A 57,671-nucleotide genomic window follows, 5' to 3' on the forward strand; every position below is an offset into this window, starting at 1 on the left:
TGGCGGTGCGTTTGGCGGTGCGTTTGGCGGTGCGTTTGGCGGTGCGTTTGGCGGTGCGTTTGGCGGTGCGTTTGGCGGTGCGATTACCGGGTTGGCGTGGGCGGTACCGGGCTGCGGTTTGTGTGCGGGTGAGACGGTTGAGGCTACTCGAGGAGGTCAGGTTGGTGCTTGACAGCAGAGAATGGTTGGCGGGTTTAGCACACTCTCGAATTGATGAGCATAGGTAGCGAATCGAATGAATGAGGCGGAGAAAGCGAGGACGATTCTGGTAACGAACCGTATGAGCGCTATTGGGCGGGAATTACCTGATTTGACTGTGTAACGAATCGTAGAAGCGCTATTGCGGGCAAACCATGGGAAAATGAACGAAATATCGCGAAATAACGCTTCTACAGTTCGTTAGAATTCAGAATAGGGCTTTTCTAGCAAAATAGCGCCGATACGATTCGTTAGAGCGTTTCGTCAAGCAGCCACAGATCAGCGGCGGGAAACGGTGAGCAACCGCGCATATCCAGCAGCAGCTGCGGCCAACTCACCTGTCTACTTACTTCTACCCCTACTTCTTCTTCTGTTTCTTCGCTTCGGCTTTCGCCTCCGCTTCTTCCCGGTCCGCTTCGACGCGGAAGCGGACGATACTGCGGATCAAATCATAGGGCAGCGGTTCCCCGATCGGGAATTGTACGGCGCCCTTCGACCCCTTGTACGCAGACAACTCCGCTTGAAAAGCCGCAATGCCGCTGGAGGTCGGATAGAATCCGATATGCTTCTTGTACGCCGCAAAATAAACCAAATTGCTGTGCAGCGCGAACGCCGGCATCTGGTAGCTGATCTTCTCCTTCGCACCTGGCGCGGACTCATGGATCACCCGCCGCAGCGTCTGCAGCGTCTCCTGTACCTCCGGCGGAAACAATGCGATATATTCGTCAATGTTGGCGAAAGCCTGTTTTTGCCCGTCCATCGCTCGATCGCTTCCCTTCGCAAACAGCTTTTAATATGTTCACTATATCAGCTTTCATTCGATCATAAAAACCGGTCCGCATGCTGCTGCGCATCCGCCGCGACTTAAAAGCGCCGGCACTTCCCGTGCCGGCGCCTTAACGTCTTACGTTTCTCTACGAGGCAAAGTCTACACTCCAACCCGGTACCTGTTGCGTCCGCTATTCTTCGCCTCGTACAGCACTTGATCCGCCGCTTCGATCATCGCCGTGATCGATGGCGGCTGCTTGTAGTTGCTGCCATCCGCATCATACGACATTACGCCGCAGCTGATGGTAACCACCGGCGCGGCAGCAGAAGCTTCATGCGGGATGCCGAGAGCACGGACGCGGCCGACTAGCTCATCCGCGAGCTCCGCCGCTTCGGTCGAGCCGAGCGGTACGAGAAGGGCGAATTCTTCGCCGCCGTATCTCGCAGCCAGACCGCCGTGCGCTTTGGCCCCCTCCTGCAGCACCTCCGCGACCTGCTTCAAGCAATCGTCCCCATGGAGATGGCCGTACGTGTCGTTATATTTTTTGAAATAATCGATATCGACCAGCAGCAGCGACAGCGGGCTCTGCTCCTGTACCGCTTTGTCCAGCATCGACTTCGAGATGTCGTTGAAGAACCGCCGGTTCGCAATGCCCGTCAATCCGTCGCGCAGCGATTGAATGCTGAGCAGCTCGTTGATCGACTCCAGCTCTTGCGTCCGCTCCTTCACCTTCTGCTCCAGTGAGTAGTTCAATTGCTTCAGCTCATGCGCGAGATCCTCGCTCTGGGCGAACGACTTCGAGAACTGATTCGCCAGGATGAACGATTGCGCCACAATGAACGCGAACAAGCCGAACGTCACGTAGTTGCCGGTCTGCAGAAGGCCCCGGTAGTACAGAATATCGTTGAATATCGACGCTGCAAGCAGCAACGCTCCGATCGCGGTCAGCACCGAGCCTTCTCTCTTCCGCGCAATGGCTAGCCCGAAGACGTACATGCCATAGCTGATCGTGAGCGCGATCACGATCTGGAAATACGTCAGCAGATGCGTAAAAATCGTCGGCGGCGTCAGCACGATAATCGCGCTGTACACGGCGCTCACGGATACAATCGCCCGGCAGACGGCGACAGACATGTCGCATGGATAGATTTTGCGCACGAATAACGTCATCGCCGCCAGACTTACGCTGAGACAGAGATACTCTGTCTTCACGGCCAGAACCCAATGGAGCGACGGAATAAACGTATAGATGGCGGTCTCCCCGACCACCAGGCTGCGCAGCGCAATGACGAAGCAATAGAGGCCAAAGTAGAGAGGCGCCCTTCGGTTCCTTCGCATAGCGAACAGGCCGAAATGATAGACCGCCATAATGAACAGAGCGCCTGACACGAACAGCTCCAGCGAAAGCCTCGTTTGCCTTTTATGCATCACCGTGTCTGGATCGCCCAGCCGGATGCTCTTCGTAATGCCGCTGCGCGGATGCATGAAGTTCGACATCTGCATCACAATATCGATGGACGATTCATCGGATTGGAACACCACAACGCGTCGCTCTGAATGACCGGACGAATGGCCGGCAGCCGTGCCAAGCGTACCGCTTGAAACCAGCAACTTGCCGTTCACCCACAGTTTGTAGGCCGATGGCAGAGGAGGCATGTCGAGCGCCCACACTTTGCCCGGCTCCGTATGTTCAATATGCAGCGTATAAGTCGCATACCCGTTCGTGCTTGGCCTTCCGCCTGGTAGCTTGGACTTATTCCACGCTGCCGGCACCTCCGCGAAGCCGTCCGGGGCAGCCTTGCCCATCTCCTCCGGGCTGAGAAGACGCTTCCAATAGAACGCCCACTGCCCGTCCAGCGTCACGCTGTCGCTAGATTGCTGCGGTAACTCGAGCAGTCCCCTCACAGCCCGATCCGCACTGGCCGCATTCGCAGCCGATGCCATAACCCCTAATATAATCGTCACTCCAATCACCATAACCATCAGCAATCGGAGGTGTATACTCCATGCATGTGCTCTAGCTGCCACCCGCACCGTTGTCGTCATCTGCACATTCCTTTGCAAGTTGTTTCATTCCTACTTATAGATATCGGAAGGCGGAGCTGTTTTTGTACTTAGTCTAGCGAGAAAATAGTGGAATGACCGGGGCCCGCCCCGCCGCCATACGTAATCCGTTGCGCCTCATCAGGCTGCTCGCTCTATTCGCAACCCGAGCAGCGCTTGTACGATCAGATTTACGGTATCCTGACAGTGCCGTACGTTAACATACTCCGCTTCTGTATGCTCATGCTGGTATCCCGCGGACAAATTGACCGATGGAATGCCGTACCCCGCGAACGTAACCGCATCGCTGAGCCCGCCTTGCACCGTCTGCCAATCGGACATCCCGCATAAAGCGCCCGCCGTCTCAAAATAGTGCCCCGTCACCGGATCACAGAAGCTCATCCCGCTGTTGCGCACGACGATATCCCGGCTCCCCCTGCGGTCGATTACGATGCACAACTCGACGTCCGTCAACCATGAAAGGTCGATCCGATTCGAACCGATCCGCCCAATCTCCTCTTCGCGGGTGAAAGCAAGCTTGATCCGGCCTTGGAACGATGCGTCTCCCGCAAGCTTGCGAAGCACGTCCAGAATGATCGCGATGCCTGCGCGGTCGTCCGCCCCAAGCGGGCCGCTGCTGCTCGACCAGATGCCGCCTTGTCTAATGATGGCGCGCTCTGGGTCCACCCAGACCGTATCCATATGGGCGCAGAGCAGAATGGCTGGTCCCGTGCCGGAACCGAATTGGGCTTCCGCCACAACGTTGCCGTAATCGTCCTGGTCCACGCGGTCGACAACCCTCTTCAATCGTCGGATCAAATAATCGGCTACCGGACGTTCCATCCCGCTCGGCGCCGTAATCGACAGCAGCTCGTACAGATCCCGTTCCAGCCTATTCATCGAGCCCGCGCTCCTCATTCGTTATTGTACAGCTATCCCACCGTACACTCTAGCAACTTTTGAATATCTCTAGTATCTTTGTTCCCATTTCTGCTAGAACCATTCACCTTGCCGCCGTTCATAAAAAAACCGAGTAGTCCCCGGCCTCATAAAAGGTCAGGTTCCGCTCGGTATACGTTCATTATCGACCGCTGCCACGACAGCGTGATTCGTTGCAATTTTATCATCGTTGTAAGAGAGACGACTTCGTATGATCTAGGATCTCTGCTATTTTACTCGCTAGCTCCGGATTAGCCGCCTCCGGCTTCAAATCGTACGCGCCCATCCGATACTGCTGACGGTATTCGTCTCCGAACAGGTGCGCATTCTCTTGACCGGGCGCCGGCGTAATGATGTACACTTCATCCACGACTTTGCCGCCGTCCGCCTTGCTGATAATGCCGTCCCGGTACTTGTGCATCTCGCCGAGCGCCATCGGAAGGTTGTGGTCCAACCGGTATTTGGGATCGAAAATATACAACTTGCCGCCCGCCTCGAGCACAATGTCCGGTATCATGCCGTGGGTATAGGTGACGTAGTCCTGAGTGGCCTTCGTAAAAGTCCGCTGATAAGCCAGCGTCGCGCCGCCCGCCAATCGAATCCGGCTTTCCTTCTTCTCGGACAATTTCAACACGAGTCCGTCCTGCTCCAGCGTGAACAGATCCGACGTATCGAGAACAACGCCGTGTTCCCTCACCATTCGGACCAGCTTCATGAACACCCAGATCTCATACAGGTGGTACGTGTCTTTCAACGGAATCGAGTTCTTCATACCAATGGCGTACTCGTTGAACTGATACAGCTGATGGAACCAGGAATACCAGTTGCGGTACACCGGATGTTTGCGAAAAGCTTGCGACACGATCACCGGGCCGTCGTGCGGCTTCATTCCGCGAAGAAAAGCAGCCCGCAGCCAATAGTTGATCCGGTCATAGTAGAAGCCAGCTTTCGATCGAATGGACTCTATCGGTACCGAGCGATATTGGCGCAGCAGATGCTGCAGCTCATGCAGCTGCCGAAGCACCACTTGATTCTCATACACCTGGAAGCTGTCTTCCCGCACGCTGGTCCAGATCATCTCTGGAACGGGCATGTCCGCACTCATCCCGCTTCCTGGATGCTGCTGCGACCAAGCAAGCAACTGCGGGGTTACATGCTTAACCTTATCCCTGCGAACCCATTGCTCCGATGACCGCAGCCTGCGAAGCGGCTCCGCTTGAATATCCCGAAAGCAGTGCTGCAGCCGGTAAAAGCTCCGGTCTATATAATCCCACTGCGCCAGCGAAGCGCTCCGGGAAAACCCGCTGCTATCGAATTGCAGAAAAGCTCCGGCATGTTGAAAGCAAGCTGCGGCCTCAGCCAAAATATCAGCGATCATATGCTCATAATCCGCTTCCGTCAGCTTCCGCTTATCCGGGTACAAATACGCCGGTACAGTGATCCGTTCTTCCTGTTCGATTGTGAAAATGACCTTACCCGACTGGAAAGGCGTCATCCACTCGCCTTCCCAGCCGTATTCGGTATGAACCATTGGCAACGGCATCGCATTCATCAGCAGCTTGAACGGCACATCCGACGGCAGGCTTATTCGCCAACGGTAAGTCTTCGCCTCTTCGAAGCGCATCGACTCAAGCGTCGTCCACTCTCGCGTGTCCGGACACAGAAACTCCAGCTTATCTCCAGAACTGGGTAGCGCCATACCGGTCCAGTTCTCCTTTCATACGCAGCAAGTGGCGGAGCGACTGTGAACCGCTGCCGAACTGCTTGCCCGTCCAATCGATAAGGTCCGCCAGCAACGGATCGATTCGTTCATCGCCGCGGATCTTCGGCAATACTTTCTCCGCGATCACGCGGTCCGCCGCATCCTGCTTACCCATCCGAATATCCGCGTCCAGCTCGGCATTCGCATAGAGCTTGCGGAGCATTTCATTCATCGTCCGATAACCGAAGTGCAGATCGTAGCCGCTTAATTTGCCATGCAGCTCCTCAAGCCATTTCCATTCCTCATGGAGGACGGCGTATTTGGACTCCAGCTTCGACCAATAGCGTTCCAAATCCACATCCGACAACGTCATCACGAAAGCTCGGTCCAACACCTTATCCGAGATGCTGTGCGTCGTCTCGTCGACGTTGATCGTGCCGATCACGTACAGGTTATTCGGAATGTGCAGCTCCTGCGGCACATCGGTAATCTGCTCTTCCGTATGCAGCCGGATCGGCTGTCTCGATTCAATCGCGCTCAGGTAATCGCTTAGATAGTATTCGACGCGGGCCAGATTCATCTCATCCAGCACCACGAACATCGGCTTGCCTTCTTGAATCGCTTGCAGAACGGCATTGAGGAACGGCGTTCGTACATACCGCTTCTCTAACGCGCTGTAATAGCCGAAGAGAGAAGTCGAATCGGTCCAATCCGGACGAACGGGAATGACTTTCAGATACGGATTGGCCGAATCATGTGTTTTGCCGTACACCGCGTTCGCGTAGAGCAGGCACAGCCTTGTTTTGCCCGTACCGGAAATGCCGTTCAGAATGACAAAATGCTTGTCCTCCAAGCTGACCAGATTAAGATGAAAATCACGGATGATCGCGTCCGAGTAGGCGAACGGGCTGCCATGAACGTTAGACAAGATCGTCGTCAGATTAAAATCATGCTCGAAAGCATCCGGTGTATCGTCCTCGTCATCCGGCTCCGAACCCGGGTCTAGGTTGATCGCTTCCTTCGGAAAAATAAAATCCCCCAAACAATCCGTGAAGATCGCGGCTGCGATAATGAGCCTTTTCTTGATCTGCACGATCGGCTCTACGAATTGCTTCACATCATTGTCCCATGTGCCGACAAGGAACGTATTGCCGTCCACCGGGATGTCATGATCAGCCAGTTCCTTCATCGCTCGGAGCTGATACTGTTTGTTCTGCTCAGAGGATTGCTCCGTACCCCGCGTCTTGAAGCTCTTCGTAATGCGCCATTCCACTTGCCCCGTTCCCTCTAGCAATCTTAGCTTGTAGAAGAGAACGCCATTGCCATTCGTGAATCGCAGGCCAATTACTGGTGTGCGATGATACTGATCGATTCTTCCGTGTACCAGCAATTGCCCTTTATCGTAAAGTCCGAACTCCTGCTTACGTTGTTCGTTGGCTTTTACTACCGTTGCCTGATCGAACCTCACATCATATTGCTTGCCGTACAACGTGAGCGGGAATTCATCGGTATGGGCATTAAACTGCGACAATATGGCCAAAGAATGCGACTCGCTGGCCGCTTCATTGCGTCTAAACTCGCGAATCGGCGCGAGCTTCGTCCACATGTCCCCGATTAATTCCACAAGCTGACCCGTTGACGGAATTTGATCGAAATCGATCTGTGTGCCGAACAAGACCCACGGCTTGAGGTTTGCTTTGATACATCTTTCCAGGACTGTAATCAACTCATCCCGGTTAATCTTAATGTCTTCCTTGTCGCTTACAAAAATATCTACGTCTTGCGGCAACGCTTCGAGTGCCTGCGTCAATCGCTTCTGATTCCCCTTTGTCCCAAGCACCTCCAAGAAGGGGTAGAAATCGCTCGCTTGAACGATCTTCAGCTTGCGGTCCTGAGCGTTCAACATCAGCGTTAATACCGAGTATTTGGTTTGGAACAAACTCTTATCTACTAATTCAATGAATGCTTTGTTGCCGATTTTGGAATTCACGAGCTTATGCGCAGTGTTCGGATTCCGGGAGTCGCTCATCGTCTGTCGCAGTGTTGATTCGTATGTATGAACGAAATAATCTAGAAGGTCAGGTGCTTCGCCGGCGAACCGGGCTTTGAACTCTTCCATAAGCTGGCGGAGCACCGGCTGGACCTCATCCAGCACACGCTGGCACCGCAGCTCCGTCTCCGGAATGGATAGCGCTTCTTCAATTTGGTGGATGTTCATGTTAGCCTCCGATGGTGTGGGGGTGGAGAGACAGTATTTAAATAAAAAAGCGAGACTATTGGACTATTCTTTCAATATACAGTTGCCCTCTGGAATATTCCATAGGTTCTATCGTTTTATAGGTGTCGGAATAAAAAAAAGCCCTCGCTGTGGGCGAGGGACACTAATTAAGTTCGGATATACTCGCTATACAACGCTACTCCCATACCGTCTATTCCATCTGGATCGCGCCAATAAATATTTACTCCGGCAGGCGGATTCGTATTATCTAATTTTCGGATGACCTTACGGTTCGATTCATCCGGGTAATAGAACAAATTTTTCTCCGCTTTGTCTGGACTGTTAACTCCGTAATGTCTGCGGTTACGATCATTGATCACATAGGAGTGGTCAAAATTTGCTGGATTCACCTTATGGTTAGAAGCTTGCAGAATCGCTTCGGTCACCCACTTCTTCAAATCATCATGTGCAATATTGACTCCCAACTCAGTACGGTCGAAAAAGTCCCGAATGTACTGAATGACAGGCTTGCCATAGTCCAGCTTCTCGTTCGAACGGTTCTTCTCTTCCTTGTACGACTGGAAGTCGGAGTAGATGAAAGACACGAATGATTTGATCGTATGCTTCGTGTATTCATATATGGGCTCAATTCTTCCTTCGCCCTCTTGGCTCAGCAGTTCAGATAACAGCCTTGCGACAGATTGCGGAGCCACACTATCTTTATGAACTCCCCATCTCATATGCATACACGGAAGTTCGAGCTGCTGGGCCTCTAACTGATGTAGCAGTTCTTGATACTCGCCTTCGGCTTTGCGAGATTGTGTCGGTGTTAAGAAGATAAAGGAAATAAGAGGGTTGAAAGAGTCGACTGCCGCCTGAGCATAGTAACGCTTCAGCCCGACGATTTCATCATAGAGCTGGTTGTCACCTTTGCTAATGGCCCCATCCTTAATTTTATTCTCGATCCCGAACACATACTTCGGCACCGAATGCTGCGCCTGTCGCTCCATAATTTCGATCAGGATATCGATGTCCCTCGTCCTCTTCCTGCCGTTATCCTCTTCCGAGCTAATAACCTTCACTTCAGCCTGAACCCTTACTTCATACATCGAATTCCGCGACAAGTCTCTTACTCTGTTATCATAGATAAGCTCCTTGAAACGCACATCGTCATGCATGATAATTGGGGTTAAAAAGCGTTCAACAAACGTCGAACCTAAACCATGGTTCTCGTTTGGATCAAGCAGATACGCAAGGAATGAGCTAACATTAGGCTCGTTAATCGACCCGTCATTGGATGATAGGATTTTGAAGATGTTCATGGGTCCTCCGAATAGGAAATGAAATAATAGACAATTTTCTATTTAATTAAAAGAAGACAATTCAATACGAGATAGAGCATCGGCGATAAGACCATAAATGTAAATCGTGTTAACCGATTTACCTACGGCCTCTTGGATTTCGAAAAGTTTCACTACTCCTGCTCGGCTACTTCTATCCCCAATACCCGCTCCGCCAAATCCACGTACTCTCGATCGAGCCGCACCTTCACCTTGCCGCGACGCCTCTTCTCACGCCATTCGCGAAGCTGGCTTTCATCATCAAGACGCAACTCAGCCAGCTCGATTGCACGATCGAACAAATACTTCGTCGTATATAAGCAGGTGTAGACGCCTTGGCCGCCTAGCGCAATTGAGATTTTACGTTTCTGCCACTGCTCGATCTTAAAGTATACGTACAGGTCATCTTCCGTATTAGGCCGTGCAGGTCGCTCCGTAATCTCGCTTCGCTTCACGATCTTCCAATCCAGCACGCGACCATACCACTGAACGCCCGCTTCATGCTGAAACTGCTTCCTTGACTGACACAACGCGATATACTCCAACTGAGTCAGCACTTTATGATCGGATAAATTACGAAGAGGCATATAGTAACTACTGTTCTGTAGCACCGCTTCCAATTGTCCCGTCCGCATCGATCCAACAAGCATATTACGTCCACTGAGCTTGTTCTCATAATACGGCTTCGTGCCGCGTGGCTGCGTCGAGCGTTCGAAAGCTTTTTCCGGACTGTCGAGAATCAATTCATCCAAGAAAGCTTCTAGCAAAGACGTGCTGCCCGGCAACAAAGGGAACGCACCAATATTAATGAGATCGATGCTTCGATAGAAGCGGTGCTCCTTGAACTTCTCTTCATCCGAGTAAGGGAACAACACGTAAGCCCCGAACATGCTTCGTTCGTACTCTGTCGAGCCCTTCTCCTGAAACACGATCGAGTCACGATATCGATGCATCGTATTAATATCATCCTCCTCCGGCCCAGGATGACTGTATTGATCACGATAGGAAGAGCCCTCATAGGCTGGATTAATCCGATACTTGGCATCGAACACATACTTATACACCTTCGCCTGTCCACTGCCGTCATGCTTATGAAGCGTAAGCACATTATCCGGGCGCTGCGCCAACGTCGGCGGGTCCTTGCGCTGATCCTCGGAAGGTAACGCATTGTAATAAAGCGAGAACTTCTCGCCATTATGCGGATTCTCGTAATCCACCTTCGCCCGCTGCGTCTTGTCTAGTGTTACGAACAGGCCGCTGCGGTTCACCCGAATGATGTCCTGCTTGAGTAGACGATATTTTCGGGCCAACAGCTCGTGAATCTTCAGGAAGCACCAGTATTCATACAGCTGCGCAAGATCCTTCATCGAGATATGGAACAGATCGCTCTGGATCGACAGCCCCTTCATCAACGTCAGGTAGATTCGATAGGCTTCTCGATAACCCGGCGCCATTTGTAACACCATCGATACATTAAAATGCTGCATCTGCCCCGACTGCTGCAAGAAATCGAACTGGAGCAGCCGCCGCAGCGCTGTCTTCATTCTGGTGATCTGCTCAAGCAACTCAGGGTCCTGCGATCGCCAGTCCTTCCCCCTTACGATTGCATGAATATCGCCAAGCTTACGGTCAATCCGCTCCAGCATCCAACGGAGGAACCGGTTCTCGTTCGTATCGTAGCTAAGCTTCCGCTTCGTCTCGAGGAGCTGGGTTGGCCGATACATTTGTCCATGAATGGGAATGAAACCATGCTTCTGATCCGAGGTCAGCAAGTGCTGCCGCTTCGCGAGGAAGCTTATGTTCTCCCGGCCTGCCCGCTTCACCTTATTCGCATCCCGAACATGTCGCTCTTCATCCATCTGATGATGAGGCATCCGCTCAATCCGTTCAACCGCACTCACCAGTTGGTGGAACACCGATTGCAGTATCGCAAAATACTCCGTTAAGCTCTGCGACGTGGTGTGCGTCAGCCCCGTTGTCTGATACGTTCTGCGCAAAAAATCGAAAGAAAGATTGTAGACCTGCTGGTTCACCTCATGCAAAATCGCATGATAATCGCGCTTATAATCGAGCTTCGTCGGATAGATCTCCAGTCGCAGCATCAGCGCCGTCTCCCCACCAAGCCGAATCTCCAGATCGGTATAACCAATCTCATTCTGAAATTGAAGCAAGCCGGAGAACACTCGCCCGCTCCGTCCGACTGGCTTAAGCGCTCGCCGGATATGCGGGTTGGTATGGTAGAACTCGAGACGCTGATCCGTATGGCTCTCGATAATCAGCTCATAGGACTGCGTCTCATACAAGCAAGGCTCTACTTGCTCCGAGAATCCATCCACCCATTGCTGTCTGCCCACCGAGTAGAGGCGGAACTCCTCGATTCGGATATGAGGGCTCATCGCAACGGCCGCTATCTCCGTTGTCATTCTATCCCCTTCCTCCTCACGATGAAGGTGAAGCGTCTCTACTGTTGGATGATATGGCTTTCCCTTAATGTACAAATCGAACAAATTCGTCCGAACTTGTATCAGCTCGCGGCTTTCATTAGGAGAGCCAGAATGAAGTGAATCCATCTTCCTCCAACCTCCGCAGCATATAGGCTAGCTTGCGAGCACTTTGGGGGTAACGCGCTTCTGGTGTTGCATCATAGCTTCGCCAAGGCTTGTACAAGTCAGATGCATCCATCAACAGATTGTCCATGCTGCCTTTTGCTCCTGTGCAATATTGCAGCAATCTAATCAAGACTCGCTTCACCGACTGACTGCTTCCTTGGATACGCGGAAGGATTTTCTGAAGGAGTTGCGTATCGAACGCCGAGCTTGGCTCCAGAAGACCGAACCGTTCATTGTAGATCATGAAGAAACAAACCGCATCCCGAACACGGAATCCGACATGGGCATGTAGCTCTTCGAGAATGGCGTTTATTTTAACCAGTTCCTCGGTTGTAGTTCTTATGAGCTGTTGATGCTCGCTGAAAGCATTCTGCAAAGTCAGATAGTCGGATTGTAAGAAGCTAGCTGGGACTGGTTCTACTGATGGCTGTATTGGGGACGATTGTTCCATTGGAAAATCATCTAGCCGGATGTAGTTAAACTCCAGCGTGTTCGCGCGGTCGAGCACCTTTTTGCTGAAAGGATGCGTGGTTTCGTCCATGTTGACTGTCCCGATCAGGAACACGTTGTCAGGAATGATGAGGTCGTTATTGATCGGTGATTGCGCTGCCTCATTCGATGTTGTCTGCATCGTTTGCAGCAACTCCTTGGATACAATCCGATCGGTAACGATCCGTCCGCCATCACGCCGCTGCGTCTCCAGAATACTCAGCATATCGCTAAAATAATGCTCGACGCGCGCAAGATTCATTTCATCGAGGCAAATAAAATAAGGTTTGTTGCGATTCGCTGGCTGCATCGCTTCGATTAACACCTTGGTGAGTGGACCTGGACGGAACTGCCCCGCGAGATCCTGGTAACCGATTAGATCGCTCGGGTCGCTCCAGTCCGGACGGACCGGAATAAGCGTGAACTGCCCATTGCGTTCCGTCGCACCAAGTGCTTCGGCGAATAGCTTGACGAGCTTTGTTTTGCCAGTGCCGGATATGCCAGCGAGAATGACAAAAGGCTTCGTCTTCAGCGATAAGTAGAAGTTCTCGATCAAGCTGCCAGGGTAGCTGAAGCCCTGGTTGGCGATGAAGAATTTGATTTGGTTGACGCGTTCTTGAACAGTTAGATGGTCAGTCATTGTGGTGGACACTTCATCCGACTCCTCCACATAAATATAAGTGCTGTCCGCTTGCTTGCGGATATATTGAAGCTCTTCCAGCCAGTTGAGCATGAACTTGGTACGCGATTGCTGAGTCACTTCCTCGAAGTGGGCTACGCCCATTGCTTCGATGAATTCGGGTTGGAAGTCTTCGTGGGTGAATATGTGCTTGCGCTCTGCTATCTCAGCTGCAAGACGAATAACCCTCGGGAGCTCATTCGTGGTACTAGGGTCCTCAATCACGTTTCTTAGCAATGCCGCTTGTTCATCCGTAATGGTCCAAGGATTGTCGAGTCGAATGTATAGTGCGTATTGCTGCCCGAGTTCCTTTAAAGAGAAGCCGTGGTCATCGTGTTCGACGATACCCAGTTCGACAAGTACTCTAATGAAGCTGCGCAGACGATCCTCTGGATGTTTAATGGCGTCTCCCGATTTGAATAATCTTGGTTGGATGGAGGGATTGAGTAGCTCGTTCATAGAAACAGGATGATCGGTATCATCGGCTAAGTAACTTACGACGCCTTGAACGTAGTGCAGATAGGACATGGTGAAGCGAAACACAGGTTGATTGGTTTGCTCCGCCGCAGCAGCAACCTGCCTTTTCTCCGCGTAAAGGTTGTAATCATCTACCATGGACTTCAGGTCAGCCAAAAGCTGCTCGTCCGACGGCATGTCGTCTTTTGTGTATTTGTAATAAGCGATGGTGGATTCTTGGTAGGCTTCGCCGAGGCCGCTTGCCGTTAGATAGATTTCTTTATCTTTGTGAGCTCCTTCAAGTGGGACGATCTCTCGGATTTCAGCTGCTTTAGTCCGCAAATACTCAAAAGCGGCCTTCTTCCCTTTCTTCTTCATGGGTTCGGTTACACCTAGCATAAAGGTCAGATATACCGCAGACATATCCTCAGAGAATAGGTAGACAAGATATTCTCCCTTTTGAGTAGTCATTGTAATCCGCTCGTTCATAATTGCTATCCACGGAATGGCAGCCCAATTCCCCTTGCCAACAGAGCCTTGAACGATGAGCGGTATGTGGGTGTACGAGAGTTTACGTAACTCTGCTGGAATTATTTTGCGTACCAGTTGATCAATCGGATGCTCTTTAATTGATTCATTTCTCGCTTGATGATAGGAATTCATCACTTGCAGTAGGTGGTTACGTAGTGGGATTGTACTCGCGCTTAAAGAAGCGTAGTAGGCCTCTTCTTCACGTTTCGCATAGTCTCTTAGTTCAGATAGTTGCTGGTCATCCATTTGATTTAGAATGTCTTGTTTAAAACTTATTATTCTATCAACGTTGCTATTGAAGATATCTATCAGCGCTTGAATCGGGTTCTGCATAATCGTTTTTATTTGGGCAACAGTTAGGCCGGACCACGTGTTACCAAGATGTGTAGGGGGAACTTCGCATGGCAGACCGGCTTGTTCACGTTCAAGATAATGGGAACGAAACCATTGAGCTAATTGATCTATTTGAACACCGTTATGAAGTCCGCTAACCCCCTCAGCTGTAAGACACTGAATAAGCGCCATCTTGTAGGACTTTTGTTTATGTTTGAAGATTTCGCGTAATTCTACAGGTAGTTGCGGCATGTTACTAGCCTCCTAGTTAGGCATAAGTAAAAAAGAGAGCATTCGTATGCCCTCTGTTAATTCGATAATATAATTGACTATCCTTCAATGATGAGATTATTTAGTGGTTGTCGCATACCACTTGTGGCCACTAAGAAATGACCAAACTATCCCCCGCGAGAGCTTCTCTCGCATCTTTTCAGTAACATAATAAAAAGATCTCGACAATTAAAAGTCGAGACCAATTTCGTTTATTCAATATAACAAAAAGATTGAGGTGCTCGAAAATTGCTATCCTGCATAGAGGGATCGTAAGGATGTTCGTATTGCACTGCCTTTGAGATCTTTATTGCGTAACCTTCCGTTCGATCCCCAAAGTACTCTTGAAAAAAACTATAACTGATACCAGAATCTTTTTGCGTAGATGACCAAATCGACTCAGGGGAATCATTTAATATATACTCTATAAATAGTTCCCCTACAATCTTCCCTTCTGGTTTAGTCGAATATACGACAATTGACTCAACATCTTTTTTGAAAATCGTACGGCGGTACTCGAACTTCTTCTCTCCTGCAAATATCTTCTCAACAAATTCGGGCTTAATCGATAACAAGACTTTCATGTGCATCACCTGCCTGCAAGATGGAATCGAACTGATTGTCTGTCAGTTCAAAAAACGTCCAACGATCACTCTCAATCCCAAGTTGTTCTATAAGTTGCCCCCGAGTTACCCTCTTCCTAAGAGCAATATTATACACCATCTTTATGACGTGATGACGTTTCTCCTCAAAATAAATACCTTGTAATTCTTCTGACGTATACACACTATATTTCTCACAGTAATCAGTAAATGATCTAACATCACTAAAGCTCTGTTTAGATTTAACCTCTTCTACAACACAAATGGAAGTGGCCACAGACCTGTATCTCGCCTGACCTTGCCTGTCAGAGGTTCTATATATGACTATTATATCGCCAGGCCTAAGCCCAGAAACGGGGGCGGCAGAAATAAAGACTTTATGGATACTATTTGTGTGTGAAACATCCTCAAGGATATCAAAGCGCTCATTATTAAGTATCGAGTCCGGGAACAGTCGAGTATGGAACTCTGGGAATATGGAAAGAACATGCTTCCTTTTCCCTCTCTGACTTATTCTAGGATAATTCAAAAGTATATGATTCCTTGTTTCGGTTAATGATTTCCACAACACGAGCTCTGTTCCGGATGTAGATTCCTTAGTTGACCGCTGAATGAATCCATATTTCAGGAAAAGGCTGACCAATGCCTCATGCTTTGCAAATACAGTAACATAAATTCCTTCAACGCCCCTGCTAATTGCAACATCTAAGGCCCTTTTAATAAAGCGCTCCCCCAGCCTAGTGCCGTGCGGGTTTACTTTCATTGTACCTATTTTCAATACGGAATTCGCTACAATCGATGGTGTGACATCTTCAATTGGACCATTCTCTACCTTTAGGTATAGGAATGCTTCCAATCTTTTCTGAGGATTGTATAGAACATATGCTCTTTCTTGAGCCTTTCTTGCAAACCAGTTTTCGAAACCCGGGTAGTCTCCTTTTAAACTATCAAAAAAGGGGTCTGAAAGTTCTATTTCAGAGAACAGCTTATGTTGAATATATCCTTCCAAGATTGTCACATCCTTATTGAGTCTGAATCCCCTTCTATGTTACCATATTTTTGAATCTATGGTAGCATTGTTTTTAGTGTAATTCACAGAAAAACGAATGGAGGATTAACTGGTGAGAAAAATGATCTTTATTGGAGGTATTCATGGAGTCGGGAAAACCTCATTATGTAATGACCTCACAAAACATTACGAAATCTCTCACTTTTCGGCCAGTAAGTTAATATCTGATGAAAAAGAAGAGATCTATTCGCGCAACAAACTGATTCATGATATAGAACAGAACCAAGATTTTCTCTCGACCTCGTTGAATCGCCTTAATATCAGTGACTGGTTCTTGCTAGACGGACATTTCTGCCTACTTAATCAGTCCAGTGATATTACGCGAATTCCTCCTGATACATTTAGTAGAATATCACCTAACTCAATCATTGTACTTACTGATTTAATAAGTTCCATTCAAGAAAGGTTTTCTCAAAGAGATGGCTACCAATTCGATTCTAACCTCCTTGAAAGCTTTCAAACTGCAGAGATTATATATGCTCGCGAGATTAGTAATTATCTAAATATTCCATTTTTAGTGGCCCAATCTGGAGATATAAAGAGTATTCACGAATTCATGAATAAGATTATGCAATAGATCAAAGGTCTCTTTCTGCGCTTCTGTCAGAGTTGGCATCAGGTTGTCCTCGTTCCGAGTCAGTAGCTGTGCGTTATTCACTGCCTCTCCGTATAGCTCCTCGACTGCACTTCTCATACTTTGGGGGGGGACACTGTACCAGAATACGTCGCGGATATCCAGCTAAGGGCGAAGTGTTAGCAATTAAGTAACAAAGTCCCGACAGACGGATATATACCATTTGTCGGGACTGTTTTACATGAAAAATCCGTAAGCATCAAAAATCTGATCCAGTTCATCGTTGGAGATGGCATGCAGCACTTTGTCACGAACGAGCCCTTGGGAGAGATCCAGTCTCTTGAATCTGGTTTTGCCTGTCGGATCCTTGCCGGTACGAATCAACTGAATTCTACCGATTCTCGGCTCCGCTTCTGCATATTTTGCAAATCCCTTAGCTTTACCTAGATTATCTTTGAAATCAGGATTATGGGGTTCAAGAATGTCGATCACATAATTCAATGCAGGATCATCTCTGACAATCAGGAAGTCGGGATAAGTCGCTTTGGTTTCGCCACTAATCTCGTAGGGAATACACAACGACCATTTTTCTCTAGGTGGGTTACGTAGCCAACACACGAAATCCGTTTGCTGCGCTTCCTCAGCCAGAACTCCTTCTTCCCAGCCGTTCAGTTTAATTGTGGCAATGCCCTCTTTATCTGCAAACAAATGGTTGTCATATTCTTTCCCCCCGCTTTCCATTCGGACACTGATGGTCTCCGGCAGGGCAAAGTTGTGCTTACTGACCACATCGCCATCCGCAATAATATCGCTGTACTGCTTTTTGAACTTTTCGGATTTGTTGACTACATACTTGCGATACTGATCGTTCAGGCTGTGGAACTTCTTTTTAGCATATCGGTTCAGGCTTGCAATACAGTCATCGTCCGCTACAAATAATATGCAATCCACCTTGAAAGCAGTAGGGTCATTAGGGTCAAAATACTTCCGTCCATAAATATTCTGAAAACCATAATTGCCGATCTTCGCATCTGCTGCCCGTAGCTGCCGGTCAAGGTCACCTTCAGATGCGGTAAACAAGTCGTGAACTATCCCGTTGTCAAGTGCCTCTCCAAACGCATCGAAGATGCGGACAGACAATTTAAATGAAAGCACATGTTCGGCAAGCTCGTCATATTTTCCCGTATTTCGTAGTTGTTCAACATAGGTGCGAATCATATTCGACACATCGTTTTTGATTTCGTCATTGGCTCCGGCATAGATGTTGGTCTGGGTAAGCAGCGCGGCCAGACTTAACAGGGATTTCAGATAACTGTTGATTTTAACAGAGCGCACCAGATAGGTCAGCAATCCCTGTTCATTGATGAATTTGGTGATTGCCTCCCTGTCCATATAGCGGCCGGGAATCATAATCTGAACACTGGGGTTCGGGACAGGCTCCGTTGCCGTCGGCCACTCTGGACTGTTCAGCACCATGAGCGTTGGCTCTACCTGGGGGGGGACAGGCCGATAGACAGCCTGCGACTCCGCAATTGTTTCGGGTCTATTCTGGGCCGGTTGTTCCGTCGATGCAACATCCTGCGATATGGCAATCTCCATCTGCCCAGGTATTGGCGTTTCCTCCCGTCTCCTGGTAGTACGCACTGTCCAAGGGACATAAACCGGATGCTCCAAGGACTCGCCCTCGACATCGATAGGAATGTCGCCGCCTTCGGCATCACGAAATTCCTTAATGACCTTTTCAACGGTATCCTTGTTGAAGTACGGCAGAAACAGCCGCACATCATTCAAATAATCATCTACAAGGATATGACACTGCAGCGGAGTCCGAACCATTCTGCCGAGAAGCTGCGCGATATAAGTCTCGTCGTTTGCAGGGCGGAAAGATATCATAGCCTCCGCACGGGGACAATCCCAGCCGGTAGAAAGATTCTCCTTAAACATTACGATTCGAATTCGCTTGTCATCTGTAATCTCAGATGGGTCCACATGATGCACTGGCAGGCCGTTGACCGTAATCGTAGAGGTAGAGCCAAAAGTATGTACCACCTCGTGCTCTTTGAGCCGTATGCCGAGCCGCTCTTCGATTTTTGCGAGCACATCATCTAGGTTGGTATCGGAAATCTTTTTGCCACTACCCGCGCGAACCTGGATCACAAAGATCGGATTGACCTGTGCGTAATGCTGCTCATAGGAATACTGATACCAATGATCACATTTCTTTTTCCATTCGTCTGTGGCGGCCTCCAGTAGAGCCATTTCGCTGTTCTTTTCCGGGTCATCTGGGTAGGTGATGACGATTCTGTCCTTCAACAGACCGGATGCGCGGACTTCATTGGATGTCACAATGCATTTCTGCAATGTCGATGTCGTGTTGTCTACCAGCGCATTAAACCGAGCTGCCGTGGCACTGATCCCGATGACCACAGGCATTGGGGACAAACCGTGAGGTTTGCTGCCTTTGAGAAATCGCTGCATGATGGACGTCGCTTTGCCAGCCTCTCGTCCCTGCATACCGCGATGGGCTTCATCAATAATGAAGTACAGCCGGTCGGATTTCTCCTGTGCTGTATTCTCGAGGGTATCCCATATGGTGTACTGCCGATAATTGGAATATTTACTGAGGTTTCCGGTGGCGCTCAGCTTCTGTGTGTTGAGGAAATAGATATGCCCATCCTCCAGCTTCTCCATATCAAAGGACTCGTCCTCAATGGTGACGCACTGGTTGAAACGAATTTTGTCAGCCTTCAGGTCAAACTTCTGCTTCGACTGGTCGTTCAGCGCTGGGGAGTCCGACAACCAGACAAAGATGGCCTCTGGTTGCTCCGCATACTGGTCCGTGCCGTAAAAGATATCCTCCACCAGCGCCGCCATAATAATGGTCTTACCGGCGCCAGTAGGTGCCTGAAGCGAGACCACCTGTGGGGTATGGGTGCGATGATAAATGCCTAGCGCCTCCGCCGCTTTCATACGCAGGTCGGCAACTGCCTTTTTCTGAAACGGAAATAATTCGACTTTCATGGTCAATTCCTCCCCGTGTTGATTCTGAAGTTGTCGAGATAGTCCCGATAGAGCTGGTAAGTATTCGATGCCCGCAGATTCTTTGCCATGGCACAGTAGCCTGTCTCATAGTCAGTGACGATATAAACGGTCTCAATCTGTGTCAGGGAATTGACTGCTGCTTCAAACTCAGGGAAAGCGGCTTCCTCCGTCAGGATGGCAAATTTGTTTTCCGGCAACACCAGCATGATGGGAACGGCTTCGTCATCTGCGCTGGGGCATGGGCCATGTGCGCCCGCCTTCATCCACAGTGTGGGCAGCATCTCCTTGAATTGTCTGCCGAGGGCAACAGAGGTTCTGTCCAGGAAACCCAGTTTGAAGAAAGCGGCGTTTGTTTCAAAACCACTAGCCCTTTGGATTTCAGCCAGTTTCGGAAGTTTTTGAACTTTCTTCTTAATATAGATTTTTTTCGAAATAGGCTTTCCAGTTGATTTTGATACAACAGTGTCTTCCTCGTTCAAGACAAAATCTTCGATAAGTGCTCCGTAGTCACCCTCAAGAGGAGCACCGCTTATGTCACGCCCCTTGATACTACAAACCGTTCGTGGCCATGTAACATTGCGAGCTATTCCTAGGTTGTCCCACTCCGGATCTCCAGGCTTAAAGCCTTGTTCAGAAAGGGCAGTTGCTTCATCTGCAGAGACTTCATTGTTTGTAACCAAGACACAACGTCTACGCCCTCCATCTTCTGCGTTAAGCAAATTGACTGCGTGGAGCGTTGTCCCAGACCCTGCAAAAAAGTCAACAATTAGTGCCTCCTTTTTGCTGGCGACAAAATATCTGAGTGTATCCTGAACCGCATACAAGGATTTAGGAAAACTAAATTTTCCGGTTCCTATGAAAGACCCAAGGAGAGAAGTTCCATATTGACCGGCATCGTGAAGTTTGTTTTGCCAAACAGTTGTGGCACGGGTAACTTTCCCGTCTACCTCAACCACAATTTTAGTACCATCTGGACGCAATCCACGTACAGCCCAACGACCCTCATGGATTTTGTCTTTATAATTCGCGCTTAAATAACGGAAGACGTATGGTTGGTTTTCGCTCCCCTCAGTTACCCTTACCACACCATCATCAATTAAAGTTTTAAGTGAATCACCAGTCAAACCCCAGTTCATCTCAACGCCATCTTCACGAATTGGAAAAACTGCAGTCGCCCCTTCTATCGAAGGAGCACTTTTAATGGACTGTTCCGGCGTTAATGGTAATCCGATTTTTATGATTTTCTTTGTGGTGTCATCAACGTAGATAGGATAAAATTGCGCAGTTCCACCTTTGACGGTTCCCCTTCTAGAAGAAAAGTCCGTTCTTCTGAGATACCACCAACGAACCTCTTGCTCATCACCTACGCCCTTCGGGTGAATCACATGCGCATCGCCAATCAAAACGATGTAAGCATATTCATCTGCTCTAGAAAAAAGGTTATCCCTCTTAGCACCCGAGGGGTTAATAGTAATACTTACCATCTGCATTTTGGCATGTGGAAATAATTCTTCAAGCAAGCATCCAAGGTGTAAGTATTCCTTTTCGTCAATCGTAACAATCAGCACCGATTCTTTCGGATTCAGCAGTTTTTTCGCCATCTTCAGTCGCTTCTGCATCATAGACAGCCATTTGCTATGCCGGTATGCATCCGTGCTATCCACATAGTCGTTATTGTATTTCCAATCTTTCGCGCCAGTATTATAAGGCGGATCTATATAAATGCAATCTACTTTCCCGGCATAAAGGTATTCCAACAACTGTAAGGCATGGTAGTTATCCGCCTCAATCAGCGTATGCCACAGGTCGCTGTCAGGGGCATTGCAGACCGTGTCTAGAGGCTTAAGATAGGGATAAACTGGCTCACCAAATTCGGCCACTGTGACTAACTCGGCAACAGGCAGTTCCACTACGTCACCGTCACCCTTAGGGAAGCAGGTTGCAGTTTCACCATTGATTTTCAGCACTACATAGGTTTCGCTCACCTTGCCGGTTTTAATGGCAACCGTGCCGCCTTTTCGGACGGGCACGTCGTAAAGGGGAGTACATTCCGGTAGATGCTCCTCAAATACCAGTCCGAATTTCTTCTGCTTGCTCAGCTTCTCGACCTCCTGCTCGATTTTAGCGCGGAGAGCAGAGTCTTGAATTTGCATAATCAAATCGTTAATCGCCGCCATAGTAACTTCTCCTTATCTTTGCACTGCGAGCAGTTGGTTTAGCACCGTACGAACATTGTCCCACTTATCCGGGTTGGATTTAATCAGTTCGCCAATGTCCACAGGAATCTCACTTCTTCCTTGCGCTGCTAAATCATAAAATTTGCTTCGCCGGGAAGGATCAACATCCATCTTTTCTTCCAGCACTACAAGCATCCGGTTTTGCAGATCTAGCGGAGGTGGAGCAGCAGTGAGGATGTCATAAAAATAAGGCTTCTTGATGCCAACCGAATTATAGAATTCTTCCTGTGACATTTGTGCCAGCTTGATCTCGCAAACCAAGTATTCACCAAATGCGGTTTTTTGCCTCTTTTTCACTTGCCCTCACCTCCCATAGTATGTTTGTGTACATACTAACATACTTTTTACTGGAAATTAAGAGTTTCGGTAAATTCCTTTCAAAAGTTCAAAATATCTCAAAGATGTACTTAACCTTATAAGGCAACGGATCTCTGTCAACAAAGCAGACACATAAATTCGAGAAATCAGGCTGCAGAACGGTACGTACGTTCGTATTCATTTGGGCGTATGATACCCTAAGGAAGAATGGTTTATCTTTCCATTATAGAAGCGGGTAATATGTTCAAAAATGTGCTTACGAGCTTGCTCGCGCTATTTATATTTTTCTCGATCAATGATTCTTTATTAATGATGCTGTGGAATTCGATGCATACATTGTCGTAGCAGTAGCATTCATCTCATGACCTACAAAGGTCAAACTCTTCTCGCCTTTGAGGATAAAAGAAAGAGCCCGCTTCGGATAACCTGTTCCGGCGGGCTAATAAATCGAGATTATGCTCCTTTTCTACGCGATTGAAGCCGGAAAACCTATCATCGGGCATACCATAGCTGCGGGCGATTTCTACTTCCCGCTACCCTTGGCATTACTTTTCTTCCCGGTGTCCTTCAGAACCACATCATAATCATATGACACGCTGTTTCTGGTGCCTTCAGGAGCGGCGTACGTCGTCATCATGATAATGCGGTCGTACTTATTGCCGTGGAGCAAGTCGGTAAGCTCAATACGGTCCGATTCCGACATATTAATAGGATCCGGCAAGCGGATGACTTTGACCTGGTTATTGTGCTCTTTCGCCTTTTGCTTATCATAATTCTTCATCAAGCCGATGAATTGAACCTGATAATTCACGTACTGACCGGTAGCCTGCTCCAGACTTTTAAATCCGGAGGTGTCGGTCATCGCATCGATCACGGTTCCGTTCAACCGCAGATTGGACAAGTACCAGCCAGCTTCGTTATAGCCCCAGTCCGTCAAATAACGGAAACCGAGCAGAACCTTCTTCCCGGCATAAGCGGACAGATCGAACGACTCCGTCTTCCAGCCGCCGGAGCTGCCCGTGAAGCCCGGCAGATTCGCCGCGATCTTCGGATAGCCTTCTTCGACCAGATCGCTGCGTGTGTCCTCATTGGCCAGCGACGTCCACGTCTTCCCTCCGTCCTCGGATACCTGCACGGCACCGAAGTCCCACTGCTCCTCGATGTTGTAGCTGGTGTCGAAGCTGAGCTCAGGCGCAGCCTGGCTGGTCAGATCCAATTCCTTGATCAGGAAATTGTCGGCCAAGTCGCCTTGATTGCCCCAGAGAACCGCTCCGCGCTCAGGATCCTCCACCGGCGTCCAGTTGGTGCGCAGGAAGTCGAGTCCTTGGAAATACAGATGATCGATCTTCGGATCCGGCGTGATCACTTTGATGTCTGTCCCCCATGCGGGAGAGGTGTTGTCTGCCAAGACGGAGGAGGTAAAGTCGGGAGTCAGGTCGATCGAGTTGAACTTGTACGTAGAGGGATCGCCTTGATACCCGCTGTCCAGCACGACTGCCGTCATGTAATCAGCATATACCTCAGCGAAAGTTTTGCCGATGCCGGCTTGCGCGAGCGCATCTTCAACGCCGCTGATGCCGGTGTAAGGATCATGGAACAAGGTCTGGATAAACGATTCTCCGTAATGATCGTATAGGTACAGCTGGAACAGATAGGCGTTGCCGTAATCGGCGAGAATTTGCAGATCCGACTGGTCGCCCCATAAGGTAAGGGAGTTCCGGAGATGCGACATGAATTCGTCCACATGGTCGGTGGAGTGGCCGTAACCGACCATGTATTGGGCGAAGTCAGACAAGCCTTCATTGATGAAGCTCTCTTCGTTCGGGTCGGTATCCCGGTGCAGCAAATGCTGGAATTCGTGCGCGAATACCCCTTCATAGAGATAAGGCTCCGCCGCGTTCGGTCCGGTCCGCTTCAACCAATTATAACAATCGACGGTCATGACATTACGATCGGTAAAATCGCTGACCGTCGGGGAGAAGTATCCGGCGATGTAGCTTGGATAGGTTGGGTTGTAGTAGCTTTGGTCCTTGATGTTGTCGATCAAAATGACGACACGGCCGCTGTCATCCTTATACAAGCCGTTGTAGCCATCATTCCCTTTGCGCTCGGCAGGCGGTGCGAAATACTCGATTTCTTTGGGATAAATGCGCGTTTCGAATTCGTTCAGCAAATACTGAACCTGCGCGTCTGTGATTTGAACGGAGCCGTTCCGCGGATCCCCGTTCGGAAAGTTGAGATTGTTCGCTACCCACACTTCTCCGTTATTCCCGACGGCGCGGAGGGTGAAGTTCTTCAAATAATAGTTGCCATCGACATCATTGCTCGTCAGCCATGGCTTGACGATGCCGACATCCGCTTCCGTCAGGCTGGCATCGCCCGAGGAAGTGCCGGCATCCGCCGAAGCTTCGCTGCCGGACAGGTTAAGCCGGCCTTCGGCTTTAACACCTTCAAGCGTATCGGCTCTCAGCTTCGCACCGATGTCCAGCACGCTGGGATTCGCGTTGAAGCTCGTCTGCTTGGCCGATGCCGCAGACGCCGCAACCGGCATGAGCAGGCCGCCGATCAGAATGAACGACGAAATCAGACTGAAGAGATTGCGTTTCACCAAATATAACTCCTCCTCTGATATATGGCTTGCCCACAAAGGGCTATGTCACCTATCATAACAAGGAGGAAAATATTAGGAAGTGCCTCCATTACCAGCAGTATTGTGCTGTGACTACTTGAGCCGCACAACCTCTGGCCTAGCCGCTGTCAAATCTAGTCACGAAGGCGGCAGATGTGTCGATCATTCGGAGAACCAAAAAAGCCGTTCCATTAAAGGACGGCTATGTATTATAGAACCTTGTGGGGATTGGACTTCTGATTTTTGCGGCACTTTGGAAATACTACTTTTCTACAAGATATTGACGCACCCTGATGATTGAATTGGGCATTCATTTCTGAAAATCCTTTGGAGACAACGATATTAAAAGGTCAACTGTAGATAATGATTGGCCTTCGTGATAAGCAGTAACACTTTCCTTTAACATCTGTTTAAGTGTGGGATTAGCGTGAACATCTGAAGCGATGGAGTTATGATCTTCCTCTTGCAGAATGATAGTAAACTTCCCTTTACCGGGAATGAATATCTGGCAAACCGAGTTTTCTTTATTCATGTTCGCAATCTGTTCCATCAAGTCTTCCTTAGTCAAGATTTCCTCCAAGTCGTTCACCACCAATCTCCGATTATTTGTTACTAAGGCCCTTCCCCCGCCAACATCTCCACAAACTTCACATCCGCCGGAGCGAACGTATACTCCCTCAACGCTTCCCGTTCAACCCAACGATAATCATCATGATCCACCAATGTAACCACGCCGCTTATATAGTGGGCCCTGTATGCAATCAACCGAATATGCGTCGCCCCATAATGATGATCATTCGTGCCGAAGTAGGCATAGGGACGAATCACGATTTGCATTTCCTCTAGCAGCTCTCGCCGTAAGCATGCCTCCGGTGACTCGCCCTTCTCGATCTTCCCGCCCGGAAACTCCCACAGGCCTTCCTGCGACTTCCCTTTCTTCCGTCTCGCGATCAATAACTGCCCTTGCTCGTTCTCAATGATGGCCGCTGCCACTTCGATCATCCGAATCACTTCCTATACAATCGCTCTCTTGCCCTTAAGCTCCCTCATCCACATCAATCAGAAACACTCTCTCTTCGAACCCTCCGCGCTTCTCCGCTTTCTGCTCACGCAACGCTTCAAGCTCCTCCCAACTCGCGCCGTGAGCAGCTGCCAACGCCCTTACCACTTCCAAAATGTCCGACAGCTCTTCCAGAGCCTCTTCCGTATTCTCCGCTCGGAGATACTCCGTCGTTTCCTCGCTGAGCTTCAGCTTCAACTGGGTGTGATATTCTACCTCATCCAGAATTCGCGTTCGGCCCGTCTTTCCTTTTGCCTCAATAATCTGAGGGATTCTATCACGGACAAGCTTGTTATATACGAGCATAGTGTCACCTTCCACACTGAGATGTAAACAACTATCAACTTCTATCTCCTTTATTACCTCAACCCAGCCTCTTCTTCATCTCCGCCGCCCGCTCGATCCGTTCCCGCATATAGTTCTCCAGCGCCTTATCCGTGCAGAAAATAAAGCAGCCCTTCTGCCCCCGAGTCATCAGGGTTCGGTACGTATTGCGAATGATTTCGTCCGCAAGCTTCTTGGCCCGCTCCGGGTCCTCTTTCATTAGCTTGGAGAGTCCTTTCAACGACTGGTCGGTCTGTGCCCGGCTTGTGTAATCGGTCACGACTTGTCCGTCGCTATAGATTAGATCTTTGCCGATGATGACGCCGACATAATCGAACTCCAGCCCCTGGCATGTATGAATGCAGCCCGCTTCAGTGACGGATCTCTCATCTATCGCCCATGTTGCTGTATTGTCGAGATTCCAGCTCATGCCGAAGTCATGCTCCGGGATGTCGATATCCGAATACTCCGGGTTGTTGCGGTTATCCTTGGTCCAATCCCAGCAGTAGCCCGCGACGATTCGGGATTTATTTTGCCGCTCATTCAGTTGCTCTATCTGCCGTCTCATCTCGTGAGGGTCGGAGAAAATCCGTACATCATAATCGACGCCCATGTAGTCGTCATTGGCCGTCTCGCGAATTTGCAGGACGTCGTCCAACCACGCCATATATCCATCCGAACCGTCACAACGGAATTGCGAAGCCAGCTGCGTCTTAACCAAATCTGCACCGAGTTCCTCGGCAAACTGCTGGATCAACTCAATGCTTCCGATATCCTTCAGCGTCACCCGCTGCCGTTCATCAATGAAGAAGATGGAGAACCGGGAACCCCGAATGATTTCTTTCACCTGATTCTCGCCAAGATTGCTGAACAGCCCCGATTTCTCATTCAGGCGGTGAGCTTCATCGACGATAAGCGTATCGAATTCATTTTCCATCGCCTCGACGAAGCTGCCGGAGCCTTTGAACAAGTTATCGATTCGCGTCTTGCGCATATCGCCCTTAAGCTTCGTCGCATAAATGTTTCTCGGAGCCGCATTGCGCGTGACGTATTGCACGGCATGACCGTACTGGGTGAGCTGCACAAACAGATTGATGGCCAGCACCGATTTGCCCGTGCCCGGCCCGCCTTCTACGACTAGCACTTTCTTCTCGCCGGAGCGGTACGATTGTCTGGCCAGATCCAATGCCGTCTCATAGACGACCTTCTGGTCATCGATCATCGTAAATTCCTGGTTGCCCTTGAGCATGCTGCCCAGCGAATCCTGCAACGACTTCGAAGGACGAATCCGGCCATTCTCGATGCGGTACAAGTTTTCTTTGTCGTCGCCGTATTTGATATATTTCTTAATAAAATCTCTCAGCTTAGGCGCATCGCCCTTCGCGAAGATGGGAGCCAATCCGACATAATGACTGTATATAGGATCAATCAGCGGCTCATCCTTGCTCGCCAACATGTAGTTGTGCAGGTAAGCGCAGGGACGAAGCTGGATGTTGTCATTTTGAACATTCTCGTTGTAATCCTCGATCAAGGCCGCATAAGACCATGCCTGATAGGAAGGATGCGGCGTCTCGATTAAGCCTTTGTTCATAAAAGTCTTCACGATCGCTTCCTTGCCGCTAACCTTCTCAATCGAATCCCACTGCTTCAGCTCCACGACCACCACGGAATCCGATTGGTCATCGCGGCCGGATATAAGAAAGTCGATCCTCTTCGAGGTGTAAGGGACTTTGAATTCGATAGCGACGCCCGCATTATTCGGAATCTCCTGATCGCTCAGTACCCGGTACATATACTGCATCGAGTTATCCCAAGCCCGAACCTCACGTTCGTTAACCTTACCGATCTTCTCTGCAAAATTGGTGCTGATGTACTTCACCAGATTATCCGTGAACACATCGGCAAGAAACTCTACTTTGGTTGATTCATATACGATCATGACAGTATCACCTCATGAGATTGACTACTAATGTAGGATTGCCACATTTCCACGCCCTATATCTTCTAGACTCCGATATCCAGATCCTCCCTGAACGCATTCTCCTCACTAGAAGCACCCGCTAATCTCAGTACCTCTCCACCGACCTATTACTCTTCCCAATATTACATTCACTGCATAACGTCTGAAGATTGTCCATCACCGTAAGCCCCCCGAGGGAAAAAGGTACAATATGATCGACGTGAAGCTTCACGCCATCTGCCGGAGCTCTGCCGCATAGCTTGCATGTCCCTTTATCTCTCTCTAGCACTTTGAATCGGACGCCTAGCGGGATCGCTCTGCTTCTCTGGCTATGATGAACTTTTGCCGGTATGTGCTCATCATCCATTGCGTCGTTGTTCGAAACGAATAGGTCCGTCATCTTGTTATAAGAAGGCAGGATCTCTAACTCGAAGCCCTTATTGCCCATGAAATGCCCCTTCAACAGTGAGATCAAAATGAAGTCGGACAGAAATTTCTCGCTCGTTGTGTTGAGGAAGCTAGCCGTCTTCGTATCATAAATTCCGAGAATGATATGATTCTGATCGGTCACCTCATAGCCTAGCTTCCGCAGCATGCTGACGAACACGGCCTGCTTCATTTGGCGAAAATGCTGAGCATGCTTCGAATCGCCGCCCATCCGGTCCGAGAACTTAATCTGTTGGGTTAAGAAGATCGAGCCTTCGGCATCTTTCTCCGTCGTGAGATTGATTGAGAATAACATCCCCGAGTATCTGCCGAACTTGCAGTAGCAATATAACCGGTAGTGATCCCTCATGTTCTCATATAACTGCAAGGAGATTTGGATATCCCCCTCCATCAGCGGAAAGGTATATTCGTGCGAGGTCCCAAGCAACTGCCAGTCTTCATGTCGATACTGCAGATTGCTTTCAATCCCTTGTCGTCCCGTGATCGAGAAGCTGCCGATATAGAGCTTGTTCTCCGGCAATGATGTTCTGGACAAAAGCTGGGCGAAAACAACGACGTCCTTATCTTCTTCATGAGTAATCATCGTACCACCACTTACCTTCCTTATCTCCGTGATCTTCTCATTTTAGCAATCGACGATTCCGCTTCCGTGACCTTCGAATCCCTTCATCCCCCATGGACATCCATCCATTTCTCGTCCGCTTGGACGAGTGCATATACGGGCGGGTTCTTGTCCGACATACATTTGAGTAAAAACAATGACGGGAGCTGACATCATGTCCGCAAGCGCATGCCACAGCCGCAAGAAGCGATCGCACTGCCGGTCCAAGTGCCGCAAGCACCACTGCCACTGCAAGTGCCGCCATCACAAGAAGAAGAAATGCGCGACGCATATGACCGATCTGGAGTTTAGTCGGATTCAAGACATTCTCAAGGGCATTGAGCAAGCTCTGCCGCTAGCCTTGAGCAATACGGATACGAGGAGCAATCAGCCCTTATTGATGCAGATCATCCGGCTCCACAATTTCGTTGAGAAGTCCGGCATGTGCGAGAAAAGCACCTTGCTGCGGCTGCTTAAAGACTTCATCCAGCTGCTCAAGACGATCGAGCTCTCGATTATTGACAAAGCGGTTCAAGTACAGCAGATCATTAACCAACTCTTCATCACGCTGCAGACGGTGAACTTGACCGTCGAGCAGACGAACGTCATTAACAACCACATCAATACGATCAATACGATCATTAATAACTTCCAAGGCGTAACCGGACCGCAAGGTCCTCCAGGACCGGCAGGACCAGCTGGACCAATGGGACTGCCAGGACCGGCAGGTCCACAAGGGGCGCAAGGCGTGCAGGGACCTCCGGGATCGTTCTCCCCGGCCTATGCGAACGTCTATGATAACGCGGTGCAAAATATCGTAAACAACCAGCCGGTCCGGTTCAATCAGTTCGATCAACCGGGCTCCATTATGGCTGGCGGCATAACCGCCACGGCAACTTCATTGACAGTGACCGACGCAGGCGACTATTCCGTCGATTGGAACGTATCCTTCTTGCCGCCTCCAACCCATTGCGCACTCGGCATCTTCGTCACGGGCACACTCATCCCTTCGACGACATCAGGTCTGGCCGTTGCAGACGGACAGCAGATCGATGATGTCGGAGCCTCGGCCATTATCCGGCTGGCGGCGAACGATGTCGTCGAGCTTCGCGGGCTCATTCCCGCTACGAGCACGCAAACATCGTTCAACCTCAGCAATACGATACAATATCCGCCATTCGGTGGCGTTGCAGATCAGCCGATCGCGAGCGCTTCGCTGCGGCTCATCAAGCTGTCGCCATAACGAAACGAATCGCACCGCGAGCGGTCATTCCATTACAGGCGGCAGGTCTCTGCCGCCTCTTGCTTCGCGCCTCTCTCACCGGCAGCCCCTCACCCTACTGCACTAGCCAACCTTGCCTGCAACCGTTCGTCCGTCTCCCTCACCGTCTCATCCTACCGCCCGAATTTCTGTACTGCCTCATACAACAGCATTAACTCCGTTCGCACGTCCGTATCGTCCGTGAGCACCGCCGTCCTCAGAATATCGCCTGACCGCGCATCCAGGATGGTGTTGCCAAGGTTCGTTTCCCCTCGTCCGAACGCTTCTCTTGCTTGTTCAATGGCTAGTGTGACAGCCGTAATCAATCGATGAACTTCTATAGTCACTTCAATAGGCAGCATGACCATCCGCTCCTCATTAAGCCTCCTAACCTATTCACAATCCGTATCATAACTTCCATTCCCCTTTCGGCTATTTAATCGCGGAAGACGGCAACTGCTTCTTCCTTATCCGGCTCCAACTCTGCAATTCCCTTGTTATAAGTGATCCCCCCTCTCGATCCGCACCTGATATAATGGAAATAAGTAGTTACTCAGTAAAAGGTGGAGGAAATCGATGGCATTCACGATCAAGATCAACCAAACAACCTTTTCTCTTATTAAAGGCGATATAACCAAAATAAAAGCGGACATTATCGTCAACGCTGCGAATACAAGCTTGCTTGGCGGCGGTGGCGTGGATGGCGCGATTCATCGGGCCGGCGGACCGCTTCTCCTTGAAGAATGCAGGAAAATTAAAGCCCGGCAAGGAGGCTGCGCAGCTGGCGATGCCGTTATTACGGCTGCCGGCAACCTGCCTGCTTCGTACGTCATACACACCGTTGGCCCCGTATGGAACGGCGGCAACCGTCAAGAAACCGAGCTGCTCGGCAGCTGCTATACGAAATCGATGGCGCTTGCCGATAAGCACCAAGCGAAGAGCATTGCTTTTCCGAACATTAGCACCGGTATTTACCGCTTTCCTAAGCCGCTTGCAGCAGAGACAGCGCTTGCATCTGCAATCGCCTACTTGAACGCCTCAACTTCGAATCCGAGCCAGCTCGAGACTGTTTATTGGGTTTGCTTCGATGAAGAGAACTTTACGCTTTACCGGAATGAGCTCGATAAGTACACCAACCGAATGCAAGGTTAATATCGCCGCCGCCCTACTTCTCCAACATATTGTCTAAGTTATGGTAATAGTTGCTGTCGAACGTAGCCTCTCTTGAGGACCTGAACGAGTACACGTCCGTATAGTCCTCCTCGAGATGCGCGCCGAGACGTCCCAGAATCGCATTCACTTCTTCGGAATGTTGCTTCAGAACACACAGGTACGCAGCTCCAGCATCGTCATGGCCTACATACGCGGGCATATTCCGTTCGCGCAGCAGCTTCTCATACTCCTGCTCTCTGCCGTCCACGACGAAGCCCAGATCTTCAAGTCCGTCCTCCGCCTCCAGTCCTCTCTCGTCCGCAATCCTCTGCCAGAACAGCACCAGTCCAAGCGGTGTGTAGCACCTGACTGTTCCTTCTTCATAGAAGAACGGCGTCTCGTGATGGCAGCTAAGTGACCGGACTTCATACTGAGCCGCGGCTGCCGCCGTTATTCGATACCCGAATGAACGTAAATACACGATCGCCTGATCACAATATTCGGCCAGGATTTGATCCGCAGAGATGGAGCCGGAGGCACTCTGCTGTTCCGGTGCTCCCTCTTTCACCGTCTCACTCCGTTGTTCATAGGTTTTCGGTTTCACCAACTCGCTCCGTAACTCATACGTTTCCGGCTTCACCCGCCCGCTCCGTATTCCCTGCAGCTGCTCGGCATAATGCGCGCGCATCCGTTCAAGCGACGCCTCATGGAATCCCTTCTCATCCGAGAATCTGCGGAACTGCTCGCCATACTCTCTCAACTCTTCTTCCGTCTCGGACAGCGCGAACCGGGTCCAGAACCGCGACAGCAGCCCTTTGTTATATGAATCCTCTCGGGCTTGCTCCGGGAACCACGGAGCAGACCCTATTCTTCCCGTAGCCCGTATTCGAACCTCGAAATAGTTCTCATTCAACTTTCCCGTCTTGGCATACCTCTTCACAAGACGGTCGAGCGCTTCGTACTCGTCCGCGCCGTCACTCGTCTCATCGATCCGCCTCGAACAGGATTGCTTCTGATTCCTTAAGTCCTCCAGACTATACTCCTTGCCTTGAATAAGATACTCCCGCATGGACATGCCCGCTCCCTTCTTCACTATCTTCCAGTTCTGCTTCCCAGCTCTTCGGCTGCCCGTTACCCCGCTGTCCTGCCGTCCACCTGGCCGCTCCAAGACCGCACAACACCTTATCTATCGCTTACTGCCATAACCGCCGCTTAACTCCTTCAACCGCTGCTGCAGCATCTCCACCCTCTTCACGTCGGACGGATCGCAATTCCTCAATTCCCGCTTGAATGCGTCTCTCGCGAAATCCCGGTCATTAATCTTCAGGAACCGGACTCCCGCGTCATAATGCCGGTGCAAAATATTGTTAAGCACAATGGCAGCCCCCCGCCAATGGCCCTCTGAGTCAAACTGTCTCACCTTATATTCATTCATCGTCTGATTCCAGTAAGAGGCTTCTTCCTTATTCCGCCTTGCAATAGTCATGGCGAATTTCTGCACCGCTTGGAAATCCTCCAGCGCATCCAGACACCGGACGACCTCCCGATTAAGCCCCGCCCGCTCAAAACGATGCCGCGCCGCTTCGTAGTCGCCGTTTTCATACGCGATCCATGCTTCGCACTCGCTGACATACCGCTCGACCTGCTGGTCGCCGCTTGCCCGCTCGAAGCAGTCCAACGCTTGCGTGTACAGCTTCCGCTTCATGAGGCGGACGCCCTCGTTCACCCAATCCGTCGCCCGCTCCTTCTCATCGGATGCGGCCGCTCCAACCGCAGACTCATGCTCCAGTGCCACATTGTTATCTAGATAAGAGCCGAACGCAGGCAAGTTCCAGAAGCCCGAAGGCATACGGTCATAAATATAGACGACATGGCTGGCTCGGGTCACCGCCACATACAGCATATTAAGCTCGCTGCTAAGCTTCCTCTGAATGCGCAAATCGCTCGTTATCCGGTATGTTTGGCCAAGCCCCATCTGCCGGGTTGTCGTATTCCAGAACTCATGCTCCTCACTGTCCTGCCGGAAGAAGTCCCAGATCATAACCCGCTCGAACTCCAGCCCCTTCACTTGGACAATGCTAAAGATAAGCGGCGACAGCCCGTACGTCGTCCGGAAGTAATGACGAAGCTCGTTCCTTTCCTCCTCTGTTCGAACGATGATCGCTTGGTGAGGACCGAACGAGTGAACAAAGTGCCCCATCTCTTGCTCCGCCATTCCAGAGTAGTAGCGCGGCTTATCTCCTTGGATAAAACTAATGGACGGCTTGGCTTTAATTTTCCGGTCGGTCAAGTCGCGTTCCATCCCATTAATAACGCCGGCCAGATCGATAATGGAGCCGACGCTTCGGTAATTGAACGACAGATGAAGCAGCTCGGGCGGACGGTGCTTGAAGCATTGGGTGAACAAGTCATTGATGTTCGCCCATCGGAAGCCGCTATGATGCAGAATCTGTTGGTCATCGCCAGTCAGGAACAGCCTCGCCGCATTCTCATTCACCATCGTGTGCAGCAACCGGATATGAAGCAGCGTCAAATCCTGCACTTCGTCGCAGAAGACGTAATCGTACGTCTCGTGATTCGATTGGATCGATTGATACAGCAGATCCTGCTCATCGACCTTGAACTCATCCTCCAGCTGTTTCTGGTAGTTGCGGAAATGTTCGTACGCCGCTTTCCGCTTATCGAAGAAGTTCGGTGCTTGATCCCGTGACAGCTTCATATATTGCGGCTCCGGCAGAATGTATCCATCGAACGCTCTTCCGCCTTTAATGATGCCTCTGATCTCTTCCCACATCATTAATGCAGGGAATTCGTTCATGATCCGGTTCGATCTCGCATACTTGCCGTACGTATGAAGAAATCTCTCACGCTTAACGACGTCCTGAGACTTATCGTACCGGCGCTCTTGAACGAGCTGATCGAACGTTTTGAAATAGGTGTTACGCTTGTATAGCTCCTCGTCATCGAGCCCCGCCACTAGTTCACGGAACATTTTGCCGGCTTCGTCGCATAGATCTTTCGTATACGTCACATATAACTTCTTCTGTGCAGCATCCGTCTCCAGCAGCTTGTGAATCATAATCGTCGTCTTCCCGCTGCCCGCCGTTCCTCCCAGCAGAATCGGCAGGGGAGCTTCCGCGTAGCTGCGCTGCTCCGGACTTAGGCTGAGCTTGAACCTCACATATTCGTTCCCGGCCATTTCTTTCGACTGCATCAGGCGGATCACGGAGTCCTCATCCAGCTCGTACGACTTCAACTGATTGAGATAGCAGTAGAAGAGATCCTGCTCTTCCGTCCAGACCGGCTGCGTCTCGCTTACAAGCTCATCCAAGGAGCATGACTTCGGCTTCTCCTCTTCGTACCGTTCCGGGGTGTACTCTTCCTGCAGCAGCACGCTAGCCGTCCGAATGACATCGTCATGCTCAACCTCGAAATGGAAGATCAAGAGCGCCGCTTTCCTGTTCGTCTCCCGGTTCTTCACGATCGTGAAGAGCATTCTTCTCGCCCGGTCTGCTCTTGCTTCATATATGGTTCTCGCCCGGTTAATCGAGCGAAGCTTCTTCACTCTGGTTCCGTTGCCCCAGTCTCCGTTACGGAGCCTCTCCAATCGGACCGAAAGTTGATCGAACCGGTCCCTGGGCATCCCTTGAAGCTCTTCATTCGCCGAATCGGTAAAATAAATCTCGTACTTCATCCCATCACCCAATCCCCACGCTCGAATCCTTCGATCCCTCGATATAAACCTATAGATGCACGACTATCGACCAAGTTCTCGCCACCACATAAGACCATCTTACTATTAGGAAAGCGTTTGAGAAATCGTTCCAACCCAAATTTAAGACAAACCTTAGCCATTGGTAATGAAAGTTATTTTCCATATTTAGAAAACGCCAACGAACAGGTTTCACGTCCGCTGGCCCCGTCCTGAATTACCATTTACATCCTCTCCATGCCCAGGTCCGCTGTAATGGATTTCATCCAAGCTCACGCTGCGTTCCGCATCATTTTCCCATTAAATAGATAATCCTCTAAGGACTAAAAATAATGACTGCCGCACCTAAACAAAAGATTCAAGCATAGGGCGAGAACGGAAGCAATTCCGACCCAGAACGCGAAAAACTTAGGTTGCCCCGCGCTGAATCCCCTCCTTCGAACTATATGCCTCCCTATCCGCCGTGCTTGCGAATTCGCTCCGCTAGCTTCCATTGTAAGCGTGTTATAATCCTCATAGTTTCGGAAATGGGAGCATCTCCCGAAACTAGATAATCGACAACCTACAGAAGCTGGTGATCAGATGTTTCAACTGAAGTGGCTTTGGCACAATTTGAAAGGGGATCGGGTACGCTACATACTCGCGTTAATTCTATCGGTGGCAGGCTCCTCGCTTACCATCATCAATCCGTACATCGGCCAACGTATCGTCGATACGTTCATCACAGGCGATAACGCGGCTCAAAATCTAACCGATGAGCGTTCGCTGCTGATCGGCTTATGCTTCGGCATGGTCGGCTTTACGCTGCTGCGTACAGGGATGGCTTACTTCACGACTCTCCTGTATGAACGGGCCTCGCAGAACATGCTGTACCGGGTCCGGATTTTCTTGTACAACAAAATCCAAGGCCAGGATATGCAATATTACGACCGCAACCGTACGGGCGATCTGATGACGAAGATGACCGGCGACTTGGATATGGTGCGGCACACGATGGCGTGGATCATTAAGACGATTATCGAGTCGCTGACGATCTTCATCGCAGCCGTCGTCTACTTCTTCTATATTGATGCCGAGCTGACTTGGTGGCTGCTGATTCTGGCCCCTCCGATCTTCATCGTGGCGTTCATCTTCGCTAGACGCGTCCGTCCGATGTATGGCGACCTGCGGGAGAAGCTGTCGCAGCTGAATACGGTCACGCAGGAAAATATCGCAGGCAACCGAGTCGTGAAAGCGTTCGCTCGCGAAGAGTTCGAAGTAGAGAAATTCGGCGAGAAGAACGTCAACTATTCCAAGGCCAATAAGGCCGCGGCTATGGTATGGCTCGATTACTTCCCTTATCTGGAGACGTTCGCGCAAGCGTTCTTCGTCATTCTGATGCTGGCGGGCGGCTTCCTCATCATGGACGGGCGAATCACCTTCGGCGAATTCTCCGCCTTCTCCGCCTTGATCTGGGGACTGGCCAACCCGATGCGCACCATCGGCATCATTATCAATGACATTCAACGTTTCTTCGCCAGCCTGAACAAAATCGTCGACGTCTACTACGCCGAACCGCGTATCGTCAACGAGCATAAGGGCAACGAGAAACGCCGTTATGAAGGACGCATTGAATTCGATAACGTCAGCTTCAAATACGACAACGCTGTCGTGCTCGAGAATATCAGCTTCTCCGTCGAGCCCGGCGAGACGATCGCGATTATGGGGGCGACAGGCTCGGGCAAGACATCGCTCATCAACCTGATCCCTCGCTTCTACGATGTGTCGAAGGGCCGCGTCATCGTGGACGGCACCGACGTCCGCAAGCTGGAGATCGATGAGCTGCGCGGCAACATCGGCGTCGCGACGCAGGATGTTCTGCTGTTCTCCGATACGATTGACGGCAATATCGCTTACGGCGATCCGGATATGCCGGAGGAGGATGTAGAGAACTTCGCCAAGCTCGCAGCCGCTCACGACTTTATTCGTAAAATGCCGGATGGCTACAACACGATCGTCGGCGAACGCGGCGTCGGCTTGTCCGGCGGCCAGAAGCAGCGTATCGCGCTCTCCCGGGCAATGGCTGTGAAGCCTCCGATCCTCATTCTGGACGACACGACTTCCGCCGTCGACAATGAGACGGAAGAGCATATTCAGAAGAGCTTGCGGGAGCTCGACTTCACGTGCACGAAGATCATTATCGCGCAGCGCGTATCGACGACGGCCGAAGCCGACCGTATTCTTATTCTGGATAACGGACGCGTCATCGAGGAAGGCACCCATGCCGAGCTGCTGAAGAAGCGCGGTTATTATTACGAAGTATTCAAGCTGCAGAACGAAGGCATCGGAAGGCAGGCGACTACCCATGGCTAGAAATAAATTCGACATCGACGAGAATTTGGAGTCTCCTTTCGATATAAGACACTTCAAGCGCGCGCTCGTCTACATCCGGAAGCAGCAGAAGCCGATGATCATCGCGTTCATCCTGAGCGCGCTCTCGGCAGGCATCGGTCTCTCGGCGCCGCTTATCATGCAGCATGTCGTCGACGTGACGATTCCGGCGAAAGACAAATCCGGGCTGATCGGCTGGTCCGCGCTTACGCTCGCCACGATCGTCGTCAGCGTCATTCTGGCGACGATTCGCTCGCGCATCATGACGCGCGTCGGCCAGGATATTATTTTCGAGATTCGGACGGACTTGTTCAAGCACTTGCAGAAGCTTCCGTTCCAGTACTATGATGACCGGCCGCAGGGCAAAATTCTGATCCGGGTCGTCAACTACGTCAACTCCGTATCCGACGTGTTGTCCAACGGTATTATCAACTTTATTCTCGAAATCTTGAACTTGATCTTCATCGCGATCTTCATGTTCGCGGTCGATGTGAGATTGTCGTTCGTCATTCTCGGAGGTCTGCCGATCTTCATGGGCGTCATCATGCTCCTTAAGACGAGACAGCGCCGGGCATGGCAAGCCGTATCCAATAAGAGCTCGAACTTGAACGCCTACATGCAGGAAAGCATCAGCGGCATTCGCGTCACTCAAATTTTCACCCGCGAGAAGCGCAATGAAGGCATCTTCACCCGCCTCGCCGGCAACTACCGCAGCACGTGGATGCAGACGATGTACTTGAACTTCCTCATCCCGTTCTCGGTCGATAACCTGAGTACGCTCGTCGTCACGGCGATCTATGTCGTCGGACTGCTCGGAATGGGGCCGGAAGGCGTAACGATCGGCGTCATTCTCGCCATGGGCAACTATGCTTGGCGCTTCTGGCAGCCGGTGCTCAACTTGTCGAACATTTATAACAGCTTCATCAACGCCGTCTCCTATCTCGAGCGTATCTTCGAGACGCTGGACGAGCCGGTAACGGTCAGCGACGTGCCGAACGCACGGGAACTGCCGCAGATCCAAGGCCGCGTCACGTTCGACGATGTGACGTTCGCTTACGATCCAGGTATCAACGTCCTCGAGAACCTGTCGTTCGACATCAAGCCGGGCGAGAGCATCGCGCTTGTCGGACCGACGGGCGCCGGCAAAACGACGGTCGTCAACCTGATCTCCCGCTTCTATAACATTACTGGCGGCAGCATTCGGATTGACGGCCACGACATCGGGGAAGTGAAGCTGGAGTCGCTGCGCAGCCAGATGGGCATTATGCTGCAGGACAGCTTTATTTTCTCCGGGACGATCATGGACAATATCCGCTACGGCCGGCTGGATGCGACGGAAGAAGAGATCATTGCCGCTGCCAAAACCGTCTGCGCCGACGAGTTCATTCGCGAATTCGAGGACGGCTACATGACGGAGGTCAACGAGCGCGGCTCGAAGCTGTCCCAAGGCCAGCGGCAGCTCATCTCGTTCGCCCGCACGCTGCTCGCTAATCCGCGCATCCTCATTCTGGACGAAGCAACTTCGTCCATCGATGCCCGGACCGAGCGCCTGCTGCAGAAAGGCTTGAACGAGCTGCTCAAGGGTCGCACCTCGTTCATTATCGCGCACCGTCTCTCGACGGTGAAGAACTGCGACCGCATCATGTACGTCGCTGACAAAGGCATCGCCGAATCCGGCTCGCATGACGAGCTGATCGCGAAGCGCGGCCGCTACCACAAGCTGTACACCGCTCAGAAGATGGAGGCTTAGGCTTCCTTGCGTTAATGGCACAAGCCCCCGATCTCTGTTGAGATTCGGGGGCTTGTTGCTCTTCCTATTACATTCAGCAGCATGGTCACATGGTCAGACACTTCTTTCGCTAATCTTGGATTGGTTCCTGTATAATGTGCAGCCATTTCATTTCAGGATGTCTCTGGACGCATCAAGCCTGCATATTGTGCAGACTTTTCATGCGTTAATTCCGATATAAAGCTCGAACTGACCCCAATTCCTGTACAATCTGCAGTATCTTCTGCTCCGGATGCTCTCATGGCGCCAAATGCCTGCACATACTGCATGCTTTAAGAGTCGTTTGCTATTAAAAAAAGCACCAGCACCGGACACGGAAGCCCGGCGCTTGTGCTTTTCGCTTGTCTGCAACCTTATATCCTGAAAAAAGCCTTCGCCGTCTCCGTCGTCGCCTGTGCGATCTCATCCGCCGGCTTGCCGATGCAACGTGCGACAGCGTTCAGAATATGCGGCAGGAACGCCGGCTCGTTCCGTCCTTCCGCCGGCTTCTCTTTCAAATCCCGCGGCGTCAGGAACGGCGCATCCGTCTCGATCATGAGCCGGTCCAGCGGAATGATGCGGACCAGGTCCCGCAGATGCTTGCCTCTTCGCTCATCGCAGATCCAGCCGGTAATGCCGATATGATAGCCTAGATCGAGATAAGCTTTCAGCTCCGCATAAGAACCCGTAAAGCAATGGACGACCGCATGCCGGACGTCATGCTCCTTCAGAATGGCCGTAAAGTCCGTAAAAGCTTCCCGCTCATGCAGGAACAGCGGCATGTCCAGATCCTGCGCCAAGCGGATCTGCTCGGCGAACCACTTGCGCTGCACGTCCCTCGGCGAGAAATCCCGGTTATAGTCGAGACCGCATTCCCCGATCGCAACGACCTGTTGCTGCGCAGCGAGCTGTCTTAGTTTCGTGATCGTATCCTCGGTGCAGCTCTTCGCATCATGAGGATGTACCCCTGCAGTAGCGTACAGCTTGCCTGGATAACGGCTGGCATAGCGGGCAGCATCCTGACTGTTCCGCAGGCTCGTCCCGGTAATAATGAGCGGTGAGACCTGATTCTCAAGAGCCCGCTCGACCACCTGCTCGCGGTCCTGGTGGAACGAACGGTGCATCAGATTGACGCCGATATCGACGATTGGCGTTGGCATATTAGTCGACCCTCCTAATGGGGATATTCATATGATAATTGGAAAATATGTACTCCCACTGACTGTAACATATCGCCTGGTCGCAAATCTATCATCCGTTACATTCCGCAAGCAACGGGAAAGGACCCGATCCGAAGATCAGGTCCTTTCTATTACTGGAATACTTGTCTGCGAATTAATAGAAATTAACCGACGACAGGTAGTACTGATTCGTTTCTTCATTCAAATTAACGAAGAAATAAATGCCGATCTGTCCATGGTGATTAGCGCCTTCAACATCCACGAAGTATTCGAAATCGCGGCTATATTTACCGTCCATGTAGTCCGAGTCATCGTTGAAGTTTAATGCTTTCGCTTTATTAATAGCGCTGTTCGCGATAGGGGTCGTGATGGTAGCATCGTAGCTGTCACGGTAACCTTCGATGGACTTGTTAAACTCTTTCAACGAATCCTCGTAGTAATAGTTGCCGTATTCGCTTTTACCTACGTTCGCTTTCAACCACGTATCCATTTTATCGTCCTTGCCTGTTTTTAATGCATCAGCATAGACTTGAATTAAGTAGGAAGCAATAGGCTTCAACGTTTCATAGATATCTGCGGATTTCGCATCTGCGCTTATCTGCGGGAAGCTTGTCGCTCCCGTGCTGACCGTTGCTCCATCATTGGATGAAGACGACGAGGACGACGTGCCCGCATCTTTCGTCGGGATTGCGGCACTATCATCGCTGCCCGCCGATGTAATGTCTACGCTGCTCGTCGAGCCGTTCCACGCTACCGAACCGCCGAGTGCTTCCATAACAGGTGCAGCTGGAATATAGGTACGGCCGTTGTACACGATTGGATACAACTGCTCTTTGCCGTCGGCGAGATTGACTTTCGTGCCGTCAACTTTAATCGAGATGCCGGCATTCTGATACGCTTGAATTTTCTTTACGGTCGAACCCGCATACGCCACAGCGCCGATGGACGTCAGCACAGCCGTAGCCGTTACTGCGATCATGACTTTCTTGTTGAACCATTGTTTCATTAGACTTTACCCCTATTCTGTACGTTATTATGATGTCTCATGGCATAATGAGAAGAAGCTGTTGCGTGTTCCAATTACCCACAAGATAAATCCTCGCTAGAAGATTTAAATCTATGCAAAAATGATTATCCAATAGATACAAAATCTACTATAGCAGGTTATGTCATAATTTGTAACAGTTTTCCGCAGAATAATTGAGTATTACAGTCTATTAACAACGTTATTTTATCAAACTTTTAGACTATTATTTTATGAAGGAACCCTATTTCCATCACAGAAAGGATGAACCGATTTTGGAGAAACCCGTAGTCATTGAGTGCTTTAACGAAGATTGGGCTGGCGAATACAAACGGGAGGAAGGACTCATTAAGGGAGTGCTGGCGGAGACGGCAATCGCAATCGAACATATCGGAAGCACGTCCGTGCCAGGGTTAGGAGCTAAACCGATTATCGACACGATGGCCGGTGTCCGTCATTTGGATGCAGCCGATCGATTCATAGAGCCATTGTCTCAGCTCGGCTATGAGCATGTCTATCATGCCGATTTTCCGAACCGGAGGTTTTTTCGCAAAGGCCAATGGAGGGCAGGCACGCACCACTTGCATATCTACACCTATGGTAGCGAGGAGTGGAACAACCAACTATTATTCCGTGATTATCTGATCGCCCATCCGGATGTGCGTGAACAGTACAATCAGTTGAAACTAGCATTAGCAGACGCACACCGCAACGACAGGACGTCTTATACGAATGCCAAACACCCGTTCATTACCGATGTGATTCGAAGAGCCCAGGCCGAGAAGGCCCCTGCAAAAGGAGGCTGACACCTCAATTCTCGTGTCAGCCCCCTATTACATACCATTCTACCGAGCCATGACGACTTGAATTGAACCGACCTCCACGTCAGCCTCTAAGCTGGAGCCGCCCGGGCCGAACGCGCCTTCCTTGCGGTTCGCGGAGTCTACGTCATACGTTATATGATCCACCGCTGCCGTTACCGATCCGACTTTCGAATGCAGGTTAACCGAGCCTGCGGCCGGGGATTCATCCAGCGTAATGTGAATGTTGCCGACTTCCGATTGTGCCGTCAAATTGTGATCCATCTTGTAGCCGTCGACCTTAATCTCACCTGTCGTAACATGGAGCTTCATCTCGCCGATAATTCCGCTTGTCTCAATGCTTCCGGCGTTCACCTCGATGTCGAAGCTCTTCGCCTGAATGCCGCTTGCCTTCACCGTACCGAATGCCGTACTTACCGAGCAATGCTCATACGCTTTGCCAGGGAGCTTAATGACCAGCTTCCGTTCGCCCCGGCCCGATTTATTGGCGTTCCACTTCTTGTCTTCATGAACGTTCACCCGCAGCTCCCGGTCCTTCACCTGGGCATCGAACGTTATTTGCTTCTCGACCGCTTGGTCCGTTACGAGCTCAATCTCGGCGGAGTTGCCGGCTGCAGGCTCTACAATGATGCCCATCGCCTCCGCATCTACCACGATGGAGTCGAATTCGTCCGCCTTCACCGACTCCGTCCGCGTAGTCGTCACGCCCGATCCCGACCCTTGACCGATTGTCGCTTTCTCGGTATCCTTCACTATCGTGTCAACGGAGCCGGAAGAACACCCTGCTAATGCCACCGCTAGAAGCAAGCTCGAAATCATCACGCTATACTTATGAACAAGACTCATCATTATCTCTCCTCATCGTTTCTTGTTCCATCATAATTCCTTCCTCATTCTTCCATAACGGACCATAGACGGTACTCTATCCTAGACTTTAGTCGATGGAGTACATGCGCCGCGTCATTAGACTCCCGTTCAAAATAGAAATGCAAGTTATGATTTAAATAATTTAAATAGGCCCAAACACCTATACTCATTCGCTATATTTCGACTTACAAACCTCCAAATTTGTGAAAGAATAGAGAACCTTCTACCAAATAAGGGGGATTATGATGTCTGTCAATCTTAACAAAAAGCTGTTAATTGCGTTATTAACATGTGCAATCGCAACGGGAGGAACGGCGGTAACGGCCGCGGACTCAACCAATGCCAATGAAGTGCAGCCGACCGAAACTAAACAGCCGGAAGCGGCAGCAGCTTCCGCAGGCAAAGCGTTGAAGAACGCTGACAAGTTGAACACGAAAGAGATATTGAAAGTAGCCCTTTACCACATCAAGCATTATTTGAAGGACGATGTTCAGACACAAGGCAAGAAGCTCTCGGCGTCGGACGATCTATTGCCGCTGTATGACTTCGAAGGCAACCTGTTCGCCTATATGGTTCCTCTTCTTGAAGCCAAGAAGGAAATCGGTTTCATCACGGTAGGCGCCCTAACCGATGGTTACGACGTCTATTCCGTACGGATCGAAGACAATGCTGTTTCCACAATTCGCGAGCAGCTCGCGGCGGCACTTGCGAACGGCGCGTCCGAGGCTACCGTCGTCTTCCTTCCTCCTTATCAATACTTTGTCAAAGCCGTGCAGCCGAGCGGCGAGCAATACACCGATCTCACGCAGCCGAAAGCAGCGAAAGACGTAACCCAGCGAGTGCTTAAGAACAAGGCAGCGCTTCGCAGCGGCTATGAGTTCATCCGCAATGCCGAGAACGAGAAGCATTTGAGCAACATTTTGAACACTCCCGACACCGACGCCGATACCGATACCGCCGCCAATGCGGATACCGCTTCTGATCCCGTCGCTGCCGTCTCGGCACTGGGCGCTTCTTCTGCGCTGTCCAGCTCGACCGTCATGGCCGTAGCCGCTGCGACGGTGACGAAGGAAGACATCGCTTTATCGTCGGAACGCAACTATTCGCAGTTCGTGCCCGTTGAATATAAAACAGGGGTATACAGCTATGGCGGCGATCAAGGCTGGTACGCGAAGAGCTCCCAGCAGGACAACGGCTGCGGCCCCGTTGCAGCCGCGAACATTACGAACTATATGGCGACGGTAACCAACTCGACTAAGTACGGCAAGATGTACACCGGCAGCACACTTTCCTATTCCAACTTCCTTGCTCATATGAACACGATGTACACGAAGATCGATCCGGGCTGGCTCGGCGAATTGTCCATCTGGGATTTCGCAGACAAAGTCGAATCGTATGCCAAGGATAAAGGCGTAACGCTCAAGCGTGTAACGAGCAGCGCTTCCTTCACCCTGGACAACACGGCGAATTATATTAAGGCCGGTCTTAACTCCAATGTTCCAGTGGGCACGCTCAATCTGTCCATGTTCTCCGATTACGAGTATGAATGGCACTGGATGACCATTACGAAATATTACCGCGACGTGAACGACAACCGCTGGATCGCCGTTTCGACTTGGGGCCGCAGAGAAAGCATCAATTATCAGACGCACTTCGACGCCATGAAAGCATTCGAAGGCATTGTCGGCGCGCCGGGGCTGATCTACTTCTCCTAGCCCGCGGTTCGTCGCTTCATCTTCTAAGGAGGCTCTGCTAATGCGTAACGCCATTGTCCTCTTGATGGCCTGCTGCTTGCTTCTTATTGCCGGCTGCTCCCGCCCTTCCGCCATCCGGACGGATGAAACGAAAGTGTTCCAGAACGACATGCTGTCTCGGTACTCTGCCGTGAAGAAGCTGACGATACAATCCGAAGATACGGGCTTATCGTTCCGGTATGTCATGGACGGCAGCAATGCCGAGCAAGCAGCCATATTCGAGGAAACGCGCAAGTTCTTCCTCAGCGAGACGGTGCAGACGAAGATCGTGAAGGAGCGCTTTGCCGATAAGCATGCTTCGCGCACCTTTCCTTACCCCGATGTCGAGATCGTCTTCTCGCTGCACGACAAGGATACGGCCGATTACAAGTACACATCCGGCTATTACGGTTCGAACACGGATCCAAGCGTCATCGACGGCTATCGGACCTGGTATTACTTCGAGGGCGATAAGCCTGGGGTGAAGCTGGAGGATACGGATACGCCGGAAGCTAAATAAGTTTTATGAAATGCAGCACCTTGGGTGCTGCATTTTTATTTGGGGGAGTATACCGAAACAACAAATATCCATATCCACGCAACATCAATCTATAGGCAGGCCATAGAACAATATGATGTAATAGTTTAATAATGCTATTGATTAAGGCTTATGAAAGGATGAATCATTAGAATGGAAAGTCATACGCAGCTCGGCCTAATGCCCGCTATGGGGTGGAACTCCTGGAACACTTTTACTTGGGATATTAATGAACAGCTCATTCGCGACGTAGCGGATCTCTTCGTCTCCGAAGGATACAAGGATGCTGGATATGAATACATCGTTATCGATGACTGCTGGAGTCTCAAAGAGCGGGATTCGAACGGAAATTTGGTTGCCGATCCGGCTAAATTCCCAAGTGGAATGAAAGCGCTCGCAGATTATATCCATGGGAAAGGGTTAAAATTCGGCATGTACTCGTGCGTGGGCACCCACACCTGTGCCGGCTATCCGGGCAGCTTCGAGCACGAATTCCAGGATGCCCAGCAATTCGCGGAATGGGGCGTCGATTATTTAAAATACGATTATTGCTTTAAACCTCGGAACATGTCCGGAGAGCTGCTCTATAAACGGATGAGCCTAGCGCTGAAGAACAGCGGAAGGGACATCCTCTTCTCTGCGTGCAATTGGGGAGAAGACAATGTGTATCAATGGATTCGGGAATCAGGCGCTCATATGTACCGGTCCACGGGGGATATTCGGGATTTCTGGGATTCCGTCAAGAGCTTGGCGATTTCACAATTGGATAAAGGCTGCTACACCGGTTCCTTCTGCCACAACGATATGGACATGCTCATTGTCGGCATGTACGGCGGAAGCAACAACGATTATATTGGAAGCAAAATCGGCGGCTGCAGCGACACCGAATATAAAACGCACTTCTCGTTGTGGAGCATGATGGGCTCCCCTCTGATGATCGGCTGCGATATTCGAAGCGCCAACCAGCCAACGAAGGACATTCTGATGAACCCTGATCTCATCGCGATCAATCAAGATATCGAAGCCCGCGGCGCTTATCGCATTAAGCCGGAGCCGCAATGGTTCCATACGGATGATGTCTTCATGCTCGTGAAAGTGCTGACAGACGGCGACGTCGCCATCGGCTTCTTCAACCTGAGCGACGATCAACGCGAAATATCGCTCCAATTCTGGGACATCGGCCTTCCTTATGCTTCCGGATACTCGTTGTCACTCTATGATTGCTGGGCGCATCAAGAGCTTGGCGTGTTCAAGGAGCGTTTCTCTCCTGTCGTGCCAGCTCACGATTGTCTGGTTGTACGGGCCAAGCTGGTCAAATAAATGGGCGGCAACCGAACTTGCATGCAATGCGGCACCTCGCTCGTAACGGACGATATTGCCATCTATATGAAGCTGGTCTCAAGAACGGCTCAGCGTTACAAATGTATCGATTGCCTCGGCGAACAGCTCAATTGCGGACGCGAACCTATCGAGAAATTAATCCGCTATTTCAGGGAATCGGGAATTTGCGTGCTGTTCCGTTAATGCTGCGGGGAGTATGTCTATGAACGACTAAGAGGGGCAGCCCCAAAGTCATTGGACTTTGGGGCTGCCCCTGTGTCGTTGTCGGTTAAGCAAGCTGTCACACCAAGCGAGCGGATCTATTTTCGAGACAGCCACTTCCTATTAATTCCAATTCATTGCCTACGGAACAAAAACAAACTTGCCATCCTTAATCTCCACATGCAGCTTGTCATCGGCAGCCTTGACGAGATAGAAGCGGCTTGCTTGCTCCAACGATTGCTCCTCGCCATCGATTAGAATCGACGGCGGGAATTCAACGGACAGGCCATTATGAACAATGGGCTTGCTTATGGAATCGGACATTGCCTCCATAATATCCAGCTCTGCCATATCCGGGTCCAGCACTTGCAATACGCTTGTCATTAAGGAGGAGAACAGGATGATCGGTCCGAAATCGGAAAACGACGACATCTGAGACGCATCCAACAGATAGAACATCGCTCGAATCGTACCGTCTTCATTCCGTATCCCTTGCGCAATGACGCCGGTGTATTCTTGTTTGCCGGAATAGAACTTGATCGCAAAGCCTTCCTCGCCCTTCTTAACGGCCTTCGCTTTCATATTCAGATCATTATGCTTCAACGCCTTGTTAAGCTTATCGACGAAAGACTTCTCCTTAACCTCCAGCGTGAACTTGCTTGCTTCTGCAATCTGGGCCTCTTCCTTCTGCTCGGCTAGTTGCTCTTCCTCTTTCTGCTGCGCTTCTTGCGCTGCGGCCAGCTTAGCGGCCTCTGCCTTCAGTTGCTTCTCCTCTTGCTCCTTCAGCTTGGCAGCCGCTTCTTGCTCCGCTTGCTCTTTCTCTTCCTTCTCTTTCTGGGCGGCTCGTTCTTTCTCTTCCTTCTCTTGCTCCGCCTGACGGGCGGCCTGTTCTTGCTCTTCCTTCTCATTCTTCAGCCGCTTCGCTTCTACCGCGGCCGCTTTCTTCTCCGCCTGCTTGGCGTCATAGGCTTTCATCTCTTCAGGCGTCATCTTCGGAAGCGCGAACAGGAACCCGATAATTAGAGCAAGAAACAGGACGCCATATAGGAGAAGAGCCCGCTTCCTTGTGTGCTTCTTCATTCGCTTCGGCAGCACAAGCCTAGGCTTAATAAGTCCTATGAATAATGCGATGACGCTAATGCCTGATAAACCAAGCAACAACAATGCAGCAAATGCTCTCACTTCTATTCTCCCTTTGCTCGATCAGCCATTCTATTGGTGCCTTGCCTTGCCTTGCCATGCCGTAATATTGATCTTATCTTATCGCCGCACGCCCGCTAACCCGGAGAGTGCCTCATTCAACAATTCGCACAGCTGTATCTTCGACTCGTTAGAGCTAAGAAGCGTCGGATCAACCTTGTAGTTGTTGACATAAAGCTCCTTGGTCAGCATGCCGCGAATCTCGATCGAATGGATATCGCTCCAACGGAAGCGTACTCCCTGCGCCATCATGTTGCGTACATAGAGCGCTTCCGAGGACAGCAGCAGCCCTTGCTTGGCGCTCCCGAAAGCCGTATCGTCGAACAAAATTAACGGAATTTCTCCCGGCTGAAGAGAGGCGTAAGATGTGCAGGCGCTTTGGAACTTTTTATCGCTCTTCGGTCCATCCCCATACAAGAACAGATTGCGCGCCAGATCGTTGCTAAGAATGCTCTTCTCCAGCAAGGACCGGGCAAAATCCGCATGACTGAAGCCTCCGCTCTGCGCTCCCGGCTTCGAATCCTGTTGCACATTCGCCCCGGCAAGATCGTTCCGCGCCCGGTTCAACATCGCACAGAATTTGAGCTTCGCACTGTCCGATGAAAGCATCGTGAGCGAAACCTCGAAGCCATTCACGAACAGCTCCTTGGACATTCCCTTAAGTTCGATTAAACTGACCGCATCATAGGAGAAGCTCTTCGGCTTGGAGAACGGGTTGCGGATGCATATCCGTTGGTTCGTGATCATGCAGCCGTCCTTTGCACTGCCGAACGCGGTATTGTCGTACACGATGAGCGGAATTTCTCCCGGCTGCAGCTGGGCATAGCTCTCAATCGCTTGCTGCATCTTCTTGATCGCCTTCGGATCGTTCGACAATCCGTATACATGCCGGGACCATTCGCTGTCCGCGAACGATGCGAGCAGTCTGCTGCTATACGCTACCGCTTCTTCCTCATTCCCGATGATGACCCGATCTTCCGCCAGAAACTCCTCATAGCTGCCGCTCTCCGAGGTTTGGGCCGCATATGCGAGCAGAGCTACGCAGCAGAACTCGAGCAACTGCTCGACGGCCCGGATATCTTCCGAGTTCAATACCGACCATGTCAGCGAGATCCGCTGTTTATTGACCGTGATATGATTGCTCCCGCACTCGATGTGCTCGACATTCTTCCATGCAATAGTCGAAGCGCCTTTAATATAGAGATGCTTGTCCGTCAGAAGAAATCCGCTTTTTCCCGAGCTCATAATCGAGTTGTCGAACATAAGCAACGGCCGTTCTTGCTCATGTTCAATGAACGCAAAGGTACGCAGCGCGTTATGGAATCTAGCAGACTCTTTCTCCTCGACTGCGGATGGAAAATGTCTCCGCAGCTCCGGACGGAGCAGCATTTTACAATAGTACAACAGCTCCCCTGCATCCAAATCTTCCAGATCATCGCCGTCCATCGTTTCTTGTAGCTGCCGGTAGAAATAATTATCGAACTCTTCCGCCTGCCGAGTTGCCATCTATACATGCCCCCGTTTGCCTTAGTTAGGATGCCCCACCTAGCCGTTATCGGCTGTTATTTTTCCAAAGCTTGCCCCTAAGAGAAGCCCGCTCGGTGAAGTCATAGGAAAAATATACTACATCTTTCGAAGGATCGTCGACAAAATATTCCTATTTATGATTCAATAGTCCCAATATTTTTGTTCGCTGCAGCAAAAAGAAAGAAGACGCAAAGGTTTCCCCTGCGTCTTCTTGGTATGTTCTCTGTCCTTGTGCTCATGCATGAGGCATACTGACTTCCGACATGCGACCGCGCATCCAGTGCGGCAACCGCTGCAAACTTGCAGTTGCTGCTTACCACTCGCTGCTCGCATCGTTATTCCTGAGTCAACGGGATAGTGGAGCAAAGGCCGCCCCTTTCGCATACTGGCTTTCGACATGCGACCACGCACCATCGCGGCAACTGCCGCAAACTTGCAGCTGCTGCTTGCCGCTTACCGCCCGCATCGTTATTCCTGAGCCAAAGGGATAGTGGAGCAAAGGTCGCCCCTTCCGCAACCGGCTCTTTCTCTGCCCCCGCGTCTATCTGCCTGCCCGTCAAACCCTTCTTTCAGCCGTACATCAGCTGCCTTTTCCGGAGTCCACCGCCCGGTCACTTCTTCATGCTAAGCACCCGCTGCAGAATGGCCCGGTTCTGCTTCGCTGTCTCCGCCTCTCGAATATTCCCCCGCTGCAGATGAATCTGCTCAAGTTCGCCATAGATGTCGGAAGCGTCTTTCCATTTCTTATTTTCTTTGGATGCGGAGGCCCACGCTTCATAGATCGAGACGAGCAGATCCGTCTCCTTCTCCTTCTTCGCCAGCTGCGCCGCTGCCTTCCATTTCTTATTGGCGAGATCGTTCTTACCCAAGTAGGACTGAACCGCGGCCAAATTATACATAATAACAAGCAGCTCTTTGCCGCCGGCGGTTCTCGCCGCAATGCTCTCCGCCTCAACTAACTTGCTGCATGCCTCTTGAAGCTTCCGTTGGTCTTGATAGATGGAGGCTAATTCATTGAGCGTAAGCAGCAGCTCCGCCCGCTTCCCGGCTTTGCGAATCATCTTCTCTGCCTTCAGGTATAATGGCAAGGCCAGGTCATATCGATTCTGCTTTCGATGGATAAAAGCCTGATTCACGAGGTTCGTGCGATACGCCTCATTGTTCTTGACGGCATCGAGCACCCTTCCTTCTTCCAAGAACAGTTCAAGTGCTTCACCCCATTGCTGCTTCTTGAACCGATGGCTTGCTGTCGCTTTGACCGCCCGTGCATATACGAAATGATAGGAGGTATCACGGGTCAGCTCTATTACTCTTGCATAAGCTGCCATCGCCTCGTCCACCCGGCTATCCTTCTCGTACAATTCGGCCAAGCTGCACAGACTGGATGCTAGCCCCTCCGTGTTAGAAGACGACTCGCATTGTGCAATGAGGGTGACGAATGTCTCGATTGCCCGATCTTGGTCGCCCAGCCGGGAGTACAGAAAGCCGAGGTTATGAAGAGCAGACGTCATCGTTGCGGCAATATCCAGCTTCTTCGCCAGAGCATAAGCCTCCTCGAATAGAGGCTGCGCCTTCTGATACTCTTCCAGCTTGCTGTAGACGCAGGCCTGCTCGAACACGTTTCTCGCCAGCTCCCGCTCTCTGTCCTTGCCCAACCGGCGAAGCAGCTGCTCGGCCTCCTCCAATTTCTTCAGCGCCTTATGATTCTGTTTGTCCTCGAACAAAATCATGCCTTGCAGCTGGAGAAGGGAACTTAGCAGCTCCTCATTCTTCAAAGCTCTGGCTATCGGTTCGGCTTCGCCCAAGTTCTTGAGCGCCGCGCTCGCTTTATCCGTTTCCCGGAACAGATCGGCTTGGTTCAGCAGAAGCAAAGCTAAGCCGTGACGCTCGTTCGTTCGCCGCACGAGCGCAACCGATTCCGCATAGAGAGCGACGGCAAGTTCAACTTGCTCTTGCTGCCGGTATATAGAGGCCATTTTGCTTAAACTTTTGGACAGCCCGATATAATCGCCCGTTGTCCGGTCCAAATCGGCTGCTTCCCGAAACAGCTCGATCGCCAGTTCAGTTTCCCCTGTATCCTTGTAAACCGAAGCCAAGTTGCCGAGCGTGAGGCTCAGATGGATATGATCCTGAAGCGCTCTCGTTATCCGTACCGCTTCTTTCCAGCACTTAATCGCTTCCTCATAATCCTCGAGCCGTTCCAGGAGCATCGCCTTATTATTGAGCGTACTGGCGAGACTGCGCCGGTCACCAATCTCGGCGCATAACCGTTCCGATTCCTTGTAACAGTCCATCGCATCGGCATCTCGGCCCATATCGCCATACAAGCTCCCGATATTATTAAGCATCGTTGCAAGGGCGTCTATCTCCCCATATTTCCTGGCGATGTACTCCGCTTCCTTGAACAGCTGCAGCGCCTTATCCAAGTCCCCTTGCTGCTGATAAATGACGGCCTGACTGTTGCAGCTGCTAGCCAAGCTTGTTTCATTGTTGCTCCGCTTGGCCTCTGCGGCAGCATCCTTATGCATCTGCAGCGCTTCTTCCACGCGGCCTAACCGGCTGAGAATTTGACCCTTGTTGTTCATAATGGTCGGCGCAGCCGCGGGCTTGCCCGTTTTTCTTAAGATCGATTCCGCCTTCTCATACAGCTCCAGCGCTTTCTCATCCTTCTCCAGATAATAATAGATGCCCGCCTGGTTATTCAGGTAAGCACTCACCTTCACCTGTTCATTCGCTTTCCTCGCTCTATTCTCCAGTTCCTGGTATAGAACAAGAGCTTCCTCATACCTGTGGGTGTCATTAAACAATTTCGTGCAAAGCTCGACCAGCTCGTCGCTCTGATTCTCCCGCTGCGATAACACGGAGCGGTATGCCGCTTGTGCACTGTACGGACCGCTCTTCTCCAGAACGGTCCATTGACGCAGTAGAGCGTAGCTGTCCAGCCGGTTCTGTTTCACTAGAAAGGCCTCTTCTCCCATCAGAAGGTGCAATCGGTCCCACTGGGCGGATGCCATAAGATGCGACGGAAGCTCCCAGATCTTCCGCTCCGTCCAGTCCTCCCCGTCTTTGTTGTCAAAATAATCAGCAAGCGCAGCATGAATGTCCCGCTTCCCGGCTTCCGTCAGCCATAATTGCTCCACCGCATCGCGGACGAAAGGATGCGAGAATCGGATGACGCCCGAGCTTTCGATTAATAAGCTGTCCAGATTGCAGTAGACGGGAGACCATATAGCTGACGGCAGCGGCTTATCCTTCCCGCCCAACAATGCAAGAAGCTCCTGCTCCGTCAGACCGAACCGGGCGCAATGCATGAACTGCAAAGCCCGTTTTACGATATCGCCGTACGATTCATAGAACTTGGATTGCAGCCGCCGCAAGCTTCCCGTAACCAGCTCCTGAATGCTGTCGTGGGCTAAATATCGGTTAAGCTCGTTCTCCAGCTGGCCGAAGTCACCGAATAAGCGCAGCTCATCGAGCAGAAACCGCAAATAGAGCGGATTGCTCGTCGCCTTCTTCTCCAGCACTTTATCCACTTGCTTCGGGTTCAGCTTCTTGCCGTATTGATCGAGGAAATGGTGCATATAAGCTTCCCTCAGAGGGGCGAAAGACTGCTCGTCCAACCGCAGCTCTTGAATAATGAAACCGTCCTGATGGAGCCTGTCATAGGTCGCGTTATCCACTGTCGAGATAATGAGAGAAATATTATAAGGGATCGCCGCAGGGAGCCACGTCAGCCAGACGCCTCCCTCGTATTGCAGCACTTGATCGATGCCATCGATGATGATTGTGACCGGCTCCTTCGTATGCTGCGCGACCGTGAACAATCCGGCTGTAAACTTCGCTTCCACTTCATTCATGGAGGCCGGAAGGTCGAGCTCGATGTTCAAATCCCGGCTTATTCTCCGGAAGAGGAACCGCACGATATTCGCAGGGTCCGCGCTCTCCGGATTAGCCCCGATAAAATGCGCATACGTCCGGGCATGCTCCATCGCCCATTGCGCGAGAAGCGCTGTTTTGCCGGTGCCTGGCTTGCCCACGACAAACAGCGGATAAGGCGAGCGGCTGTCGACGAACTGTTCAATCCGCGCCATTGCCTCCGGCCGGTTAACGAACGCCCGCTGATGGTAGCGGGCGAGCATCTCGTGCTCCAGCTCTTCCCTCGCTAACGGATCAGCTTGTTCGCTTAGCGGGAACAACTCGTCGATCAGCTGCGTTAAGTCATGGAGAAGCTTATCCTTGAGCTCGCTATAGCTGGCATACGACTGCAGCTTAATATGGCCTTTCTCCCGTTCCCCATGAAGACGTTCCTTCAGCGCAGCCAAGCCCGCTTCTCCTGCAGGGTCATCGTCATCCGCAGGTTGACGCTGCGGTGCCGACGCCGAATCTTTGATATAGAAATAAGCATAGGCGGAAGGGCTCGGATCGTTCAGCGCACCATACAGAAACTCGATTTCCGTAATCGATTTGCCCATCCAATCCTGAAGCCATGGCTTCTCTTGCAGCATATCGGGCGGCACTTCATCTTCCTTCAACGTCCAACCGTACCGTTCTCCTAACAACCCGATGAATATCGGCCGGCTGTCGTCGATTCTTCTTAAGCAGATGGGAAGCACCTGACCGCTGTCCTTCTCCTCTTCCGTAATCCCCCATCTCAGGTCGATCTCGCTCCATAATACGCCGCGCTGCTCACAACGCTCGCGAATTTCCGGGAAGACCTCCAGCATCATCATATCCCTCTCGCCATGCATATCTCGAAAGGTCGAGGACACGAATGCCGCTATGCTTCTTCTTCTCTTAATCTGTTCTATTATCTCGGTCGTCATCGTAATCACCTCATATGGAGGATAGGTCCTTCGACTCACTCAAATTATACCATGCGCGCATAAAAATAGAGCGCAGCCTATTCCATAGGCCCGCCCAATCTCTCATTCCTAATCATACTTGCTCTAGAACGCTAAGCCGTTATACCTGTAATGACGCGATTAAGGCCGGCATATTCCTGTAGGTAGAAGCCAATTCGCTTTTAACGCCTAACGAGGAGGAGAACGATGCCTTTTCCAAGCCTTGCGCAATTCGTCCCGGTGACGCTGAATGGAGCTCCTGTGACCGACCCTGTACGGGACGTCTCGCCCGATGAGACGGATATCGTCGGAAGCGCTGCTTATCCGGCGGCTTACTATGCTTACGACGGAACGAATGTTTATTTCCGGATTCGTCTGAACGCCGATCCCCGCTTCAAGACCGGGTTCAATAATTTTGCCTGGGGCGTGCTGTTCGATACCGACGGCATCCCTTCCACCTATGAGTGGGTGCTCGCCGTCAATGGAAACAACAATTCGGTTGACCTGATTGTGAACACCGTTAAGATTCCGAACAGCTTTAACGATCAAGCCGAGGGCACGGACGGAAAAGGCATGCCGAGCTTCACCCAGCCGATCATCAACTACGACATCGCCCGCGCAGCTCCTACCGGTGACGGCTCCTCTTTCGGAGGGGGAACCAACTATTTTCTCGATTTCTTCATCCCGAAGGCGACCCTGTTTCCTCTGCTCGGCATTACGGACCAATCGTCGCTCCGGTTTTTATTCTTCACCTCGACCAACAACAATAACTTCAATAAAGACTTTATCGGCTCGGGTCAAACGTTAAGCGCGGCATTCAGCGATCCGCTCACCGTGAACGGCGGGGATGTCCGAGCGAAGCTATCCGTGACGCAGACGGTTGACGGCGCCCCGCTTACGCTCATCGCGGGGCAATCCAGTACGGTGAACGGCACCATCACCGTGACCAATTCAGGCCGGAGCAGCGCCTCCGCAATATTCATTAATGCGCTGTTCCAGTTCAATAAGCTCGTATCGCTGCAGACGGTTTCAGCCACCGACGGGACAGCTGTTATTAATCTTGCGGCCGCGACCTTAACTTGGAATATCGGCACCTTGAATGCCGGTTCCAGCGCGGTGCTGCGTTACTCTGCGCAAGGAACCTTCCTTCAATCCGCTGCAGCCACAATCGATGTGAAGTCCGCCAAGGCAGTCGACCTATTCACCGGCCAGCCGCTCACGGTGCCGCAAAGCACGGCCGTTGCCAGCGTCGTGTCCGTCGGAGGGATTACCGGTACCGTATTCGACAAATCAACGGGGCTTCCGCTGACCGGCGTTGCGGTTCGATCATTCAGCGTCCCTTCGGGGACTTCGAACGGTTCTGCCGTCAGCGGCACGGGAGGCTTATATTCCATCGCAGGTGTGCCGCCGGGCAATGTTCAGCTTCAATTTTCGTTGCCTAATTATCAGACCGCCACGGTCAACGCAACTGTCGCCTTCAATGCTGTCGCAACCGTTAACGTGCTGCTGCTGCCGCAGCCGGCTTCCGTTCAAGGAACCGTGACCAGCCAGGCGGATGCAAGTCCGATTGCTGGCGCGGCTATCCATCTTACCGATTCGATCGGCGCGCTGCTCGCACAAACGTCGACCAATGCGGCTGGACAATACGCCATATCCGGTCTGCTGCCGAATTACTATCGGATCAGCATTGCCGCATCGGGATTCCAGCAGCAGGATCTGCCTCTCACGTTAACGTCGGGAGAAACCCGTGTTGTGAATGCGGCGCTTGCTGGCAGCCCGGGTGCTGTCGCCGGCACCGTGACGACTGCGGCCGGAATTCCTATTGCAGGGGCTAAGGCGGAAGCGCTGGACAACCGCAACAACGTGCTTGCGACTGTATTGACCAATATATCGGGCGTTTTTCGGGCGGACAGTCTTGCCCCGGGTCTCAACGACAGGCTACGTGTGTCCGTCCCTGGGTTTGTTACGCAAATCATCGGGTTTCAAGTCGCTGCAGGACAGACGACGACCGTTAATGTGAAGCTGTCAGCGGAGGCGGGCAGTATTACCGGCATCATCACCGACGCCGAATCCGGACAGGGACTTCCCGGAACGAGCATCCGGGCCGTCAATGCGGAAGGCATTACGCTGCAGACCGCCGTCAGCAGCGCGGACGGTTCGTATTCGATTCCGTCCCTTCAGCCCGGCAGCTACTCCCTCTCGTTCTCGGAAGAGGGCTACGCAGCAGAGACGGTGGGCGCCATCGTAACTTCCGGAGCTTCGACTACGATTAATATCGCGCTCGAGACGCTCGCTGGCGCTTTAGCCGGAACGGTGACCGACCTCGCCGGCGTCCCTCTTGAGGATGTCGTCATAAGGGTATACCTCAATAACATTATTATTGCCCGCGTCTCTTCCGCAGAGGACGGCACCTATATGATCGGCAATCTCGCTCCGGGTGTCTATACGATTTCCGCCCGAACGGACGGCTTTGGCGGGGATACATTCGGAGTCATCATCGAACCGTCGTTGACAACGAATGCCGATTTCCGGCTCGTCCCAGACCCTGGCATGATCGTCGGCAAAATTACGGACATTGCGGGAAATCCGATTGTCGGTGCGGCGGTCGCCGTTCAGAATAATGTCGACGGCGGACCCGTCCTTCTTACACGCATCCTCTCGGAAACGGACGGCGCTTATATCATTGCCGGCCTCG

The 57,671-nt window shown here is 51.1% G+C and carries 39 protein-coding genes (1 of these 39 running past the window's edge); 11 read left to right on the forward strand and 28 right to left on the reverse strand.

Annotated features, from left to right (window positions below; translation table 11 throughout):
- Positions 1-556: 556 nt before the first annotated feature.
- The 10 genes from PKO01S_RS18700 to PKO01S_RS18745 all read right to left on the reverse strand — a co-directional run bounded on the left by PKO01S_RS18700 (position 557) and on the right by PKO01S_RS18745 (position 16,187).
- The gene (locus tag PKO01S_RS18700; protein ID WP_127532965.1) at positions 557-958 is read right to left on the reverse strand and encodes an iron chaperone; all 402 of its coding nucleotides are present in this window, start codon (positions 956-958) and stop codon (positions 557-559) included.
- A gap of 168 nt (positions 959-1,126) precedes the next feature.
- Complete coding sequence (locus PKO01S_RS18705; RefSeq protein ID WP_127532966.1) at positions 1,127-3,013, reverse strand: sensor domain-containing diguanylate cyclase; 1,887 nt, start codon at positions 3,011-3,013, stop codon at positions 1,127-1,129.
- Between the two features lie 138 nt (positions 3,014-3,151).
- Positions 3,152-3,910: a M20/M25/M40 family metallo-hydrolase gene (locus tag PKO01S_RS18710; protein ID WP_164779670.1), complete on the reverse strand. Its 759-nt coding sequence runs from the start codon at positions 3,908-3,910 to the stop codon at positions 3,152-3,154.
- A gap of 223 nt (positions 3,911-4,133) precedes the next feature.
- Positions 4,134-5,648 (reverse strand): DUF2357 domain-containing protein, encoded by a 1,515-nt coding sequence (locus PKO01S_RS18715; RefSeq protein WP_127532968.1) that lies wholly within the window; start codon positions 5,646-5,648, stop codon positions 4,134-4,136.
- Positions 5,623-7,869, reverse strand: coding sequence for an McrB family protein (locus tag PKO01S_RS18720; protein ID WP_127532969.1), 2,247 nt, complete (start codon positions 7,867-7,869; stop codon positions 5,623-5,625). Before PKO01S_RS18720 ends, PKO01S_RS18715 begins: the two co-directional genes overlap by 26 nt.
- 167 nt (positions 7,870-8,036) lie before the next feature.
- Positions 8,037-9,191 carry a PD-(D/E)XK nuclease family protein gene (locus PKO01S_RS18725; RefSeq protein ID WP_127532970.1) on the reverse strand — a complete coding sequence of 385 codons (1,155 nt, stop codon included), beginning with the start codon at positions 9,189-9,191 and terminating at the stop codon, positions 8,037-8,039.
- Positions 9,192-9,343: 152 nt separating this feature from the next.
- The gene (locus PKO01S_RS18730; protein WP_307719841.1) at positions 9,344-11,632 is read right to left on the reverse strand and encodes a restriction endonuclease-like protein; all 2,289 of its coding nucleotides are present in this window, start codon (positions 11,630-11,632) and stop codon (positions 9,344-9,346) included.
- A gap of 118 nt (positions 11,633-11,750) precedes the next feature.
- Positions 11,751-14,558 carry an MrcB family domain-containing protein gene (locus PKO01S_RS18735; protein ID WP_127532972.1) on the reverse strand — a complete coding sequence of 936 codons (2,808 nt, stop codon included), beginning with the start codon at positions 14,556-14,558 and terminating at the stop codon, positions 11,751-11,753.
- Positions 14,559-14,788: 230 nt separating this feature from the next.
- A complete protein-coding gene (locus tag PKO01S_RS18740) occupies positions 14,789-15,160 on the reverse strand; it encodes a hypothetical protein (protein WP_127532973.1) in 372 nt (123 codons plus the stop codon).
- Positions 15,138-16,187: an N-acetyltransferase gene (locus PKO01S_RS18745; RefSeq protein WP_127532974.1), complete on the reverse strand. Its 1,050-nt coding sequence runs from the start codon at positions 16,185-16,187 to the stop codon at positions 15,138-15,140. Before PKO01S_RS18745 ends, PKO01S_RS18740 begins: the two co-directional genes overlap by 23 nt.
- Before the next feature lie 121 nt (positions 16,188-16,308).
- Between PKO01S_RS18745 and PKO01S_RS18750 the strand changes: the two genes are divergently transcribed.
- A complete protein-coding gene (locus PKO01S_RS18750) occupies positions 16,309-16,824 on the forward strand; it encodes an ATP-binding protein (RefSeq protein WP_246070635.1) in 516 nt (171 codons plus the stop codon).
- A 234-nt stretch (positions 16,825-17,058) separates the two neighbouring features.
- Here PKO01S_RS18750 and PKO01S_RS18755 read toward each other — a convergent pair whose 3' ends face one another.
- The 9 genes from PKO01S_RS18755 to PKO01S_RS29125 form a co-directional block, all read right to left on the reverse strand.
- Positions 17,059-19,842 carry a DEAD/DEAH box helicase gene (locus PKO01S_RS18755; RefSeq protein WP_127532976.1) on the reverse strand — a complete coding sequence of 928 codons (2,784 nt, stop codon included), beginning with the start codon at positions 19,840-19,842 and terminating at the stop codon, positions 17,059-17,061.
- A 2-nt stretch (positions 19,843-19,844) separates the two neighbouring features.
- Complete coding sequence (locus PKO01S_RS18760) at positions 19,845-22,040, reverse strand: site-specific DNA-methyltransferase (RefSeq protein WP_127532977.1); 2,196 nt, start codon at positions 22,038-22,040, stop codon at positions 19,845-19,847.
- A gap of 12 nt (positions 22,041-22,052) precedes the next feature.
- A complete protein-coding gene (locus PKO01S_RS18765; RefSeq protein WP_127532978.1) occupies positions 22,053-22,397 on the reverse strand; it encodes a hypothetical protein in 345 nt (114 codons plus the stop codon).
- 544 nt (positions 22,398-22,941) lie between these two features.
- Positions 22,942-25,026: a choice-of-anchor J domain-containing protein gene (locus PKO01S_RS18770; RefSeq protein WP_127532979.1), complete on the reverse strand. Its 2,085-nt coding sequence runs from the start codon at positions 25,024-25,026 to the stop codon at positions 22,942-22,944.
- A 331-nt stretch (positions 25,027-25,357) separates the two neighbouring features.
- The gene (locus PKO01S_RS18775; RefSeq protein WP_246070634.1) at positions 25,358-25,615 is read right to left on the reverse strand and encodes a hypothetical protein; all 258 of its coding nucleotides are present in this window, start codon (positions 25,613-25,615) and stop codon (positions 25,358-25,360) included.
- Between the two features lie 44 nt (positions 25,616-25,659).
- Positions 25,660-26,049, reverse strand: coding sequence for an 8-oxo-dGTP diphosphatase MutT (mutT, locus tag PKO01S_RS18780; RefSeq protein WP_127532981.1), 390 nt, complete (start codon positions 26,047-26,049; stop codon positions 25,660-25,662).
- A gap of 34 nt (positions 26,050-26,083) precedes the next feature.
- Positions 26,084-26,413, reverse strand: coding sequence for a nucleoside triphosphate pyrophosphohydrolase (locus PKO01S_RS18785; protein WP_127532982.1), 330 nt, complete (start codon positions 26,411-26,413; stop codon positions 26,084-26,086).
- A gap of 58 nt (positions 26,414-26,471) precedes the next feature.
- Positions 26,472-28,370, reverse strand: a complete 1,899-nt coding sequence (locus PKO01S_RS18790) for a DUF2075 domain-containing protein (protein WP_127532983.1) — start codon at positions 28,368-28,370, stop codon at positions 26,472-26,474.
- A 127-nt stretch (positions 28,371-28,497) separates the two neighbouring features.
- On the reverse strand, positions 28,498-29,421 hold the full coding sequence (locus PKO01S_RS29125; RefSeq protein ID WP_218031488.1) for an HNH endonuclease: 924 nt from the start codon (positions 29,419-29,421) through the stop codon (positions 28,498-28,500).
- A 193-nt stretch (positions 29,422-29,614) separates the two neighbouring features.
- On the opposite strand from PKO01S_RS29125, the gene PKO01S_RS18800 reads away from it, so the two are divergent.
- A complete protein-coding gene (locus tag PKO01S_RS18800; RefSeq protein WP_127532984.1) occupies positions 29,615-30,682 on the forward strand; it encodes a hypothetical protein in 1,068 nt (355 codons plus the stop codon).
- Positions 30,683-30,834: 152 nt separating this feature from the next.
- Here PKO01S_RS18800 and PKO01S_RS18805 read toward each other — a convergent pair whose 3' ends face one another.
- Positions 30,835-31,062 carry a hypothetical protein gene (locus PKO01S_RS18805; RefSeq protein ID WP_127532985.1) on the reverse strand — a complete coding sequence of 76 codons (228 nt, stop codon included), beginning with the start codon at positions 31,060-31,062 and terminating at the stop codon, positions 30,835-30,837.
- A 214-nt stretch (positions 31,063-31,276) separates the two neighbouring features.
- Here PKO01S_RS18805 and PKO01S_RS18810 point away from each other — a divergent pair, with 214 nt between their 5' ends.
- Positions 31,277-31,852 carry an O-acetyl-ADP-ribose deacetylase gene (locus PKO01S_RS18810; protein WP_127532986.1) on the forward strand — a complete coding sequence of 192 codons (576 nt, stop codon included), beginning with the start codon at positions 31,277-31,279 and terminating at the stop codon, positions 31,850-31,852.
- 13 nt (positions 31,853-31,865) lie between these two features.
- On the opposite strand, the gene PKO01S_RS18815 is transcribed toward PKO01S_RS18810, so the two are convergent.
- Positions 31,866-33,020, reverse strand: a complete 1,155-nt coding sequence (locus PKO01S_RS18815) for a hypothetical protein (protein WP_127532987.1) — start codon at positions 33,018-33,020, stop codon at positions 31,866-31,868.
- A gap of 18 nt (positions 33,021-33,038) precedes the next feature.
- Positions 33,039-35,546: a UvrD-helicase domain-containing protein gene (locus tag PKO01S_RS18820; RefSeq protein WP_127532988.1), complete on the reverse strand. Its 2,508-nt coding sequence runs from the start codon at positions 35,544-35,546 to the stop codon at positions 33,039-33,041.
- A 600-nt stretch (positions 35,547-36,146) separates the two neighbouring features.
- Here PKO01S_RS18820 and PKO01S_RS18825 point away from each other — a divergent pair.
- On the forward strand, positions 36,147-37,916 hold the full coding sequence (locus PKO01S_RS18825) for an ABC transporter ATP-binding protein (RefSeq protein WP_127532989.1): 1,770 nt from the start codon (positions 36,147-36,149) through the stop codon (positions 37,914-37,916).
- Positions 37,909-39,684: an ABC transporter ATP-binding protein gene (locus PKO01S_RS18830; protein ID WP_127532990.1), complete on the forward strand. Its 1,776-nt coding sequence runs from the start codon at positions 37,909-37,911 to the stop codon at positions 39,682-39,684. Before PKO01S_RS18825 ends, PKO01S_RS18830 begins: the two co-directional genes overlap by 8 nt.
- 392 nt (positions 39,685-40,076) lie before the next feature.
- Here the strand turns inward: PKO01S_RS18830 and PKO01S_RS18835 are convergent, their stop codons facing one another.
- Both PKO01S_RS18835 and PKO01S_RS18840 read right to left on the reverse strand, forming a co-directional pair.
- A complete protein-coding gene (locus tag PKO01S_RS18835; RefSeq protein WP_127532991.1) occupies positions 40,077-40,862 on the reverse strand; it encodes a TatD family hydrolase in 786 nt (261 codons plus the stop codon).
- Positions 40,863-41,037: 175 nt separating this feature from the next.
- Complete coding sequence (locus PKO01S_RS18840) at positions 41,038-41,889, reverse strand: stalk domain-containing protein (RefSeq protein WP_127532992.1); 852 nt, start codon at positions 41,887-41,889, stop codon at positions 41,038-41,040.
- Positions 41,890-42,182: 293 nt separating this feature from the next.
- Here PKO01S_RS18840 and PKO01S_RS18845 point away from each other — a divergent pair, with 293 nt between their 5' ends.
- A complete protein-coding gene (locus PKO01S_RS18845) occupies positions 42,183-42,713 on the forward strand; it encodes a GrpB family protein (protein WP_174818594.1) in 531 nt (176 codons plus the stop codon).
- Between the two features lie 39 nt (positions 42,714-42,752).
- On the opposite strand, the gene PKO01S_RS18850 is transcribed toward PKO01S_RS18845, so the two are convergent.
- Complete coding sequence (locus tag PKO01S_RS18850) at positions 42,753-43,574, reverse strand: DUF4097 family beta strand repeat-containing protein (RefSeq protein ID WP_164779671.1); 822 nt, start codon at positions 43,572-43,574, stop codon at positions 42,753-42,755.
- Between the two features lie 266 nt (positions 43,575-43,840).
- Between PKO01S_RS18850 and PKO01S_RS18855 the strand changes: the two genes are divergently transcribed.
- The 4 genes from PKO01S_RS18855 (at position 43,841) to PKO01S_RS18870 (ending at position 47,390) form a co-directional block, all read left to right on the forward strand.
- Positions 43,841-45,310, forward strand: a complete 1,470-nt coding sequence (locus PKO01S_RS18855; protein ID WP_127532995.1) for a hypothetical protein — start codon at positions 43,841-43,843, stop codon at positions 45,308-45,310.
- Positions 45,311-45,350: 40 nt separating this feature from the next.
- The gene (locus tag PKO01S_RS18860; RefSeq protein ID WP_127532996.1) at positions 45,351-45,848 is read left to right on the forward strand and encodes a hypothetical protein; all 498 of its coding nucleotides are present in this window, start codon (positions 45,351-45,353) and stop codon (positions 45,846-45,848) included.
- Between the two features lie 171 nt (positions 45,849-46,019).
- Complete coding sequence (locus PKO01S_RS18865) at positions 46,020-47,186, forward strand: glycoside hydrolase family 27 protein (protein WP_127532997.1); 1,167 nt, start codon at positions 46,020-46,022, stop codon at positions 47,184-47,186.
- Positions 47,187-47,390, forward strand: coding sequence for a hypothetical protein (locus PKO01S_RS18870; RefSeq protein ID WP_127532998.1), 204 nt, complete (start codon positions 47,187-47,189; stop codon positions 47,388-47,390).
- Between the two features lie 159 nt (positions 47,391-47,549).
- Here the strand turns inward: PKO01S_RS18870 and PKO01S_RS18875 are convergent, their stop codons facing one another.
- The 3 genes from PKO01S_RS18875 to PKO01S_RS18885 form a co-directional block, all read right to left on the reverse strand.
- Entirely contained in the window at positions 47,550-48,590 is a 1,041-nt protein-coding gene (locus PKO01S_RS18875; RefSeq protein ID WP_127532999.1) for a hypothetical protein, read from the reverse strand.
- 78 nt (positions 48,591-48,668) lie between these two features.
- A complete protein-coding gene (locus tag PKO01S_RS18880; protein ID WP_127533000.1) occupies positions 48,669-50,114 on the reverse strand; it encodes a hypothetical protein in 1,446 nt (481 codons plus the stop codon).
- Positions 50,115-50,746: 632 nt separating this feature from the next.
- Positions 50,747-54,958, reverse strand: coding sequence for a tetratricopeptide repeat protein (locus PKO01S_RS18885; RefSeq protein WP_127533001.1), 4,212 nt, complete (start codon positions 54,956-54,958; stop codon positions 50,747-50,749).
- A gap of 225 nt (positions 54,959-55,183) precedes the next feature.
- Between PKO01S_RS18885 and PKO01S_RS18890 the strand changes: the two genes are divergently transcribed.
- Positions 55,184-57,671: the 5' end (the start) of a beta strand repeat-containing protein gene (locus PKO01S_RS18890; protein ID WP_127533002.1), read on the forward strand. 3,251 nt of this gene lie beyond the right edge of the window; the window shows 2,488 of its 5,739 coding nt (coding positions 1-2,488); its start codon is at positions 55,184-55,186; the stop codon falls past the right edge of the window.

The sequence above is a fragment of the Paenibacillus kobensis NBRC 15729 genome (assembly GCF_004000825.1).
Taxonomy (GTDB): Bacteria; Bacillota; Bacilli; order Paenibacillales; family Paenibacillaceae; genus Paenibacillus_T; species Paenibacillus_T kobensis.

Excerpts from the sequence above, each read along its gene's own strand:
- PKO01S_RS18880 (WP_127533000.1), bottom strand. The coding sequence starts at position 50,114 with ATGGCAACTCGGCAGGCGGAAGAGTTCGATAATTATTTCTACCGGCAG.
- PKO01S_RS18750 (WP_246070635.1), top strand. The coding sequence starts at position 16,309 with ATGATCTTTATTGGAGGTATTCATGGAGTCGGGAAAACCTCATTATGT.
- PKO01S_RS18720 (WP_127532969.1), bottom strand. The coding sequence starts at position 7,869 with ATGAACATCCACCAAATTGAAGAAGCGCTATCCATTCCGGAGACGGAG.
- PKO01S_RS18835 (WP_127532991.1), bottom strand. The coding sequence starts at position 40,862 with ATGCCAACGCCAATCGTCGATATCGGCGTCAATCTGATGCACCGTTCG.
- PKO01S_RS18700 (WP_127532965.1), bottom strand. The coding sequence starts at position 958 with ATGGACGGGCAAAAACAGGCTTTCGCCAACATTGACGAATATATCGCA.
- PKO01S_RS18860 (WP_127532996.1), top strand. The coding sequence starts at position 45,351 with ATGCGTAACGCCATTGTCCTCTTGATGGCCTGCTGCTTGCTTCTTATT.
- PKO01S_RS18840 (WP_127532992.1), bottom strand. The coding sequence starts at position 41,889 with ATGAAACAATGGTTCAACAAGAAAGTCATGATCGCAGTAACGGCTACG.
- PKO01S_RS18715 (WP_127532968.1), bottom strand. The coding sequence starts at position 5,648 with ATGGCGCTACCCAGTTCTGGAGATAAGCTGGAGTTTCTGTGTCCGGAC.
- PKO01S_RS18825 (WP_127532989.1), top strand. The coding sequence starts at position 36,147 with ATGTTTCAACTGAAGTGGCTTTGGCACAATTTGAAAGGGGATCGGGTA.
- PKO01S_RS18800 (WP_127532984.1), top strand. The coding sequence starts at position 29,615 with ATGTCCGCAAGCGCATGCCACAGCCGCAAGAAGCGATCGCACTGCCGG.
- PKO01S_RS18725 (WP_127532970.1), bottom strand. The coding sequence starts at position 9,191 with ATGAACATCTTCAAAATCCTATCATCCAATGACGGGTCGATTAACGAG.
- PKO01S_RS18810 (WP_127532986.1), top strand. The coding sequence starts at position 31,277 with ATGGCATTCACGATCAAGATCAACCAAACAACCTTTTCTCTTATTAAA.
- PKO01S_RS18820 (WP_127532988.1), bottom strand. The coding sequence starts at position 35,546 with ATGAAGTACGAGATTTATTTTACCGATTCGGCGAATGAAGAGCTTCAA.
- PKO01S_RS18785 (WP_127532982.1), bottom strand. The coding sequence starts at position 26,413 with ATGCTCGTATATAACAAGCTTGTCCGTGATAGAATCCCTCAGATTATT.
- PKO01S_RS18790 (WP_127532983.1), bottom strand. The coding sequence starts at position 28,370 with ATGATCGTATATGAATCAACCAAAGTAGAGTTTCTTGCCGATGTGTTC.
- PKO01S_RS18730 (WP_307719841.1), bottom strand. The coding sequence starts at position 11,632 with ATGACAACGGAGATAGCGGCCGTTGCGATGAGCCCTCATATCCGAATC.
- PKO01S_RS18865 (WP_127532997.1), top strand. The coding sequence starts at position 46,020 with ATGGAAAGTCATACGCAGCTCGGCCTAATGCCCGCTATGGGGTGGAAC.
- PKO01S_RS18755 (WP_127532976.1), bottom strand. The coding sequence starts at position 19,842 with ATGAAAGTCGAATTATTTCCGTTTCAGAAAAAGGCAGTTGCCGACCTG.
- PKO01S_RS18740 (WP_127532973.1), bottom strand. The coding sequence starts at position 15,160 with ATGAAAGTCTTGTTATCGATTAAGCCCGAATTTGTTGAGAAGATATTT.
- PKO01S_RS18760 (WP_127532977.1), bottom strand. The coding sequence starts at position 22,040 with ATGGCGGCGATTAACGATTTGATTATGCAAATTCAAGACTCTGCTCTC.
- mutT (WP_127532981.1), bottom strand. The coding sequence starts at position 26,049 with ATGATCGAAGTGGCAGCGGCCATCATTGAGAACGAGCAAGGGCAGTTA.
- PKO01S_RS18710 (WP_164779670.1), bottom strand. The coding sequence starts at position 3,910 with ATGAATAGGCTGGAACGGGATCTGTACGAGCTGCTGTCGATTACGGCG.
- PKO01S_RS18705 (WP_127532966.1), bottom strand. The coding sequence starts at position 3,013 with ATGACGACAACGGTGCGGGTGGCAGCTAGAGCACATGCATGGAGTATA.
- PKO01S_RS18870 (WP_127532998.1), top strand. The coding sequence starts at position 47,187 with ATGGGCGGCAACCGAACTTGCATGCAATGCGGCACCTCGCTCGTAACG.
- PKO01S_RS29125 (WP_218031488.1), bottom strand. The coding sequence starts at position 29,421 with ATGATTACTCATGAAGAAGATAAGGACGTCGTTGTTTTCGCCCAGCTT.
- PKO01S_RS18735 (WP_127532972.1), bottom strand. The coding sequence starts at position 14,558 with ATGCCGCAACTACCTGTAGAATTACGCGAAATCTTCAAACATAAACAA.
- PKO01S_RS18850 (WP_164779671.1), bottom strand. The coding sequence starts at position 43,574 with ATGAGTCTTGTTCATAAGTATAGCGTGATGATTTCGAGCTTGCTTCTA.
- PKO01S_RS18830 (WP_127532990.1), top strand. The coding sequence starts at position 37,909 with ATGGCTAGAAATAAATTCGACATCGACGAGAATTTGGAGTCTCCTTTC.
- PKO01S_RS18855 (WP_127532995.1), top strand. The coding sequence starts at position 43,841 with ATGTCTGTCAATCTTAACAAAAAGCTGTTAATTGCGTTATTAACATGT.
- PKO01S_RS18885 (WP_127533001.1), bottom strand. The coding sequence starts at position 54,958 with ATGACGACCGAGATAATAGAACAGATTAAGAGAAGAAGAAGCATAGCG.
- PKO01S_RS18805 (WP_127532985.1), bottom strand. The coding sequence starts at position 31,062 with ATGCTGCCTATTGAAGTGACTATAGAAGTTCATCGATTGATTACGGCT.